This window comes from Streptomyces sp. NPDC008317 (assembly GCF_042955955.1).
In the GTDB taxonomy this organism is placed as follows: Bacteria; Actinomycetota; Actinomycetes; order Streptomycetales; family Streptomycetaceae; genus Actinacidiphila.
In genome coordinates this window covers 1-55,611 of sequence record NZ_JBIBFQ010000008.1, presented here as the reverse complement: position 1 = coordinate 55,611, position 55,611 = coordinate 1, and the positions used below count along the sequence as shown (strand labels likewise).

The 55,611-nt window shown below is 71.4% G+C and carries 51 protein-coding genes; 26 read left to right on the top strand and 25 right to left on the bottom strand.

The features are described from left to right. Positions 1–19 precede the first annotated feature (19 nt). Positions 20–985, top strand: a complete 966-nt coding sequence (locus ACFY9V_RS25055; protein ID WP_391162992.1) for a ScbA/BarX family gamma-butyrolactone biosynthesis protein — start codon at positions 20–22, stop codon at positions 983–985. Between the two features lie 161 nt (positions 986–1,146). Further along, positions 1,147–1,839 carry an HAD family phosphatase gene (locus ACFY9V_RS25050; RefSeq protein ID WP_355342593.1) on the top strand — a complete coding sequence of 231 codons (693 nt, stop codon included), beginning with the start codon at positions 1,147–1,149 and terminating at the stop codon, positions 1,837–1,839. Positions 1,840–1,969: 130 nt separating this feature from the next. On the opposite strand, the gene ACFY9V_RS25045 is transcribed toward ACFY9V_RS25050, so the two are convergent. Next, positions 1,970–2,716: a DAK2 domain-containing protein gene (locus ACFY9V_RS25045; protein ID WP_391162991.1), complete on the bottom strand. Its 747-nt coding sequence runs from the start codon at positions 2,714–2,716 to the stop codon at positions 1,970–1,972. A gap of 35 nt (positions 2,717–2,751) precedes the next feature. Continuing rightward, the gene (locus ACFY9V_RS25040) at positions 2,752–3,765 is read right to left on the bottom strand and encodes a dihydroxyacetone kinase subunit DhaK (RefSeq protein ID WP_391162990.1); all 1,014 of its coding nucleotides are present in this window, start codon (positions 3,763–3,765) and stop codon (positions 2,752–2,754) included. 717 nt (positions 3,766–4,482) lie between these two features. Between ACFY9V_RS25040 and ACFY9V_RS25035 the strand changes: the two genes are divergently transcribed. Next, the gene (locus ACFY9V_RS25035; RefSeq protein WP_355342602.1) at positions 4,483–4,815 is read left to right on the top strand and encodes a MerR family transcriptional regulator; all 333 of its coding nucleotides are present in this window, start codon (positions 4,483–4,485) and stop codon (positions 4,813–4,815) included. A 367-nt stretch (positions 4,816–5,182) separates the two neighbouring features. Further along, positions 5,183–6,427 (top strand): SpoIIE family protein phosphatase, encoded by a 1,245-nt coding sequence (locus tag ACFY9V_RS25030; protein WP_391046133.1) that lies wholly within the window; start codon positions 5,183–5,185, stop codon positions 6,425–6,427. Here the strand turns inward: ACFY9V_RS25030 and ACFY9V_RS25025 are convergent. Together ACFY9V_RS25025 and ACFY9V_RS25020 are read right to left on the bottom strand one after the other, a co-directional pair. Continuing rightward, positions 6,382–6,816: a DUF2267 domain-containing protein gene (locus tag ACFY9V_RS25025; RefSeq protein WP_391162989.1), complete on the bottom strand. Its 435-nt coding sequence runs from the start codon at positions 6,814–6,816 to the stop codon at positions 6,382–6,384. The two genes, ACFY9V_RS25030 and ACFY9V_RS25025, sit on opposite strands and share 46 nt — an antisense overlap. A 151-nt stretch (positions 6,817–6,967) precedes the next feature. Continuing rightward, a complete protein-coding gene (locus tag ACFY9V_RS25020; RefSeq protein WP_391162987.1) occupies positions 6,968–7,399 on the bottom strand; it encodes an Hsp20 family protein in 432 nt (143 codons plus the stop codon). Between the two features lie 141 nt (positions 7,400–7,540). On the opposite strand from ACFY9V_RS25020, the gene ACFY9V_RS25015 reads away from it, so the two are divergent. Next, positions 7,541–8,215 (top strand): HSP18 transcriptional regulator, encoded by a 675-nt coding sequence (locus ACFY9V_RS25015; protein ID WP_391046140.1) that lies wholly within the window; start codon positions 7,541–7,543, stop codon positions 8,213–8,215. A gap of 371 nt (positions 8,216–8,586) precedes the next feature. Next, entirely contained in the window at positions 8,587–10,206 is a 1,620-nt protein-coding gene (tal, locus tag ACFY9V_RS25010; RefSeq protein ID WP_391162986.1) for a transaldolase, read from the top strand. A gap of 124 nt (positions 10,207–10,330) precedes the next feature. Here the strand turns inward: tal and ACFY9V_RS25005 are convergent, their stop codons facing one another. The 5 genes from ACFY9V_RS25005 to ACFY9V_RS24985 all read right to left on the bottom strand — a co-directional run bounded on the left by ACFY9V_RS25005 (position 10,331) and on the right by ACFY9V_RS24985 (position 13,875). Continuing rightward, entirely contained in the window at positions 10,331–10,609 is a 279-nt protein-coding gene (locus ACFY9V_RS25005) for a DUF6479 family protein (RefSeq protein WP_391162984.1), read from the bottom strand. A gap of 44 nt (positions 10,610–10,653) precedes the next feature. After that, on the bottom strand, positions 10,654–11,211 hold the full coding sequence (dps, locus tag ACFY9V_RS25000) for a DNA starvation/stationary phase protection protein Dps (RefSeq protein WP_391162983.1): 558 nt from the start codon (positions 11,209–11,211) through the stop codon (positions 10,654–10,656). Positions 11,212–11,339: 128 nt separating this feature from the next. Further along, the gene (locus ACFY9V_RS24995) at positions 11,340–11,906 is read right to left on the bottom strand and encodes a DJ-1/PfpI/YhbO family deglycase/protease (protein ID WP_391046146.1); all 567 of its coding nucleotides are present in this window, start codon (positions 11,904–11,906) and stop codon (positions 11,340–11,342) included. A gap of 191 nt (positions 11,907–12,097) precedes the next feature. After that, positions 12,098–12,748, bottom strand: a complete 651-nt coding sequence (locus ACFY9V_RS24990) for a response regulator (RefSeq protein ID WP_391162981.1) — start codon at positions 12,746–12,748, stop codon at positions 12,098–12,100. Further along, the gene (locus ACFY9V_RS24985; protein WP_391046149.1) at positions 12,745–13,875 is read right to left on the bottom strand and encodes a histidine kinase; all 1,131 of its coding nucleotides are present in this window, start codon (positions 13,873–13,875) and stop codon (positions 12,745–12,747) included. Before ACFY9V_RS24985 ends, ACFY9V_RS24990 begins: the two co-directional genes overlap by 4 nt. Before the next feature lie 131 nt (positions 13,876–14,006). Between ACFY9V_RS24985 and ACFY9V_RS24980 the strand changes: the two genes are divergently transcribed. Beyond that, entirely contained in the window at positions 14,007–14,747 is a 741-nt protein-coding gene (locus ACFY9V_RS24980) for a methyltransferase domain-containing protein (RefSeq protein ID WP_391162978.1), read from the top strand. 504 nt (positions 14,748–15,251) lie between these two features. Further along, on the top strand, positions 15,252–16,331 hold the full coding sequence (locus ACFY9V_RS24975) for a GH25 family lysozyme (protein WP_391162977.1): 1,080 nt from the start codon (positions 15,252–15,254) through the stop codon (positions 16,329–16,331). A gap of 195 nt (positions 16,332–16,526) precedes the next feature. Here ACFY9V_RS24975 and ACFY9V_RS24970 read toward each other — a convergent pair whose 3' ends face one another. The 5 genes from ACFY9V_RS24970 to ACFY9V_RS24950 all read right to left on the bottom strand — a co-directional run bounded on the left by ACFY9V_RS24970 (position 16,527) and on the right by ACFY9V_RS24950 (position 22,091). Next, positions 16,527–16,898 (bottom strand): hypothetical protein, encoded by a 372-nt coding sequence (locus ACFY9V_RS24970; protein WP_391162976.1) that lies wholly within the window; start codon positions 16,896–16,898, stop codon positions 16,527–16,529. Positions 16,899–17,165: 267 nt separating this feature from the next. Continuing rightward, complete coding sequence (locus ACFY9V_RS24965) at positions 17,166–18,425, bottom strand: dihydroorotase (RefSeq protein WP_391163257.1); 1,260 nt, start codon at positions 18,423–18,425, stop codon at positions 17,166–17,168. Between the two features lie 29 nt (positions 18,426–18,454). After that, a complete protein-coding gene (locus ACFY9V_RS24960) occupies positions 18,455–19,750 on the bottom strand; it encodes a hydantoinase/carbamoylase family amidase (protein WP_391162974.1) in 1,296 nt (431 codons plus the stop codon). After that, entirely contained in the window at positions 19,747–21,129 is a 1,383-nt protein-coding gene (locus ACFY9V_RS24955) for a hypothetical protein (RefSeq protein WP_391162972.1), read from the bottom strand. The genes ACFY9V_RS24960 and ACFY9V_RS24955 overlap by 4 nt, the downstream gene beginning before the upstream one ends. Further along, positions 21,126–22,091 carry an IclR family transcriptional regulator C-terminal domain-containing protein gene (locus ACFY9V_RS24950; RefSeq protein ID WP_391162971.1) on the bottom strand — a complete coding sequence of 322 codons (966 nt, stop codon included), beginning with the start codon at positions 22,089–22,091 and terminating at the stop codon, positions 21,126–21,128. Before ACFY9V_RS24950 ends, ACFY9V_RS24955 begins: the two co-directional genes overlap by 4 nt. A gap of 364 nt (positions 22,092–22,455) precedes the next feature. Between ACFY9V_RS24950 and ACFY9V_RS24945 the strand changes: the two genes are divergently transcribed. Genes ACFY9V_RS24945 through ACFY9V_RS24910 form a run of 8 tightly spaced genes read left to right on the top strand, consistent with a single transcriptional unit; the run spans position 22,456 to position 31,927 of the window. After that, entirely contained in the window at positions 22,456–23,553 is a 1,098-nt protein-coding gene (locus tag ACFY9V_RS24945) for an ABC transporter permease (protein WP_355342656.1), read from the top strand. Next, on the top strand, positions 23,550–24,485 hold the full coding sequence (locus ACFY9V_RS24940; protein WP_391162970.1) for an ABC transporter permease subunit: 936 nt from the start codon (positions 23,550–23,552) through the stop codon (positions 24,483–24,485). The genes ACFY9V_RS24945 and ACFY9V_RS24940 overlap by 4 nt, the downstream gene beginning before the upstream one ends. Beyond that, a complete protein-coding gene (locus ACFY9V_RS24935; RefSeq protein WP_391162969.1) occupies positions 24,482–25,378 on the top strand; it encodes an ATP-binding cassette domain-containing protein in 897 nt (298 codons plus the stop codon). The genes ACFY9V_RS24940 and ACFY9V_RS24935 overlap by 4 nt, the downstream gene beginning before the upstream one ends. Then, a complete protein-coding gene (locus tag ACFY9V_RS24930) occupies positions 25,375–26,547 on the top strand; it encodes an oligopeptide/dipeptide ABC transporter ATP-binding protein (protein WP_391162968.1) in 1,173 nt (390 codons plus the stop codon). Before ACFY9V_RS24935 ends, ACFY9V_RS24930 begins: the two co-directional genes overlap by 4 nt. Further along, positions 26,537–28,189 carry an ABC transporter substrate-binding protein gene (locus ACFY9V_RS24925; protein WP_391162967.1) on the top strand — a complete coding sequence of 551 codons (1,653 nt, stop codon included), beginning with the start codon at positions 26,537–26,539 and terminating at the stop codon, positions 28,187–28,189. Before ACFY9V_RS24930 ends, ACFY9V_RS24925 begins: the two co-directional genes overlap by 11 nt. Next, complete coding sequence (locus tag ACFY9V_RS24920) at positions 28,186–29,625, top strand: amidase family protein (protein WP_391162965.1); 1,440 nt, start codon at positions 28,186–28,188, stop codon at positions 29,623–29,625. The genes ACFY9V_RS24925 and ACFY9V_RS24920 overlap by 4 nt, the downstream gene beginning before the upstream one ends. Further along, entirely contained in the window at positions 29,622–30,866 is a 1,245-nt protein-coding gene (locus tag ACFY9V_RS24915; protein ID WP_391162964.1) for a ring-opening amidohydrolase, read from the top strand. The genes ACFY9V_RS24920 and ACFY9V_RS24915 overlap by 4 nt, the downstream gene beginning before the upstream one ends. Beyond that, complete coding sequence (locus tag ACFY9V_RS24910) at positions 30,863–31,927, top strand: hypothetical protein (protein ID WP_391162963.1); 1,065 nt, start codon at positions 30,863–30,865, stop codon at positions 31,925–31,927. Before ACFY9V_RS24915 ends, ACFY9V_RS24910 begins: the two co-directional genes overlap by 4 nt. Positions 31,928–32,181: 254 nt before the next feature. Here the strand turns inward: ACFY9V_RS24910 and ACFY9V_RS24905 are convergent, their stop codons facing one another. The 6 genes from ACFY9V_RS24905 to ACFY9V_RS24880 all read right to left on the bottom strand — a co-directional run bounded on the left by ACFY9V_RS24905 (position 32,182) and on the right by ACFY9V_RS24880 (position 38,859). Continuing rightward, positions 32,182–34,143, bottom strand: coding sequence for a hypothetical protein (locus ACFY9V_RS24905; protein ID WP_391162962.1), 1,962 nt, complete (start codon positions 34,141–34,143; stop codon positions 32,182–32,184). Positions 34,144–34,468: 325 nt separating this feature from the next. Next, positions 34,469–35,848, bottom strand: a complete 1,380-nt coding sequence (locus tag ACFY9V_RS24900) for a SpoIIE family protein phosphatase (RefSeq protein WP_355342683.1) — start codon at positions 35,846–35,848, stop codon at positions 34,469–34,471. Between the two features lie 8 nt (positions 35,849–35,856). Beyond that, on the bottom strand, positions 35,857–37,197 hold the full coding sequence (locus ACFY9V_RS24895; protein WP_391162961.1) for a SpoIIE family protein phosphatase: 1,341 nt from the start codon (positions 37,195–37,197) through the stop codon (positions 35,857–35,859). Next, positions 37,194–37,607, bottom strand: a complete 414-nt coding sequence (locus ACFY9V_RS24890) for an anti-sigma regulatory factor (RefSeq protein WP_355342689.1) — start codon at positions 37,605–37,607, stop codon at positions 37,194–37,196. Before ACFY9V_RS24890 ends, ACFY9V_RS24895 begins: the two co-directional genes overlap by 4 nt. Next, positions 37,604–38,008, bottom strand: coding sequence for an STAS domain-containing protein (locus tag ACFY9V_RS24885; protein ID WP_355342692.1), 405 nt, complete (start codon positions 38,006–38,008; stop codon positions 37,604–37,606). Before ACFY9V_RS24885 ends, ACFY9V_RS24890 begins: the two co-directional genes overlap by 4 nt. Continuing rightward, the gene (locus ACFY9V_RS24880; protein WP_355342695.1) at positions 38,005–38,859 is read right to left on the bottom strand and encodes an STAS domain-containing protein; all 855 of its coding nucleotides are present in this window, start codon (positions 38,857–38,859) and stop codon (positions 38,005–38,007) included. Before ACFY9V_RS24880 ends, ACFY9V_RS24885 begins: the two co-directional genes overlap by 4 nt. 354 nt (positions 38,860–39,213) lie before the next feature. Here ACFY9V_RS24880 and ACFY9V_RS24875 point away from each other — a divergent pair, with 354 nt between their 5' ends. The 3 genes from ACFY9V_RS24875 to ACFY9V_RS24865 all read left to right on the top strand — a co-directional run bounded on the left by ACFY9V_RS24875 (position 39,214) and on the right by ACFY9V_RS24865 (position 41,779). After that, on the top strand, positions 39,214–39,654 hold the full coding sequence (locus ACFY9V_RS24875; protein WP_391162960.1) for a hypothetical protein: 441 nt from the start codon (positions 39,214–39,216) through the stop codon (positions 39,652–39,654). Positions 39,655–40,298: 644 nt separating this feature from the next. Beyond that, positions 40,299–40,466 carry a hypothetical protein gene (locus ACFY9V_RS24870; RefSeq protein WP_391162959.1) on the top strand — a complete coding sequence of 56 codons (168 nt, stop codon included), beginning with the start codon at positions 40,299–40,301 and terminating at the stop codon, positions 40,464–40,466. Positions 40,467–41,449: 983 nt separating this feature from the next. Continuing rightward, complete coding sequence (locus ACFY9V_RS24865) at positions 41,450–41,779, top strand: hypothetical protein (RefSeq protein WP_391162957.1); 330 nt, start codon at positions 41,450–41,452, stop codon at positions 41,777–41,779. A 286-nt stretch (positions 41,780–42,065) separates the two neighbouring features. Here the strand turns inward: ACFY9V_RS24865 and ACFY9V_RS24860 are convergent, their stop codons facing one another. Then, positions 42,066–42,275 carry a hypothetical protein gene (locus ACFY9V_RS24860; protein ID WP_391162956.1) on the bottom strand — a complete coding sequence of 70 codons (210 nt, stop codon included), beginning with the start codon at positions 42,273–42,275 and terminating at the stop codon, positions 42,066–42,068. A 546-nt stretch (positions 42,276–42,821) separates the two neighbouring features. Next, complete coding sequence (locus ACFY9V_RS24855; protein ID WP_391046185.1) at positions 42,822–44,348, bottom strand: multicopper oxidase domain-containing protein; 1,527 nt, start codon at positions 44,346–44,348, stop codon at positions 42,822–42,824. A 290-nt stretch (positions 44,349–44,638) separates the two neighbouring features. Between ACFY9V_RS24855 and ACFY9V_RS24850 the strand changes: the two genes are divergently transcribed. Continuing rightward, a complete protein-coding gene (locus ACFY9V_RS24850; RefSeq protein ID WP_391162955.1) occupies positions 44,639–45,466 on the top strand; it encodes a methyltransferase domain-containing protein in 828 nt (275 codons plus the stop codon). Between the two features lie 183 nt (positions 45,467–45,649). On the opposite strand, the gene ACFY9V_RS24845 is transcribed toward ACFY9V_RS24850, so the two are convergent. Together ACFY9V_RS24845 and ACFY9V_RS24840 are read right to left on the bottom strand one after the other, a co-directional pair. Then, positions 45,650–46,261, bottom strand: a complete 612-nt coding sequence (locus ACFY9V_RS24845) for a hypothetical protein (RefSeq protein WP_391162954.1) — start codon at positions 46,259–46,261, stop codon at positions 45,650–45,652. Between the two features lie 1,283 nt (positions 46,262–47,544). Beyond that, complete coding sequence (locus ACFY9V_RS24840; RefSeq protein WP_391162953.1) at positions 47,545–47,985, bottom strand: hypothetical protein; 441 nt, start codon at positions 47,983–47,985, stop codon at positions 47,545–47,547. Positions 47,986–48,836: 851 nt separating this feature from the next. On the opposite strand from ACFY9V_RS24840, the gene ACFY9V_RS24835 reads away from it, so the two are divergent. The 5 genes from ACFY9V_RS24835 to ACFY9V_RS24815 all read left to right on the top strand — a co-directional run bounded on the left by ACFY9V_RS24835 (position 48,837) and on the right by ACFY9V_RS24815 (position 52,805). Further along, complete coding sequence (locus ACFY9V_RS24835; protein ID WP_391162952.1) at positions 48,837–49,277, top strand: hypothetical protein; 441 nt, start codon at positions 48,837–48,839, stop codon at positions 49,275–49,277. Positions 49,278–49,659: 382 nt separating this feature from the next. Next, positions 49,660–49,863, top strand: a complete 204-nt coding sequence (locus tag ACFY9V_RS24830) for a cold-shock protein (protein WP_311297653.1) — start codon at positions 49,660–49,662, stop codon at positions 49,861–49,863. Between the two features lie 328 nt (positions 49,864–50,191). Further along, a complete protein-coding gene (locus tag ACFY9V_RS24825) occupies positions 50,192–51,751 on the top strand; it encodes a DEAD/DEAH box helicase (RefSeq protein WP_391162951.1) in 1,560 nt (519 codons plus the stop codon). 71 nt (positions 51,752–51,822) lie between these two features. After that, a complete protein-coding gene (locus tag ACFY9V_RS24820) occupies positions 51,823–52,131 on the top strand; it encodes an SCO5918 family protein (RefSeq protein WP_391162950.1) in 309 nt (102 codons plus the stop codon). Between the two features lie 470 nt (positions 52,132–52,601). After that, a complete protein-coding gene (locus ACFY9V_RS24815; RefSeq protein WP_355342726.1) occupies positions 52,602–52,805 on the top strand; it encodes a cold-shock protein in 204 nt (67 codons plus the stop codon). 577 nt (positions 52,806–53,382) lie between these two features. Here ACFY9V_RS24815 and ACFY9V_RS24810 read toward each other — a convergent pair. Further along, complete coding sequence (locus tag ACFY9V_RS24810; protein WP_391162948.1) at positions 53,383–53,715, bottom strand: MerR family transcriptional regulator; 333 nt, start codon at positions 53,713–53,715, stop codon at positions 53,383–53,385. Positions 53,716–55,216: 1,501 nt separating this feature from the next. Between ACFY9V_RS24810 and ACFY9V_RS24805 the strand changes: the two genes are divergently transcribed. Next, positions 55,217–55,444 (top strand): hypothetical protein, encoded by a 228-nt coding sequence (locus ACFY9V_RS24805; RefSeq protein ID WP_391162947.1) that lies wholly within the window; start codon positions 55,217–55,219, stop codon positions 55,442–55,444. Positions 55,445–55,611: the final 167 nt, after the last annotated feature.

Sequence of the window (55,611 nt, the reverse complement as noted above, 5' to 3'; positions counted from 1 at the left end):
CGTGAGTTCTCCTTATGGTATGAATTCTCCGACAGGGGTCGGCGGTCGTGCCCGTCCGCTGACCTGGTCCCGGACGGTCCCCCGCGAGACAGTGCACCGCGCGTCCGTCGCCGAGGTTCTCCTGACCGACGTACGGCCGACGGCGGACGACGCGTTCGAGGCCGCCGCCGCCTGGCCCCGATCGCATACGACCTTCCCCCTCGACGGGACCGACCGGCACAGCCCGCTGGTCCTGGTGGAGACCCTGCGGCAACTCGGCATCTACATACCCCTGCGCTGGTACGGGGTCCCGCCCACCAGCCACCTGCTCATCACCGACCTGTCGTTCGACCTGCGGCCCGGACGCGCGCCGCGGGCGGGCCACGGCTGCACCGAGGTGACGTGCCGGATCGCGGTCGGCGGTCGCCGCCAGGGGGCGGACGGCGTCACCACCGGCCTGCGGCTCGACGTCACCTACCTCGCCGACGGCCGAGCGTTCGCGCAGGCCAACGGGGGTGCCCGTTTCCTGAGCGCTCACGGATACGCGGCGCTGCGCGCCGAACGCCTCACGGCGCGCCAGCCCCCGCCGACGGCCGACGGGCGCCCCGCGCCCGCCGCGCTGGCCGTCGCCCACCTCAGAGATGTGCTGATCACCCACCGCGGCGGCGCGGTCGAGATCGACCCGGCCGACCCCTGCCACCCGTTCTTCTTCGACCACCCGACCGACCACGTCCCCGGCATGGTGCTCCTGGAGGCGGCGCGGCAGGCAGCCGCCGAGGTCAGCGGCGGCGTACTACTCCATCCGACGTGCGGCCGTCTGGTGGCGGCGCGGTTCGCCGAGTTCACGCCGCGGGCCAGCGTGGAGTGCGTCCCGCACCACCGGACCTGCGTCTTCCGCATCCACAACGGCGCCGAGCGCGCCGCTTTCGGCGTACTCGGATACGGCGACTCGGGTGATTACGCAGAGGACTCACTTGACTACGTTGGGTTGACGTCCATAACGTAACGATCGATATGTTCTTGGCGGTCTCCCAGACGGCCCTTTTACGGGGCCGCGTCCGCCGAGGGCCCGCGCCCGTCTGCTTTCACCGGTATGCCGACCCCGCCGCGAGGAATGCGACGTCGCATCGCCGGCACATTCAGGCATTCCTGAAAAGGAAATCCCCGATGAACTCTCATCCCATTCTTTCGTGGACACCCGCGGCCATCGTCTTCGACTGCGACGGCACACTCATGGACACCGAACGCCATTGGCAGCAGGCCCGCGAACTGGCCATGAACGATGTCGGGGTCGCCCCCGCCGAGGGCTTCGCCGAACGGGCGAAGGGCCTGCACTTCACCGAGTGCGGTCAGCTCATGGCCGACGAAGCAGGCCGCCCCGAGCTCGGCGTCCAGCTCACCTCCGGCCTGCTGCACCACTTCCGCGCGCTGGTGGCCCGCGAACCGCAGACCATGCGCGGCGCGCGGGAGCTGGTGGAGACGGCCGCCAAGTTCGCCCCGCTCGCGGTCGCCAGCAACTGCCCCCTGGACGTCGTGGAGACCTGCCTCGACCACGCCGGGCTCCGGGACCACTTCGACCACATCGTGGTCGCCGACGAGGACAACCGGCCCAAGCCCCACCCGGACGTCTACCTGACCGCGGCCCGGCTCTGCGGCGCCGCGCCGGGCGACACACTGGCGGTCGAGGACTCCGCCTGCGGGGTGGAGGCGGCCGTACGCGGCGGCCTGCGCGTCGTCGGCGTCGGCCCCTGGCCGGGCGAGGACATCGCGGCGCGGGTCGACCTGTGGGTCGCGACGCTCGACGAGCCGGGCATCTTCGAGTGGGCGACGCGCCGGATGGCCCAGCGGCTGCCGGTCTGATCCGACCCGCCGCGGACCGGCGGGTCTCCCGCCCCGTGTCCTCCGGACGGACCGGCCCACTCCCCCGCTGCCCCGTCCGCCCGCGGGTCACCCGCCGGGTCCGCCGGTCGTCCGTCAGCCGCGTGGCCGGTCAGGCACTCTGTTCCTCCGGTACGTCCCCCGCCGCCGCGAGCAGCGGGCCCAGCCGGGAGACGGTTCCGCTCGCGGAGGAGAACAGCAGCGCGATCCCCACCGCGCCCGGGTCCGGCACGCCGGCCGCCCGGTCGCCGAGGTAGCTCGCGCGGCCGCGCCTGGCCGTCAGCCGGGCGGTGTTGCCGACGCCTTCCCACGCGGCCCGCGCCGCGTGGGCCACGGCGGTGGCCGGGTCGGTCCCCGGCGGCTGCGCCGTCAGCGCGTCGGAGGCCGGGGCGAGCGCGTCGACCAGGGTCTTGTCGCCAACGGTCGCCTCTCCGACCCGCTGAATGGCCGCGAGGCCGTTGCCGACTCCGGCGGCCAGCGCTCCGGCGTCGGGTCCCCCCTCACTCACCGCGAGCGCCGCCGCCATCTCATGGAACAGCAGGCCGAACAGGGGCCCGCTGGTGCCGCCGACCTCATCGAGGAAAGCGGCCGCGGCGGCGTCCAGCGGGCCGGCGCAGCTCGCCTCGGGGGGCCTGACCCGCTCCGGTGCGCCGTTCGAGGCGGCCTTCCACGCCTCCGGGCCGATCGGGTCGTCGAGACGTCGCAGCGTCGCCCGGAGGCCCGCGACGAGGTTCGCGCCGAAGTCACCGTCGCCGACCTGCTGGTCCAGCGCGGTCAGTTCGGGCTCGGTGGCCTCCGCGGAGGCGGCGAACCGGCGTATCCAGGCATCGGTGAACGCGGTGCGGGACGGTGCGGCCATGACTGCCTCCGGGGAACTCGTGAGTCGCGGGGTTCCTATACGACCGGTGCGGTCGCGGGCCAGGCGGGGGTGTGGGCGGGCGCGTCGTAGTAGGCGAGGGTGTCCGCGTCGGCCACCAGCAACGTCAGCGAGAAGCCGCGCATGTCCAGGGCCGTGACGAAGTCGCCGACCAGGGTGCGCTCGACGGCCGCGCCGCGCCCGTCGAGCACCTTGGTGACCTCGTGCAGGACGGCGTACAGCTCCATCCTGGTGATGCCGCCGAGGCCGTTGACCAGCACGATCACCGACGTGCCGGAGACCAGGCCCAGGGGGTCGGCCAGCGTGCCGACCATGTCCGCGGCCAGGTCGCGCAACGGGCGTTCGCGCAGCGTGCGACGGGCCCGTTCACCATGGATGCCGACGCCGTACTCGAGACCGCCGGCCGGCAGGTCGAAGGCGGGCAGGCCGGTGGCGGGAGCGGTGTGGGCGGCGGAGGCCACGGCCATGCTGCGGCAGCGGCCCACCACGTCCACGCCCAGGGCGGCCAGGTTCTTCAGGCCCATCCCGGTATCCGCCGCCGCGCCGAGGATCTTCTCGACCAGCACCGTCGCGCCGGTGCCCCGGCGGCCGTTCACGACCTCCGCGGAGTCCGAGGCGGCGTCGTCGTCGATCAGGACCCGCGCGCAGTCGACGCCCTCGCGAGCGAGCCGTTCGGCGGCGATACCGAAGTTGATCTTGTCGCCGGTGTAGTTCTTCACCAGGTGCAGCACACCGTTCTCCCGCGCCACGGCGAGCGAGGCGGCGAAGATCTGGCGGTTGTGCGGCGAGGCGAAGACGCGGCCGGGACAGGCGGCGTCCAGCATGCCCGCGCCCACATAGCCGATGTGCAGCGGCTCGTGCCCCGAGCCGCCACCGGACACCAGGCCCACACGCCGCGTGGGCGACGGGGTCAGCGCCCGTACGAAGCCGTTCGCCTCGTCCCAGGCGACGCTGTCGGCGTGCGCCCGTTCGAAACCGGCCAGGGAGTCCACGACGAGGTCGTCGATCTCGTTCGCGAAGTAAAGGCCCATGGTGCACCAGACCTTTCCGGAGAACGCGGTCGGTCTCCTGCGTAATCATGCTGTTCGGTATCACCCGAAACGGCAACTTTCCGCCCACGTACGAGTGGCTGTCGCAGAAGTACCGGACGTACGAGCGGGCGGTCGGGTATAAGGCGTGCCGCGTGGCCGTCGGAGGTTATCTCCCTCTCGGGACACGCAGAATCTATGTCGGCCGGAGTAGACATTCGGCGGTGACGTGGTTATGGTTTCTCTCGTAGCCGAGATCAGCAAGGCCCGGCAGACACGAACTGCCGGGCAGCAGTACGCGAAGTGCAGGACGCAGGACGGTGCGGTGGTGGAGTTCCAGAGCCGGGGTTGTTGCCAGACGGGCGATGGGACTGACCGCCGGACCGGGTGGCCCGAGGTGATCAGGGGCCGCCACGAGCAGTACCGCAGTGCCAAGAGATGATTCAGAGAGTTGATCCCGAGGGAAGAACGGAGGAGCCGAGCGCCATCAGGATCGCCCGGGCGGATTTTCGGGCCCGGGTACCGCAGGACATCGATAGTGAGGTGGTCTCCGGTCAAGCAACCGCGATCCCCGCATCAGCCGCCAAACCCCTCCCGGTGGCGATGCGGACACAGAGAGCCGGCGCAGTACGTAAGCCGGTAGATGGTGTAGCAGTTCCTTCGGGGCCTTGGTGCCGTTCGGCACCAAGGCCCCTCAAGCGCGTTCCACAGAGAGGCGAGATGACAGCAGACGACTCGTTCGGCCGACTCGACGACGACGACTACCCCGCGTACACCATGGGCCGAGCAGCCGAGATACTCGGTACCACCCAAGGCTTCCTCCGCGCGATCGGCGAAGCCCGCCTGATCACCCCGCTGCGTTCCGCGGGCGGACACCGCCGCTACTCCCGCTACCAACTGCGCATCGCCGCGCGCGCCCGCGAGCTCGTCGACCAGGGCACCCCCGTCGAGGCAGCGTGCCGCATCGTCATCCTCGAGGACCAGCTCGCGGAGGCCCAGCGCATCAACGAGGAGCTGAGTTCCTCCGAGCCCCGCGACCGGGCCACCGGCTGAACGACTCCCGACCTCAGCGACTCCCTACCTGAACGACTCGCTGCCTGAACGACTCCGACGTGCCGTGGCCCGGCATTCCGCGTGCTCCCGGCGGAGGCCCGAGCCGTGTCCTCGCCGCTCCCGGCGAGAGCCGCTTGTTGGGGACGGGCCTGGGTGGGAGGGTTGTGGGGACCGTCGTCCCGGCCGCCGCGGAGTGGCCGGGTGGGGTGGTCGCGCTGGTGTCGTTCCCTCGGGCGTGTGCCCTGTGGTCCCCGGTGGCATGTGCTGGTCGATGTGCGCGACCTCGTGGTCCCGCGCTGTGAGGGGATTGAGTCATGGCGGAAGAGACTGATGCCGGCAGGGTGCGTTCCGGTCCGAAGCGGTGGGCATGACCGCGCACGGTCTGGCGCGCGCACTGGCCGGGTTGCTGGAGGCCAGCCATACGGCGCCGTTCGAGCGGTTGCCGCGTCTGCTGGACACCGCGGCCAAGCAGGCAGGCGCGGGCGGGGCCCGGCTCTTCGTGGCGGATCTCCAGGAGGAGGTACTGCGCGAGGTGACCGGGACCGGCCTGAACGCCGGCGAGGGCGGCGAGGAGCACCGGATCGAGGGCACCTTGCCCGGTCGCGCCTACCAGATCACACAGGTCACCGCCCCGGCGTCCGGCGGGGCGTGCTGGATGCCGGTGCGGGACGGCACGGAACGTCTGGGCGTCCTGCACGTCGAGCCCGGCCCCGACGACACGGGCACGCCCGACGGTGAGGTGGCGCTGGCGCTGGCGTCGATGGCCGGACTGCTGCTGGTCTCCAAGCGGGCCAACAGCGACTCCCACGCCCGGCTGACCCGCACCCGGCCGATGGGCGTGCCCGCCGAACTCCAATGGGCGCTGATGCCGCCACGGACCTTCTCCGACCAGCGGGCCACGGTCAGCGCCTTCATGGAACCGGCCTACGAGGTGGCCGGGGACGCCTTCGAGTACGCGCTGGCGGACGACATCCTGCACCTGGCGATCTTCGACGCCATGGGGCACGACACCTCCGCCGGACTGACCGCCGCTCTGGCGATGTCCACCTGCCGCAGCCACCGCCGCGCCGGCGCCACCATTCCCGACGCCAGCAGAGCCATCGAAGACACGCTGGTCGGGCAGTTCGGACACACCCGGTACGCCACCGGCGTCCTGGCGGACCTGGAACTGGACACCGGCAAGTTCAGCTGGGTCAACCGGGGCCACCTGCTGCCGGTACTGATCCGCGGGGGCCGATGGTCCAGCACCCTGTACTGCCCTCCGGCCGGGCCGATGGGCAGCGGATTCAACCTGCCGGTCGAGCAGCGCACCGAGCAGTTGGAGCCCGGAGACCGGCTGCTGCTGTTCACCGACGGCATCACCGAGGCCCGCGACAGCGACGGCCGGGAATTCGGTGTGGAGCGTTTCACCGACTTCATCACCCGCCACCACGCGGACAACCTTCCCGTCGACGAGACGCTGCGCCGCCTGATGCGCACCGTCATGGAGTACCACCACGGACGCCTCGAGGACGACGCCACCGTCCTGTTCTGCGAATGGCACGGCCCGGACGGCGCGACGGGGGGTCAGGCGGCTCGGGCGAGTTCTGCGCGGCCGAACAGCAGGGCGTAGCCGGCGGGGAGTTCGTTGATGGTGCGGGTGAGCAGGTCGCCGGGCAGGAGGGCGGCGACGGTGCTCAGGACGGCGCCGGTGTCCCAGCGGGCGACGGCGGGGGTGACGCCGGTGCGGGCCGCGATGTCCTGGACGAAGCTCCAGCCGGTGCGGGGCTGCGCGGTGGGCGCCTGGGCGGTGAGGATGTCAGCGGCCTGACGGGGCAGATGGGCGGCGAGTGCCGTGCGCGGGTCGTCGCCGAGCTGGCTTCCCAGGGCCGCGAGCACGGCGTGGACGGCCTGCTCTGCGCGTTCGCGGGTGGGGTAGGCGCCGTCGTAACGGACGGTTTCCAGCATCTGGTCGTAGGTGAGCGCCGACGCGGTCCGGCGCTGTTCGGACTGGGCGGGCATGGCTGCGGCGGTGGCCTTCCGTTTCGGGCGGCGGCCGGGCCCGGTGAGCGGGGCCGGCCGCCGGGTGGGGTGGAGGAGATGTCGGTCGGCGGCGAAGGAGGGTGCCGACGGGTTCGCGTCCTTCGCCGCGCGGTACCGCGGGCGGCGGGGGTCAGCCGACGATCTGCCGGCGGTTGTCGCCCGCGCCGACGGAGATCTTGCGGGGCTTGGCCCGCTCGGCGATCGGGATGCGCAGCGTCAGCACCCCGGCCTCGTAGTCGGCCTGGATCTGCTCGGTGTCCAGGGAGTCGGCCAGCACGATCTGGCGGGAGAAGACCCCCAGCGGCCGCTCGGACAGATCCATCTGCACGCCCTCGTCGTGCGGGGCGGGCCTGCGCTCGGCCTTCACCGTCAGCATGTTGCGCTCGACGTCGATGTCGATCGCGTCCGGCGAGACCCCGGGGATGTCGAAGGACACCACGTACTGCTCGCCGTCGCGGTAGGCGTCCATCGGCATCGCGGCGGGCCTCGACCAGGTGCCGGGGCGCAGGAGCTGCTCGGTGAGTCGGTCCAGTTCACGGAAGGGGTCGGTACGCATCAGCATCGCGGAACACCTCCAGGAAGTCGGGCGCTTGGCGCCGGTGTCGTTCACCTGCCCTCTGTTGTAGCATGTCATCCATCCGATGACAAACATTGATGTCACCCTGAGGGTGACACCCCTGGGTGACAGCCCGGAGGAGGCGCCATGACAGCCGACCAGCCCGCCCCGACACCGTCGCCACCGCCCGCCGCGGCCACCTTCCCCGCCGCCGCGGCGGCACTGGAAACCATCGACGCGGCCGTCCGCGACGCCCGCGGCCCGGCACCCGACCAGCCGTCGGCCGCTGCGGCCGACCCCCGGCACGTACTCGCCTCGCTCCTGCTCCTGCGCGAGATCCGCGAACAACTCGCCGGCTGGGAAACCGGCCTGATCGAGACCGCGCGGGCGGCCGGTGCCAGCTGGGCCGACCTCGCCGCGCCCCTCGGCGTCTCCAGCCGCCAGGCCGCCGAGCGCCGCTACCTGCGCCTGCGCCCCGGCCCGGCCGGCTCCACCGGCGAGGAAAGGGTCAACGCCACCCGCAACCGCCGCGCCGCCGACAGAACCGTCGACGCCTGGGCCCGCACCAACGCCGCCGACCTGCGCAGACTCGCCGGCCAGATCACACAGCTCACCGACCTGCCGACCGCCGCCGACACCGCCCTCGGCCACCTCGACACCGCCCTGGCCGCCGACGACGCCGCCGCACTCATCACCCCGCTCACCGCCACTCACGCCCACCTCCAAGCGGGCCACCCCGACCTCGCCGACCGCGTCCACACCGTCACCGAACACACCCACCAGCTCCGCAACCCCGCGGGGCGACCGCCGCACACCCCGTAGTCACACCTCCGGTCAGGTGGTCTCGCCCGCCGCGTTCCGGCCCGGCCGACCGCCGGACGGGCTCCGACCGGGCAGCGCGCGGACCCGGCGGCGTTCGAGGTTTTGAATTCGCTGGCTGGGCAGCCGCATAACGGGGGCCGGTCTCTTCTGAGGTGCCCAGTCATGCCGTAGGCCGAGGAATCCGTCGGGCTCCAGCCGGCCGTTCCCCGGCACGGCACGCGCTGATCCGCTGGGCGCTCCGTACGCCCGGCGCACGGCGCTCTGCCTGCCCCTCGTACATGTACGAACCCCGCGTCCCCGGGCGTCGGGCCGGTACGCGCACCGCGTACACCGCGCGTCGTTCGGCGCAGCGCCCCTATGGAGGTCCCGCAATGTCTGTTCCCGTCGCATCCGATCCGCTCGCCGAACTCTCCGCGGCCGGAGTCTCGGTCTGGCTGGACGACCTGTCCCGCGAACTGCTCGCCGGTGGTGAGCTGAAGCGGCTGATCGCGGACCGGCACGTGGTGGGGGTCACGACGAACCCCACGATCTTCGCCTCCGCGCTGTCCAAGGGGGACCGCTACAGCGAGCAACTGCGGCGCCTGGGCGCCGAGGGCGCGAGCGTGGACGAGGCCGTCTTCGCCCTGACCACCGATGACGTCCGGACCGGCTGCGACCTCTTCGCCCCGGTGCACGAGCGCACCGGTGGTACCGACGGGCGGGTCTCGATCGAGGTGGACCCCCGGCTGGCGCGGGACACCGACGCCACGATCGAGCAGGCACGCAAGCTGTGGGAGGCCGTGGACCGGCCGAATCTCCTGGTGAAGATCCCGGCCACCCGCGAGGGTCTCGCCGCGATCACCGCCGCCGTCGCCCGGGGCATCAGCGTCAACGTCACGCTGATCTTCTCCCTCGACCGCTACCGCGCGGTGATGGACGCCTACCAGAGCGGCCTCGAACAGGCCCGTGAGGCGGGTCTCGATCTGGCGGCCATCGACTCGGTCGCCTCGTTCTTCGTCTCGCGCGTGGACACCGAGGTGGACGCCCGGCTCGACGCGCTCGGCACCCCCGAGGCGCGCGACCTCAGGGGCGCCGCCGCCGTCGCCAACGCCCGGCTGGCGTACCGGGCCTACGAGGAGATGACCGCCGCGCCGCGCTGGCAGGCGCTCGCCGCCGCCGGAGCCCGCCCGCAGCGCCCCCTGTGGGCGTCCACCGGGGTCAAGAACCCGGACTACCCCGACACGATGTACGTCGGCGAACTCGTCATCGCGGGCACCGTCAACACCATGCCCGGCACGACCCTTGAAGCGTTCGCCGACCACGGCGCCCTTCCGGCCCACCCGCCGACCGGCGAGGAGTACACCGCGGCGACCGCCCACTTCGAGGCGCTGGCGCGGGTCGGCGTCGACTTCGCGGATGTCACCGACACCCTGGAGCGCGAAGGGCTGACCAAGTTCGAGGACAGCTGGACCGAACTGGGCGCCTCCGTGGACAACGAGATGCGCGGCGCCACCGCCGCCGCGTCCGCCTCCGGCGGAGCCGGTCTGCTGGCGATCTATCTCAACGACCACCTGTCCGGCGCGACCGGCGGACTGGAGCTCTTCCGCCGGGCGGCGCAGACCCAGAAGGACCGCGACGGCGGCCCGGAACTGGCGGAGCTGGCCCGCCAGATCGAACAGGACCGTGACTCGCTGATCCAGATCATGACCGATCTGGACGTGTCCCCCGACCGCTCGAAGGTCGCCATCGGATGGGTGGCGGAGAAGGTCGGCCGCCTCAAGCCCAACGGACACCTCTTCACGCGATCCCCGCTCAGCGACCTGCTGGAGCTGGAATCCATGTGCCTGGGTGTTGCGGGCAAGGCGGCCTGCTGGCGCACCCTGCGCACTCTGGCCGAGACCGAGCCCCGGCTGTACCCCGAGCACCTTGACACCTTGCTGGAGCGCGCCGAGCACCAGAGCGCCGTACTCGAGGAGTTGCGTCTGGCCGCGGCCGCCCGCGCCCTCCCGTAGCCCCCGGCCGTCATCGCCGACAACGCCGAACCCCGCACCTGCCGTGAGGCGGATGCGGGGTTCGGCGTTCTACGTCCCGACGTCCGCGACGGCGGGCGCGGGTACGGGCCGGGAAGGCCGCCCGTCACCGCGTCTGACGGTGAGGGGCGCCTTGCTCGGGGTCGTCATCGATGGTCTGCCACGTCCGGCCGCGCTGGGCGTCGGCCGAGGCGGCGGGATCCGGCTGCCCGTTCGGCGCGGCGGGATCGGGACGTACGGCCGGGGCGGCGGTCCGGTGGGAGCGCATACGGCGGCTGCCGTACCAGAAGCCGCCCAGGAGGACCGCGGCCACCACGATCGCGGCCAGGAGGATGAGCAGGCTGCCGGAAACCCCGGAGCTTGCCAGGAAGTGGGTGGATGTCATGAGGGTTGTCTCCTGCTCTGGGGCTGTCCGGCGGTGACGAGCGGTCAGCCCTTGGCCTTGCCGGCCGCGCCCTTCTCGGTGGCGGCGCCGTCGGTGACGAGGGTGCCGCCGGTGGTCTCCAGGTGCGCCCGGACGAACCACTGGAACTGCTCCAGGTCGCGGAGCTGTCCGATCAGCAGGTCCTCGGTGGCCGGGTCGATCTCGCCGGCCACCTCGATCGCCTTGCGGACGTCCTCGACGACACCGTTGTAGACCAGGTTGAGGGCGCCGAGGTGGGCGATGGCGTCCTGGCGGCCGATGCTGTAGTCGTTCCAGGTCCGCTCACTGACCAGGGCGCCCGGGGTGCCCAGGGCGACACCACCGAGCGCGGCGATGCGCTCGGCGACGTCATCGGCCATCGCGCGGACCTGCTCCACCTGCGGGTCGAGCATCTCGTGGACGGCGATGAAGTGCGGCCCGACGACGTTCCAGTGCACGTGCTTCAGCGTCAGATGGAGGTCGTTGAGGGCGTGCAGCCGCATCTGGAGAATCCCGATGAGCTCGCCGCCCTGCTTGTTGGTCAGGCCGGGGACGGTGTACTTCGGAAGCTTGCGCGTGGGCATGGCTGTCTCGCTTTCGTCGGTCGAGAAGGTCGTGAATTTCGGCTCGGGCACGTGTCAGGCACGAGCCGGGCTTGGTGAGTGGTCCCCGCGCGGTCGGCGGGGGCGGGTCGCCCCAGGGCTTGACGGGCTCAGGGCGCCGGGACGAGGGCTGCGTCGACCTCGCGGAGGAAGTCGTCCAAGTCGTCGGGCGTGCGTGAGGTGATCAGCGTCCAGCCGTCGGCGGTGTCGCTCACCACGGGCTTGTCCACCCACGCGCCGCCGGCGTTGCGGATGTCGGTGCGCAGGGACGCGTAGGAGGTGAGCGTCTTTCCGCGGACGAGATCGGCCTCGACCGCGAGCCACGGGCCGTGGCAGATCGCCGCGACGGGGCGCTTGGCCGACGCGAAGGCCCGTACGGCCCGCACGGCCGTTTCGTCCTGCCGGAGGCTGTCGGCGTTCAGCGTGCCGCCGGGTACGAGCAGCAGGTCGTACGCCGTGACGTCCGCCTTTTCCAGGGTCAGCGTCGGCTGCACGGTTTTGCCGGGGTCCTTGTCGCCGACGAGCGTCCGGATCGGCTCGTCGGACACGGCCGCCACGTCGACTCTTGCGCCCGCCGCCCGCAGGTGTTCCACGGGGACGACGAGTTCGTCCTGCTCGACGCCGTAGTTCGTCACGATCGCCAGAACGCTCCGGTCCTTCAGATTGCTGACCGCCATGGCGGTTCCTTCCTTACGCGCTTCTTGTGCTGGTGGCCCCCCGGGCTCGATGTGCGGCTACCCCTTCACCAGCTTTAATGCCTCGAAATGCTCACCGATTTGCCCGAATGGCGCGATATTGCGGCGATCCGGGTGGTCGGACGTCCTCCGGGACTCCCCTCGCGGGCACGCGGCCGAGGGCCGAGGGAGGCTCACGGCGCGAGGCCGGCGTCGCGGGCCAGGAGTGCGGCCTGCACCCGGTTGGTCACGCGCAAGGTGGTCAGGATGCGGCTGACGTGGGACTTGACGGTGCTCTCCCGCATGCCGAGCGCGTTCGCGATGTCGGCGTTGGTGTCCCCCTCGGCGAGCAGGGCCAGCACGTCCTTCTCCCGCGGGGTCAGAGGGTCGATCCGCGTCCGGGCCTGGGCGGCCCGAGGGCGGTTGGTGCGGTGGTAGCAGTCGATGAGACGGCGGGCGGCGGCGGGATGGAGCAAGGCGGAGCCAGCGGCGACGAGGTGGACGGCGCGCAGGATCTCGGCGGGGTCGGTGTCCTTGAGCAGGAAGCCGTCGGCACCCGCGGCCAGCGCGTTGTAGACGTACTCGTCGAGGTCGAAGGTGGTCAGCGAGATGACCTTGGGCGGGTGGGGCAAGGCGCGCAACCGCTTGGTGGCGATGATGCCGTCCATGCGGGGCATCCGGATGTCGACCAGGGCGATGTCGATGCGGTGGGCGGTGGCCTGCTCGATGGCGTGGAGCCCGTCAGCGGCCTGGGCGACGACCTCGATGGCCTCGTCGCCGTCGAGGAGGTCGGTCAGTCCGAGGCGGACGAGTGCGTCGTCGTCGACGACCATGACGCGGATCATGCGCGGGGACCGTTCGGCGCGGCGGCGCGGTGCGGTATCCGGGCGGCCAGCCGCCAGGACCCGCTGCCGCCGGGCCCGGCATTCAGGTGTCCGCCGAGTGCTTCGACCCTCTCGCGCAGCCCGACAAGGCCGAACCCCGAGGGCGCCGTCGCCTCGCCGCGCCCGCCGGGAGTGTTGGTGACCTCGACGACGGTGGCGGGCGGCCCGTAGTCGATACGGACGCGGACGGGGGCGTCGGCAGCGTGTTTGCGGGCGTTGGTCAGGGCTTCCTGGACCAGGCGGAAGACCGCCAGCCTGTGGGCCGACGGGGCCTGTTCCGGCCTGCCCTCGATGACGGTGTCGATGTGCTGCCCGGCCGTCCGCGCCTGCCCGATCATCTCCTCGACATCACGCAGGACCGGCGCCGGCCGTTCGGCACCGTGGGGGACGTCGGTGGTGCGCAAGGCGCCCAGCACGTCACGCAGGTCGGTCAGGGCATGGGTGGAGGCGGTGCGCAACAGGGTGAGGCGGTGGACGAGTGCGGCGGGCAGGACGTCCTTCCTGGCAGCGAGCACGCCGGTGTGCAGGGCGATCAGGCTGAGCTGGTGGGCGAGTACGTCGTGCATCTCGGCGGCGATGGCGGACCGCTCGGCCATGCGTACGGCCTGCTCGCGCAGTTCCCGCTCGGTCCGCAGATGCTCCACCTGTGTGTTCAGCGCCTTCACCAGGCGTCGCCGACTGCCCATCCACAGCCCTCCCACCACCGCCAGCACCGTGGAGCCGTACTGCTGCGGGCGCCACAGGGAGACCGCCGGGTGGAGCACGGCGCTCACCGAGAGCGCCACAGCCGAACAGGTCACAGCCGCCACGACGTGCCGGTGCGCGGCGAGGTCGAACAGGGCGAGCAGGAGCAGCGGCAGCAGCGGCCATCCCCACACCCCCGCCGCCGCCGTGGTCACCACCGGGGCGAGCCACCAGGGCGCCCGGCGCAGCAGCGCCAGCCCGCACACCACGGCCGCCGCACCGCCGGCAGGCGCGTACCGGCCTTCAGCGCTCAACGCCTCGTTCCGGAAAGCCGCCAGAGCCAGCAACGCCACCAAGCCGTAGCGGCCGTAGACCGCCCATCCCTGCCCCTGTTCCCCGTTCACCCGCAGAGCGTGGCACGCGCCCGGATGCCTGTCGTCCGACGTTCGGCTACGCCGACCTCCACCTTTGGTAGGGGAGGACGGCCGCACAAGGGAGGATATGCGCGGCTGAAGGCGTCTCTAGCGTCTCGGACATGGACGACTGGACCACCTCACACCATCGTGCCCCCGCGCAGCGCAAAGCGGAGAGCTGGATGTTCCTGCTCGAAGCGGCCCGCGATCTGCGCACCACCGGCGCCATCGCTCCCAGCAGCAAGGCTCTGGCCCGTCTGCTCACTGATCCCGCGGGCGAATACGGAGCGCGGCCCCTGAACGTCCTGGAGGCGGGCGCGGGCACCGGCTCCGTCACCCGCACGCTCCTCCCCCGCCTCTCCCCGGGCAGCAGCCTGGACATCGTCGAGGCCAACTCCCGCTTCGCCTCCCAACTGCGACGCCTCGTCAGCTCCCATCCGCTTCCGGCGGACGGGAGCGAACGGATTCGCGTCCATCACGCCTTCGTCGAACAGCTCGACACCGACCGGCGCTACGACGTGATCGTCTCAGGGCTGCCGTTCACCAACTTCACCCCGGCGCACGTCACGACGATCATGGACCGGTACATCGAACTGCTCCGGCCCGGCGGCACGCTCACGTACTTCGCCTACCGCGGCACCCGCTACGCCCGCGCCCTGACCGCCACCCGCCGCGAAGCCCGCCGCCACCGCGCCGTCGAAGAGGTCCTGGCGGGATACCAGGACCAGTACGCCACCGGCTGCCGGACCGTGTGGGGCAACCTGCCCCCGGCGAGGGTGTGGCGGCTGCGCCGACCGGCCGACGTGTCCGCCCCGGCGGCGGCATCGCCCGTCGCCGCCGTGACGTCTCGGCCAACTCCCTGACCGGAGAGCCCAGTTGGCGCGTCGCCGGATCGTCGCGTCATACCCCGCGACCGCCAACGCCCGTTCTGCCCGCGGAAGCGACCGGAGCCAGCCCCGCAAAGGGCCCTCGAACGTACAGGGGTCGCCCGCCGGTTGATCGAGGCGCCCGAGGATGAGCGCGAGGCCCGCCTCGTACGCCTCCTCGTGAGTGACGACGGGGACAACGTCCGGCGCCCCGCGTCCGCCTGCTCCCCCAGCACGACCCGCCGACCGCGCTGGCGAACTACGACCGCGTCCTGCGGCCCTTCGTGGACCCGAGGGCTCCACGGCCCGCTCCGCCCGCGCCCCCGCCCTCCACCGTGACCGTAGGAATCGCCAACTCGCCCCGCTCCCGCGCTAGTTCGGAAATCCAGAACTCTGCCCGAGCCCCGTCTTCGCAGAGGCGCGAGGAACTGCGCGGACCCAACCGTGGGTAGGGAACGAAGGTTCGACAGCCCCTCTCGTCCCCACCGTCACGGAGGAAACATGCGCAGGAGAACGCTGATACGCGCCCTCGCCGTAGGCACGCTCGCCCCGGCAGGTCTGGGTCTGGGCGCACGAAGCGCGTCCGCCGCGGCCGATTCGTACGGAATCGACGTCGCGACCACCCAAGGCGGCATCGACCTCGCGCTCGCCCGCAACCAGGGCCAACAGTTCGCCATCGCCAAGACCGGCGGCAGCCAGCTCAGCGAGGGACCGTACGTCAGCCCGTACTACACGGCCCAAGTGGACAGCGCGCGAGCGGCCGGACTGCGGGTCGGCCACTACTGGCTGTCCGGCGACTTCCAGGCGCCGACGGACGCGGCGAACTACTTCGTCGACCACCTGCACGACTACCGGCAGGGCGACGTACTGGCCCTGGACGACGAAGTGCTGGACGACTCCACCGGGTTGTGGAACGACGGCCAGGTCGCCGCCTGGTTCCGGCAGGTACAGGCCAGGGTCGGTACGTGCGTGCCCTGGTTCTACATCGGCGCCGCGAATCTGCGCGGCGGCAGTTGGGGCCAGACGATCGCCACCGGGGCCAAGCTGTGGGTGGCCGCGTACGGCTCCAACAACGGTACGCGGCAAGGCGAACCGGAGCTGGGCGGCGCGTACCCGGACTGGGCGGTCCACCAGTACACCTCCGTGGGCTCCATCGGCGGCATCCGGAACGTGGACCACAATCTCGCTCGCGGCTCGGCGTTCGATCTGGTCGCTCCGGGCAGCGGGGGCGGAGGAGGGGGCGGCGGAGGCGGAGGTCTGCCGAAGACCACGACGGAGCAGGACGGCATCCCGGGACCGGTGTTCTGGAGCCGCGCGCAGAAGTGGCTGTCCCTCACCTCGGGTTACACCGGTCCGGTCGACGGCGTGCCCGGCGTCAACACCTACGCGGCCCTCCAGCGGTACCTGAAGGCGCACTTCGGCTACGCCGGTCCCGTCGACGGCGTGCCCGGCGTCAACACGTACGCCGCCTGGCAGCGGCTCGCCGCGCAGTGGGGCTACACCGGCCCGATCGACGGCGTGATGGGCCCCAACTCCTGGCGCGGCGTCGCCCGTTTCCTCAACCAGAACGCCTGGGACTGACCCCTCGCGCGGGAGCTCCCCCGGGACCCCTCAAAACCGACGTACCGGCCAGCGCCACTGGGGCGGCCGGTACGTCAGCCGGGGAACGGTGATGTCCGACCGCGCGTCAGCGAAGAACGCCAGAGCCGGTCGTGGACCCCGCCCTCCGAGTCCCGCCCGTGCACGGTCTGCGCATGACCCGGATCGGGTGACGCATCAGGCGGGGACGAAGAGAGTCTCGTGGGCCCCGTCGAGGATGAACCCGTTGTCGAAGCGGACCCGCACGCTCACGCGAGGCGGCTGTTCCTGGAAGGCGGTCCACGCGGGTTCCAGAGAGCCGACCTTCTCTTCGAGCTGCCTCCTGCTCTCCGTGGGCATCTCGCCTCCGAAGGCGTCGAGCAGCGACTTGAGCCGCTCGTACTCGCGCACCTCGTCGCTCTCGTCCCGGTGGGCGACCACCTGCTCGACGGCCCCGCCTGTGCCCGCGGCCAAAGACAGGAACCCGATCACGACCCCCGACACCTCCGCCGAATCGGTCAGTCTGGTGTCCGCTGCCAGCACCACCCGCTGGCCCGCCTTCAGAGTCATCCGCTCCCCATCTCCGCTACGCCGGCTACGTCGCTTCCATCCGCCCGCCGCAAGAACGTCTCACCGCGGCGATCGCTCACGACACGGGCCCCTTCGTGGAACCTACGGGCACCGTAATACGGCATCCGCACAACGCCGTCCCCGGCGAGGCAACGCCGCTGCCAGTGGGCCGAGTCCTCCAGGCGCTGATGTCGCTGGAGTGGCGAAATCCGGCTCACCGCGGAGACGAAGGAGGCTCCGCGAGCGGGCTGCTGCGTCGCGGCGGGCTCATGGGCGTGGGGGGTCGGAGGTGAGGCGGCCGTGGGTGGGGCGGCCTTCCAGGACGGTCAGGGTGACTTTGTGTGCGAAGTCCCGGCCGTGGAAAGGGGAGTTGGCCGACCGGCTCAGCCAGGTGGCGGGCTCGGCCCGCCATGCCTGCGGCCGGACGACACAGAAGGTCGCCGGTTCGCCGACCGCGACCGGGCGGCCTGCGAGGTCGGCGATCCGGCCGATCGCGGCCGGGGCCGTGGACATCACACGCGCCACCGCGGTCCAGTCCACCGCCCCGGTGGCCGGGTCCGCGAACACCTCGGCCACCACCGGCAGCGCCGTCTCCAACGAGGTCAGGCCGAAGGCGGCGCTCAGCCAGGAACAGGTCTTCGTTCGAGCCGGGTGCGGAGCGTGGTCGGTGGCGACGACGTCGATCGTGCCGTCGCGCAGCGCCGCGCGCACCGCGGCCACGTCGGTGGCCGACCGCAGCGGCGGGTTGACCTTCAACGCCGGTCCCCGCTCGGCGGCTTGGGTGTCGGTGAGCATCAGGTGATGGGGCGTCACCTCGGCGGTCACGGACAGGCCCTCGCGTTTGGCGGCCCGTACCAGCGCGACGGAACCCGCCGTGGAGACATGACAGATGTGCAGCCGTCCACCGGTGGCGGCGGCGAGCGCCAGGTCCCGGCCGATCACCGCCTCCTCCCCCGCGCCCGGCCAGCCGGGCACGCCGAGACCGGCGGCGACCGGCGCGTTGACGACTCCGTCGCGGACGATGGCGGCGCTCTGCGCGTGCTGGGCGAACGCGGTGCCGTACCGGGCCATCGCCGTCAGCAGTTCCAGGACCAGATTGTCGTCGTTCACGCACTTGCCGTCGTCGGAGAAGACCGTCACCCCGGCCGCCGCCAACGCCGCCACGTCCACGATCGCCTCTCCGGCCAGACCGGCCGTCGCCGCCGCCACCGGGTGGACGCGTACGCCGAGCCCCCGGGCCCGCCGCCGTACCTCCCGTACTCGCGCGACGGTGTCCGTGACCGGTGAGGTGTTCGCCATCGCGAAGACGTCGGTGAACCCTCCGGCCGCCGCCGCGGCGGCCCCGGACGCCAGCGTCTCCGCCTCCTCTCCGCCCGGCTCCCGCAGATGCGTGTGCAGATCGACCAGCCCGGGCAGCACCGTCCCGCCTGTCGGCTCCCCGGCCACCGCGTCCACGGACCGGATCACCCCGTCCTCGACAGTGAGGTCGAAGACCCCCGTCCGCCCGGCGACGCCGACCCGCTCCACCCGCCATGTCCCGTGCCCCGGCGTCGTGTTCACGAGGTGCCGTCGAGCCGGTGGAGGGCGGCGAGGAGGGTACGGACGCCCGAGGCGATCTGGGACGTAGGGGTGAACTCGGCGGGGACGTGGCTGAGTCCGTCGTCGCTGGGGACGAAGAGCAGGCCGGTCGGGATGACATGGGCGATCTGCTGCGCGTCGTGGCTGGCGCCGCTGGGCAGGACGCGGTACGGGAGGCCCAGGGAGGCGCAGGCATGGCGGATGTGGTCGGCGACCCAGCCCGGCAGGATGACCGGTGAGGTATCGGCGATGACCTCCGTGGTGAGCGCGACCCCGTGGTCTCGGGCCAGCGCGGCGAACTCGGCGGCCAGGGTACGGGCGGTGTCGCGCTGGCGGACGGAGTCCACGTCGCGTACGTCGACGAAGAACTCGACCGACCCCGGGACCGTGGTGATCGAGCCGGGCTCGACGCGGAGCCGGCCGACGGTGACCCGTACGCCGTGGTGCCGGGGGTCGCGGGCGAGCCGGTCGCCCAGCACCACGCACTCGGCGGCGGCCACCAGGGCGTCGCGCCGCAGGTGCATGGGGGTGCCGCCGGAGTGGGTGGCGCGGCCCTCGGCCCGCACCCGCAGCCGGGTGCTGCCGGAGATCACGTCGACCACGCCGAGGTCGACCCCCTGCGACCGCAGCACCTCGCCCTGCTCGATGTGGAGTTCGACGAAGGCGAACCACTCCTCGGGCCGCCAGCGCGACGCGTCCACCAGGTCCGGCCGCAGCCCGACGGCGGCCATCGCGTCGGCCATCGTCACGCCGTCGCGGTCGGTGAGCCCCGCGAGATCCGCCGCGCCGGTCAGCCCGGCCGCCATCCGGCTGCCGTTGCACGCCTGCCCGAACCGCGCGCCCTCCTCGGCCGCGAACGCCACGAACCGCCACGGTCGACGGTGCGCGGCCTCCTGCCGGACCACGATCTCGGCGACCTCCATGGCCGCGACGACGCCCACGATGCCGTCGAAGCCGCCGCCCTGCGGCACGGTGTCCAGATGCGAGCCGGTGCCCAGCGCGCGTGCGTCGCCGGAGCCCGTGTTCGGCCCGGTGGGCGGCAGTTCCGCCACGGTGTTGCCCGCGTGGTCGGTGGTGACCGTCAGCCCGAGGGCCGTCATGTGGGCGGCGAACACCGCGTGCGCCTGGCGTTCCAGCGGGCTGTACGCCAGGCGCGTGCAGCCGGGCCCCGGTTCGGTGAGCGCGGCGAAGTCCGCCAGATGAGCGTCGATCCGCCCGAGGTCGACCCCGTCGAGCAGGTCGGCGGTCGCCGGCTGGGCCGTCCCGGTGCTCACGCTTCGTCCCTGTCGTGGCCGGTGCGGCCGTTGTCACGGTCGGCTCCGCCGTTCCCGGGGCTGACCACGTCCACGCCGTCGGGGGCCGCCCCGAGGAGCGGGGCGAGCGAGCAGACGGCGACGACCCGGCCGCCGTGACCGGTCACCGCCCTTACCAGCGGCGCGAGTTCGGCTCCGGGGCCGCCGCTGTCGACGCCGCCCCGGGCGACCACGACCGTGCGTTCGCCGGGCAGCACGTCCTCCACGATCAGCCGTCCGAGGTCCTCGACCACGACCCGGCGCGGCAGCCCGAGGGTGTGGGCGACCACATGGGCGAGCAGTACGTCGGCGGTCGCGTTCCAGCTCACGACGGCCTCGGGGCGGTAGCGGGCGGCCAGTTCGGCCAGCGCCGCGCCCGCCCGTTCCACGGTGGCGGGGTCGTCGGCGAGCAGAGCGGCACCGGCGCCCGTCGTCGAATCCGCGGGCTCCGCGGGGGACTTGGCGGCCGGGGCCGGCGGGGCGGGGGGATGCGGAAGGGGGCTGGTGGGCATGGCGCTCTCCTGTCGGGTCGTACGGTTCTCCTGCCGGGCGGTGGGTTTCGGTGCGGGGCCGGCGGGTCCGGCGGGTCCGGCGAGGGCTGCGGGGCCTGCGGGGTCCGCGGGGGTGACCCCTTCGAGCGGGCCGAGAGGCCCGACGGGTGCGTAACCGGTCGCCGTCCGCCGTACGAGGGCGGTGTGGAGGCCGAGGCCGGCGGGCGGTTCCCCGGACGGCGCGACCACCACGGCCGCGCTGTGCGGCAGGGCCCCGGCCTCGCGCAGCAGCGGCAGCGCTCCGGCGGCCGAGGCGGCGTCGACGGCGATCACGACGACCGTCTCGCCCGGGTGGATCACGCCGAACGGCGGGGCGCCCGCGACGAGGGCCGCGAACGGCAGTCCCGTCTCCAGCGACACTGCCGCGCCCAGAGCCTGGGCGCCGGGCCCCGCCGCCACCAACCGGTCGGCGGTGGCGGGGACTTCGGCGGCCAGGGCGGCGGCGAGCCGGCGCAGCAGCGCGGGCCGGTCCAGCCAGCCCGAGCCACTCCCCCGGTCGCCGACAGTGTCACCGGCGGCGGCGTCACCTGCGGCGTACCCGGCCGCGGCCAGATCCCCGGCCAGCTCGTCCGCCAGCACTCCCGGCGCCCGGTCGAGACCGGGAAGCACCCGGGCGCCGACCCGCGACCGGCTTTCCGCCACGCCGCGCGATGCGACCGCCTCCGCCCCGGCCGCCGCGACCGCCATCGCCATGGAGACTTTTCCGGCCGCCGCGACCGCCGTCGCCGTGGAGACTTCCCCGGCCGCCGCGACCACCGGCGCCGTGGAGACCGCCCCGACCCCCGCCCCGGCTCCCGCTTCCGCCGTCATGGCCGGTCCCCTCCCGCGAAGGAGGGCCGCGGGACGAAGACGTCCGGCGACGTGCTGTCGGCCTGCATCAGTGCGACGAGCTGCTCCTGGGTCGGGTCCGGCGCGAAGGGCCGCTCGTACCCCTGCTCGCGCGACAACGCCTGCGCCGCGTCCAGCACGATCCGTGCCTTGACCGCACGGTCGGCCGGATCGGCGACCCGCGACCAGGCCGCGCAGACGGTGACTGCCGAGCTGACCCGTCCGGACGGACCGCTGCGGACCGGCGCGGAGACCGCCCAGACGCCCTCGTCGAGTTCGTTGTCGCACACGTCGAAGCCCCGCTGGCGGACCACGGCGAGGTGGTCGATGAGCCGGTTGATCTCCCGGACGGTGCCGGAGGTGAAGGACGCGCGGGGGTAGGACGACAGCAGCGTCTCGACGAAGGCCGGGTCCTGGTAGGCGAGGATCGCGCGGGCCGAGGCGGCGGCGTGCAGCGGCACCTCCTGGCCGAGCCTGACGAACAGCCGCAGCGGGCGCTTGGTGCCCGCGATGGACACCGCGACCACCCGGCCGTCGATCAACTGGGTGAGCACCACGCTCTCCCCGCACCGCCGTTCGGCCTCCACCAGCGCCGAGGGCGGCTGGATCACGAACGGCTCGTAGTCCTCGACATGGCCGAGTTCGAGCGCGTTGGGGCCGAGCACGTACCGCTTGGTGGTGGGCGACCGGCTGACGAAGCCGGTGTGCTCCAGGGTGCTCATCACCCGGTGCATGCTGCCGACGGGGATCTCCAGTTGCTGGTGGAGCTGCTGGAGGGTGAGGCCCTGGCGGTACGCGGACAGGTGGGTGAGCACCGACAGGGCCCGCACCACCACGTGCATCGGCTTGTCTGCGCCCGACCGCTCCGGACCCGGCTTGTCCGAACCCGCCGTCTCCGCACCGGACTTGTCAGACCGTGGTCGCTGGGCGCCGGTCTTCTTCATGAGGTGTCCCCATCCCGTTGATCCCGTTGATCCCGCAGATCGCCTGGATCGCATCGTCGCGCAGGTCGCGTCCGTCCCGCTGGTCGCCGCTGGATCCCTTGGATTTCCCCGCCGTTACCGCTGAGGTGTCGGCGAGAGTCATTCCGTAACACGGAATCAACATATCGGCTCCGCACCACTGGAGTATCGGAGCCTCACCGGCCCCCTGTCAATGACACTTCCTCAGACTGCGCAGCGGGAATGCCGATTCGCAAGGTCATCGGGCACGAAACCCTTGACAGCCGGACCGGGGCCTTCCAATACTGTCGAATCCGCAGTGCGGAATATTCGTTTCCGTCTCACGGAAATAAGGGAAGGGGGGTTGATGACCGTCTCCGACATCGAGGTGGCCGTACCTCCGGCCGCCGCCAGGCCGCCGAACCGGTCCCCGTCCCGTGGCCTGCTGCCACGAGGCGCCCTGCTGCTGGTCGCCCGCAAACTGGGCGGCGCGGTGCTGGTCGTCTGGGGCGTGGTCACCTTCACGTTCGTCGTGGCCCGCGTCGTGGCGCCGGACCCGACGGGCCTGCTGGTACCGCCCGGGGCGAGCGAGGAGGTCCGGGCCCAGGTGCGGTCCTCCCTCGGCCTGGACCACAGCATCCCTCGCCAGTACCTCATCTACCTGCGCGATCTGCTGCACGGCGACCTCGGTACGTCCTTCGGCACCGGCCGCGCCGTCAGCGCCGACCTGACCAGCAGGCTCCCCGCCACGCTGGAGTTGGCCGTACCCGCCCTGATCATCGGCGTCCTGCTCGGCACCGCGCTCGGCGTGATCAGCGCGGTCCGCCGGGGCAAGGCCGCCGACCACGCGATCCGGGTGGTCACCGTGGCGGCGCTCGCCATGCCGCAGTTCTGGCTCGGCCTGGTGCTGTTGTCGCTGTTCTTCGTCCGGTTCGGCATCCTGCCGGGACCCATCGGCCGACTGCCCGCGGGCCTGGCGCCGCCGCCCGGCGTCACCGGCAGCTACGTCATCGACGGGCTGCTGGCAGGGCAGTGGGACACCGTCCGGCAGGCCCTGCTCCAACTGGTGCTGCCCTGCGTCGTCCTGGTCTGCGGCATCTTCGCCCCCATCACCAGGGTGGCCAGGTCCGGCATGGTCGAGGCGCTGCGCAGCGAGTACGTCAGGACCGCGCACGCCTACGGTTTCAGCCGGTCCCGTATCTACCGCAGCTACGCGCTCCGCAACGCGCTGCTCCCGGTGATCACCATGATCGCCGGCGGCGTCGCCTTCGCCTTCACCGGCGCGGTGCTGGTCGAGGGGGTCTTCGGCTGGCCGGGCATCGGCCAGTACGCGCTGACCGCCGTCCAGCAGTCCGACTTCCCCGCGCTCCAGGGCTTCGTGCTCTACGCGGCCGTCGTATACGTCGCCCTGTACGCACTGGTCGATCTCGCCTACTCGCTGGCCGACCCGAGGATCCGCTCATGACCGCCCCGGCCCCCGTGCCCTCCGCCGACCTGACCGCCGCCCCCTCAGCGGGCCCGCCCGCGGGGCCCGGCGGCCCGGTCCAGGACCGGCGCCCGTCCGGCCGTCGGCTGACCCGCCTGCTGCCCGGCGCCGGCGGCGCCGACTCGCTGACCGTACGCCTGGGCCTCGGCCTGATGGCCGTGCTGCTGGTGGCCGCCGCGGTCGGCCGGATCTGGACGCCGTACGACCCCGAGCAGCCCGGCGTGGGGCTGCCGTACCAGTCCCCGGGCGGGAAGCACTGGTTCGGCACCGACCAGGCGGGTTCCGATGTCTTCTCCAAGACGCTCGCCGCCACCTGGACCGACCTGTGGCTGACCCTGGTGGCGGTCGCCATCGCCTTCGTGATCGGCAGCCTGCTCGGCGCGGTCGCCGGGTACTGGGGCGGCTGGGCGGACGCGGTGATCATGCGGGTCACCGAGATCCTCCAGTCCTTCCCCGCGCTGCTGCTGGCGTTGCTGCTGGTCACCACGCTCGGCTCGGGCCTGGCCAATGTGATCGTCGTGGTCGCCTTCGTCGGACTGCCCGGCTATCTGCGGCTGTTGCGCGCGGAGGTCAAGGGCCGCAAGTCGTGGGAGTTCGCCGAGGCCGCCGTACTGGCGGGCAACAGCGGACGGCGTGTCCTGGCCCGGCACCTGGTGCCCAACGGCCTGACCCCGCTGGTGTCCTACGCGGCGGTCAACGCCGCCTGGGTGGCGATCGTGGTCTCCAGTCTCGGCTTCGTCGGCGTCGGGATCGAACCCGGCAGCCCGGAGTGGGGCTCGATGATCGCGGGCGGCAAGGACTCCCCGGACGCGTACTGGATCTCGCTGTTCCCCGGCGTCTGCATTCTGCTGCTCGCCGCCGCCTTCTACCTGCTCGGCGACGGCCTGCTGGAACGGGAGGACGACCGATGAGCGCCACCTCCGGCGCGGCCGTACAGCCGCCCGCGCCCCTGGCCGACGGAGCCGGGAACGCGTCCGGCGCCGACCCCGGCGTCCCGCTGCTCACCGTGGCCGGCCTGTCCGGCGCCTTCCGCTCCGGGCACGGCGACCGGGCGCGCGCCGTCCAGGTGCTGCGCGATGTGAGCTTCGAGCTGCCGCGCGGGCAGATCACCGCGATCGTCGGCGAGACCGGCAGCGGGAAGTCGCTGACCGCGCTCACCGTGATGGGACTGTGCCCGCCCCGGCTGGCCGTCGAGGGCTCCATCCGCTTCGACGGGAAGGAACTGCTGGGCCTGGACGAGGCCGGTTACCGCGAACTGCGCGGCGGCCAGATCGCGATGGTCTTCCAGGACGCCCGCTCCTCGCTCAACCCGGTGCTCACCGTCGGCCGCCAGCTCACCGACGTGGCCCGGCTCCACCACGGCCTCGGCAAACGCGCGGGCCGCGCACTGGTGGCCGAGACGCTGGCACGCGTCCGGATCCCCGATCCCGTGCGGCGGATGGCGCAGTACCCGCACCAGTTCTCCGGCGGCATGGCGCAGCGGGCGATGATCGCGATGGCACTGCTGTGCCGCCCCCGGATGATGCTGCTGGACGAGCCGACCACCGGGCTGGACGTCACCACCCAGGCCGATGTGATGGAACTTGTCGTGGAGCTGGCCCGGCAGGACGGGCTCACCGTGTGCCTGGTCACCCACGACCTGGGCGTCGTCGGCGAGACCTGCGACCGGGTGGTGGTGATGCGGGGCGGCACGGTGATCGAACAGGCCGCCGCCGAGGACTTCTTCCGGGCTCCGCAGGCCGACTACTCCCAACTCCTGCTGGCCGCCAACCGCGTTGACGACGACTCCGGGAGGCCGTCATGACCTCGTCCGCCGTACCCGCTTCTTCCGCCTCCGCCAATGCCGCCGCCCATGCCTCGGGCAGCGCCTCGGGCAATGACACCGCCAGCGCCTCAGCCACCGCCTCAGTCAAAGCCTCCGCCGCCGACTCGGCCGCCGTCGGCGCGTCCGCCCCGGCCGGGTCCGAACCGGTCCTCCAAGTGGACGGCCTCCGGACGGAGTTCACCGTCCGCAGCCGGGGCCTGCGGCACACCCTGCGCGCCGTGGACGGCGTGGACCTGGTGCTGCGGCCGGGCGAGACGCTGGCCGTCGTCGGGGAGAGCGGCTCGGGCAAGTCCACGCTGGCCCGGTCGATCCTGCGGTTGGTCGAACCGGCCGCGGGCCGGGTGACCGTCGCCGGGCGCCCGCTGTCGTCCTTCCGCGACCGGCGCGAGGTGTACCGGGACGTGCAGATGGTCTTCCAGGACCCCCGCTCCTCCCTCGACCCCCGGCAGAAGATCCGCTCGATCCTGGACGAGCCGCTGCGGCTGCACCTGCGGATGCCCGCGCCGCGGCGCGAGGCCCGAATCCGTGAGCTGCTGGCCTCAGTTGAGCTGTCCGAGGACCTCCTGGACCGGCTACCGGCCGCGCTCTCCGGCGGTCAGCGGCAGCGGATCGGCATCGCCCGCGCGCTGGCCGTCCAGCCCAGGGCCGTCATCCTCGACGAGCCCACCGCCTCGCTCGACGCCTCCACCCGGGGCGTCGTGCTGGACCTGCTGGCCCGCCTCCAGCGCGAGACCGGCATCGCCTACCTGCTGATCTCGCACGACCTCCAGGCCGTACGCCGGATCGCGCACCGCGTGCAGGTGATGTACGTGGGCCGGGTCGTGGAGTCCGGCACCACCGAGGAGGTGCTGCGCCGTCCCGCTCACCCCTACACCCGCGCGCTGCTGGACGCCGCCCCGGTCGCCGCGTACGGCGGCCACACCCGCGCCATCCGGCTCAGCGGCGAGAACCCCGGCCCCTTCGACCTGTCCGCCGGCTGCGCGCTGGCCCCCCGCTGCCCGCTGGCGGAGGAGTCCTGCACGGCCGGTAGGCCCCCGCAACTGTCCTTCGGCGGCACGCACGACGCCGCCTGCCCCATCACCCACCGACAGGTCAGCGCCGACCTCTCGGCCGCGCGAAGAGAGAGGCAAGACTCAGATGACCAGTAGATCTCCGCAGCGCGCCCGGCTGTTGGCCGGTACGGCCGCGGTCGCGGTCGCCGCCGTCCTGACGGCCTGTTCGTCCTCGGCAGGCACCACCGGACAGAGCGCCGCCAAACCGCCCGCGGCGCTGGTCGCCGCCTGGCCGAGCGACATTTCCACCATGGACCCGGGCAACGTCAACACCGACCAGGACAAAGAGCTGGCGATGAACGTCTACCAGAACCTGGTGGGCTACAAGACCACGGCTCAGGGCGGCCACTCCGCCTCCAGCGGCCTCGCCGCCGCACCCGCCCTCGCCTCCTCCTGGACCATCGCCGGGGACACCGTCACCTTCACTCTCCGCGACGGCCTGAAGTTCTACCCCAGCGGCAACCCGGTCACCGCCAAGGACGCCGTCTGGTCGCTCCAGCGGGCGCTGAAGCTCAACGGCGCCGTCGAGTTGAACAACAGCGGTGTCTTCGACGCCGCGCAGATCACCGCCCCCGACGCCACCCACGTCGCCATTCGCTACCAGGACAGCGCGGGCAAACCGATCAAGGCCAGCGAGGTCAACATCGCCACGCTGCGCACCTGTTGGTACGGCGTCATCGACTCCGCCGCCGCCCTCAAGAACGCCGGCCCGTCCGACCCGATCGCCGCCGAGTGGCTGAAGAGCCACGTGGCGGGCAGCGGCCCGTACTACGTCAAGAGCCGGCAGACCGGCCAGTCGCTGAACCTCGCGGCGGTGCCCGGCGCGGCCCTGAACGCGCCGAAGTTCTCCGCCGTGACACTGCGCGTCGTCAACGACGGCAATGTGGCGGGCCTGTTGCGCGGCGGCAGCGTCAACATCGCCCAGTACGGCCTGAGCCCCCGGGACGCGACCTCGCTGAAGTCGGCCGGCTTCAACGTCCAGCACGCCAACACCTCCAGCTACCTCTACCTCCAACTCGCCTCCGACGCGGGCCCGTTCAAGGACCCGCTGGTGCGGCGCGCCGTCGCCGAGGCACTCCCGTACGACGCGCTGGTGAAGAATGTCTACTACGGCCAGGCCGAGCGTGCCGACTCCTACGTCTCCGCCGGCGCCCCCGGCTACAGCGCCGCGTGGAAGGACTACGGCGACGCCGCGAAGGCCAAGAGCCTGATGGCGCAGGCCGGGAACCCGTCGGTCTCCACCAAGCTCCGCTACCCCAGCGAGAACACCGACTTCGCGACCGCCGCCCAGCTCATCAAGAGCGCGCTCAAGCCGATCGGCGTCGACGTCACCCTGCAGCCGCAGACCTCGGCCGCGCTGATCACCTCGATCATCGGCCGCGCCACCGCCAAGACCGGCGGCAGCGCCGACGACGGCATGGTGCTCACCACGCTGTCGACGTACGTGGAGGACGCCAAGACCCCGGTGAAGCTGTGGACCGTGACCGGCGGGGTCGTGAACTTCTCCCGCACCAGCATCCCGGAGATCGACCGGCTCCAGGGCGAGTTCGCCATGGCGGCGCCGAGCCCTGCGCGTGACCAGGCGTACGAGAAGATCCAGCAACTCGCCGCGCAGGACGCCGCGTTCCTGCCGCTGGTGGTCACCGGCCGCACCCTGGTCAGCGCCTCAGGGGTGTCCGGCCTGACCTTCACCCCGGAGCCCGTCACCCTCTACTGGACGCTGGAGCCCAAGAAGTGACGGCCGGGCAGGCCGGGCCGTCGACCGGGGAGTCCGGCTCCGAGCCGTTGTGGCGCCGCTCGGCGCGGCAACTCGCCGCCTCCTACGCCGAAGGCTCGGCCACGCCCGCCGAAGTGCTGGAAGCGGTGGTCGAGCACGCCGAGCAGGTCGACCGGCGTCTGAACGTCTTCGCCCACCGCGCCTTCGACGCCGCCCGGCGGTCCGCCGCCGCCAGCGGTGAACGGTGGCGCGCGGGAACCCCGTTGAGCGCGTACGACGGCGTGCCGCTCACGGTCAAGGACAACATCCCGGTGGCCGCGATGCCCTGCGGCTGGGGCAGCCGGCTCTACGCCGACCGCACGCCGGAGCGCGACGAACTGTGCGTCGGACGGCTGCGGGCCGGCGGCTGGGTGATCCTTGGCAAGAGCAATGTCTCGGAGTTCACCCTCGGTCTCGGCAATGTCAGCACCCTGCTGCACGGCACCACCCGCAACCCGTGGAATCCCGCGCTCACCACCGGCGCGTCCACCGGCGGCGGCGCGGCGGCGGTGGCCGCGGGCGTCGGGCCGGTGGCGCTGGGCACCGACGGCGGCGGCTCGATCCGCTGGCCGGCCGGGTACTGCGGGCTGGTCGCGCTCAAGCCGACGCTGGGCCGGGTCGCCCGGCTCGACGGCCTGCCGACCGTGCTGCACGACCTGGAGGTGATCGCACCTGCCGCCCGTACGGTGGCGGACCTGACCGCGCTGCTCGGGGCGGTGGCCGGGCCCGACGCGCGGGACCGCCGTTCGCTCGGTGTGCCGGACGGCCCCGCCTTCGGCGGCCGGTCGCTGCGGATCAGGATGGTGGGGCGGTTCGGCGACTATCCGGTCGAACCGGAGATCACCGCGTCGCTGACGGCCGCGGCCGACCGGCTCAGCGCGCTCGGCCACCGGGTGGAGACCGGCGAAGTGCCCTTCGACTTCGGCCGGTTCGACACCCACTGGCGGACCATCGGCACCACCGGTCTGGCCTGGCTGATGCGCCGTCACCCGGACTGGCGCGCGGCGGTCGGCGACATCTACCCGCCGATGGTCGAGCACGGCCGCTCGTTGAGCGCCGCGGACTACGTGGACGCGCTCGACGCCTTCCGTGACCTGTTCGCGCAGCTCGCCGACTTCTTCACCGGCACCGACCTGCTGCTCACCCCGGTCGCCGGGGCGATGCCCTGGGCCGCCGACCAGCTCGCCCCGCCCTACCAGCGGGTGTTCACCGGCATCGCCAACGCCACCGGTGTGCCCGCTCTCAGCCTGCCGGGACCGCCGTCCCCGGCCGGCCTGCCGATCGGTTTCCAGCTCGTCGGCCCGTACGGCGCGGACCGGGCGCTGCTGGACCTCGCATCCGACTACGAGGCCGCGTACGGCTGGGCCGACCGCTGGCCGGCTGTCGCCGCCCCCCTTCCGAAAGGCGCCCGAGCATGACAGTCAGGATCGACTCCTTCGACACCGCGGGGCCCGGTGACACCGACGGGCTGGTGGCTGTGCTCAGCGCCCACGACCCGGCACGGATACGGCGGCTCGCTCTGCTGGTGAAGACCGAGGGCAGCGCCGAGACCAACGACTTCTCACGCGAACTCGCGTCCTGGCGGGCCCGGGAGGCCGTGCTCGCGCACGGCGGCGGGGACCTGCTGGAACGCTCGGTGTTCCTGCACTCCACGGGCTCCGAGGGGGCGATGACGCCGTTCGGCTATCTCGTCGTCGAGCTGGACGACGCGGACGGCGCGGACGGCTCGGACGGCTCGGACGGCTCGGACGGCTCGGGTGCCGCAGAGGCCGTTGCCGTGACGGACGACGCGGAGTCCACCGGCGGGGAGGCGGCCCCGGCTCCTCGCGGGGCGCCCGGCGCAGCGGGCACGCTCTGCGTGGGCATAGGGCGCAGCCGCCGGATCCGCGGTTCCGAGATCGGCTCGGCCGAACACGTCGCGCTGGCCGAGCAGGCCGTCGCGGAGGCCGTCGCGGACGCGGGTCTCGACCCCGCCGACGTCGCGCTGGCCGTTGTCAAGACGCCGCTGACCGCACACGACGAGCCCATGCGGGTCACCTCCGCCGAGGCCAAGGCGGTCGGCGCGCTCGGCGCGGCGCTCGCGCTCGGCGAGGTGGAGCGGGCCGACGTCGTCCCGGCCGCCTTCGGCCGTGACCTGACCCTGCACTCGCGCCGCACCATGGTCTTCTCCAGCTCGGAGGCCGCGTGTGTCGAGGTCCTGGTGTTCGGCAACCGCCCCGGCGCGGGCGGCGACCTCCGGATCGTCTCCGGCCTGCTCGCCGACGTCCTGGACGCGCCCGGCATCCGCCGCGTCCTGGCCGCGGCGGGCGCGGAGTTGACCGCCGACGGGACGGTACGGGAGCCGGGACAGGTCGCGGCCCTGCTGATCAAGGCGGGCAACCGGCGGGACGGCACTCTGCGTGGCGCCCGGACCACCGTGCTGACCAGCCAGTTGGACCCGGACAAGCACGTCCGGGCGATCATGAGCGGGGTGGCGGGAGCGGTGCTCGGCACCGGGCGGATGTTCATCTCCGCCAACTCCGTCCACCAGGCACCGGACGGGGGCGGCCTGTGCGTCGCGATCGTCGGGCCGCCCGTCTCCGGCGCGCCGGCCACCGACGTGCCGCCGCGCGGCGTACCGGCTTCCGTCGCGGCCTCCCCGGCGGGTGGCGCCGTATGAGCCTGCCGACCCTGCCCATGGTCGGTGACGCCGACGTACGGTCGGTGATCACCGTCGCCGACGCGCTGGAGGTGGTCGAGGCCACCTACGCCGACTTCGGCGCCGACCGGCTCTCCCTGTCCGCCCCCACCATCACCCGGCTCGGCGTGAGCGGCGGCACGCGGGGCTTCGGCCTCAAGGGCGCGCTGCTCGACCGGTACGGGGTCGCCGGGGTACGGGTCACCCCGACCCACACCGCCGGGCGCAACAGTTGGTGCCTGGTGCTGGAGACCGAGTCCGGCCGCCCGTTGGTCGCCGTCGAGGAGACCTGGCTGCACCGGCTGCGGACGGCGGCCTCCGCCGCCGTCGCGGCGCGGCTGCTGGCCCGGCCCGACAGCAAGGTGCTGACGCTGGTCGGTGCCGGACAGATCGCCGCCTTCGTCCCGGCCGCGTTCGCCGAGGCGTTCGCGCTGGAGGAGATCCGGGTGGTGGCGCGCACGGCCGGCTCCGCCGCCGACTTCGTCGCCCGGCAGCCCGTCGCACCGGGCGCCACCCTCACCCCGTACGACGGCCTGGACGCCGCCGCACCGGGCTCGGACATCGTCGTCGCCCTCACCTCGGCCCGCCAACCCGTCGTCCACCCGCGGCACTTCGGGCCCGGCGTCACGCTGCTCGGCCTCGGCGGCGGCGCGGAGATCGCGGCCGAGATCGTGACAGGGCCGACGCCGTACGGCACCCGGACCCCCGCCCCCGATGCCGCCGAGGCAGCCGGGTGCGGAGGCGTCGCGGGAGCCGTGCTCGCACCGGAGGCCACCGGGCACGGGACCGGGACGGCCGACCGCTTCTTCGTCGACGATCTCGGCTACGCCCGGGAGATCGGCTCGATCGCCTCCTGGCTCGCGGCGGGCCTGCCCCCGCGGACCCTTGACGCCCGGCTCACCGGCTCCCTCCCCGCCGTCGCCGCCGGCTCCCTCCCCGGCCGCACGCACCCCGACGAGCGGGTCCTCGGCATCGTCCAGGGCGTCGCCGCCTGCGACGTGGCCCTGGCCTGCCTGACAATGCGCCGCCTCGGCATCGGCTGAACCGCCCCCGCCGATCCCGTCAGCGGGCGGTGCACCTCAAGGAACACCGTCCCCGCGGGTCAGCGAGGCAGGCGACCGGGCGCGGAGACCGACCCTTCGGCCCCGGTCGCCGCCGTGGCGTCGCCCGGCCTCCGGCGCTGACGCGCGCGGCGTTCGCCCACCTGAACATGCCGACTCGGGGTTGGCCCACCGCCTCTGAGTCGACCGGGCTCCGGACCGGCGGACGCGGGCCGGTGGTACCGGCCCGCGTCGGGTCAGCGCACGGTGACGGGCTTTGTGGTGGCCGCGCCGTTGGTCCAGCCGTTGCGGTGGGCCGTGATCGTGACCGTGATCTTCCGGCCGCGGTCGGCCTTCACCGGGGCGTAGGCGGACTTGGTCGCACCCTTGATGGTCTTGCCGTTGCGCTTCCACTGGTACGTGTAGGAAGTGGCGGACGGCGACCAGGTGCCGCGGGCAGCCGTCAGCTTGTGACCGACCTTGACGGAGCCGGAGATCGACGGCGCGGTGGTGGTCTTCAGCGCGGGGCCGACCTCGACCTTCCGCGCGGGCGAGGTGGAAGCGACGGAGCCCGCGCCGTTGCTGACCGTGACCCGGCAGGACACCTTGTGGGCGTAGTCGGCAGAGGTGAGGACGCGGGTCTTGGCGGTGGCACCGGAGATGACCGCGCCGTCGCGCAGCCAGGCCAAGGCGGCCTTGGCGTTGGTGCCGTTCCAGGCGGCGGAGCAGGTGAGGGTGGAGCCGGTTCGGGCCGTTCCGCTCACCGCGGCGTTGGTGGTGATCTGTGGCTTGACCATCAACAGGGTCTGCGCCTCGGACCACACCTGGGAGGTGTAGCCGCCGCTGCCGACGTACTCGGCCTTGCGCCACAGCACCGTGGCCCGGCCGTCCGGTCCGGCAGCCACCTCGCCTGCGAGGGCGTCGGTGTTGGGGACGTCGACGACAGGTGTGCTGTTCAAAGCGGTGGCCTGGCTCCAGGTGCCGTCGGCGCGCACCGCCCACTCGAGGTAGTGGTCGTTGCCGTTGTCGATGCTCGGCACCTGCGGCCACACGACCTGCACGGTTCCGTCAGCGCCGATGGAGGCGTCCACCCGCCAGTTCACGTAGCCGGTGGACAGCGTCTTCGGCGCCGACCAGGTCCCGGTGCTCGCGGTACGGGTCACGGTCTGCACAATGGGGACACCGGCGGTGGGGCTCCAGCCCGTCCACACGTAGGTGACGTCACCGTTGGGCGCGGCCAACGGTTCGCTTCCGTCGCTGTAGTTGATGGCGGAAACGGCGGTCTGAGCTGCGCTCCAACTACCCGAAGGAGCGGTGCGGGTGGCGGATTTGAGGTCGTTGGCGCCGTTGCGCCACAGCACGGTGGAGGCGTTCTTGGCGTCCATCGCCACCTGTACGTCGCTTGACGTGGCGTCGGTGCCGGGCAGCACGGAGGCACCGCTCCAACTGGACCGGGCCGAGGTGCGGGTGGCGGTGGAGACCGTGTGCTCGCCGGTGAAACGGTTGAGTTCATCCCAGACCGCGGTGGCGGCGCCGCCGGGGGCCACCGCGAGGTCGATGCTCCAGAGGGATCCGGTCGTGGTGGAAGCCAGCGTCCGGGGTGCGGACCACGCCTGGTCGCCGGGGGCGAGGGCGGCGGTTCTCACATCGTAGTTACGGTACCCGTCGCCCTGGTCCCATACGGCGGTGAAGGTGCCGTCGGCCGCCGCGGCCAGGCGGGGCGTGGACATGTCCAGGCCGTCCCAGGCGGCGAGGGTGGCCGGGGCGGACCAGGCCGCCGTGGCCGGGTTCCAGCCCGCGGCCAGGGCGACCAGCGAACCGTCCGCGCCACTGCCGTCCAGCCAGGACACCACGGCCCGTCCGTCGGCGCTCACGGCAAGGACGGCCGCGGAATTCTCGGCACGCCCGGTCGCCAGGGTGTGCGGCGCACTCCATGTCGTGGTTCCGGCAGGCCGTACGGCGGTCCGGAAGTCCCAACCGGTGGCCCCGGCGGCCTTGTCCCGCCACAGCGCGAACGCGGCGCCGTCACCGGCCACCTGGACATCGATGAGAGACTGCTGGCCGTCCGCTCCGGTCAGGGCGACGGCCGCGCTCCACGGTCCCGCCGACGCGGTGTACCCGGCGGCGGCCGAGGGAAGGGCGGTGCCCAACGAGACCGCGGCCACGGTGACGGCGAGCGCCACGGCGGCAGTCTTCGGTGTGCGTATCTTCAGTGCCATTACGGCTCCTGTCTCAGGCGAGCGCTCTTGCGCCCGGCATGCTCGCGCACATCGGAGCGAGGCGGCACAGCACCGGTGGAAGGCACATGGCGCGGATGCCCTCATGCGGACCACGACGCCGCCGCTCCCGCGCCGTGGTCATGATGACAGGACGGAGCAACGGACCACGATGCCGGGTGCTGGCAACCCTGTACGGCCCCCCCACGTCATCGCCGAAGTCGGCGGCAGGGGCCGTCGACACCGTCGATCGCCGGAGGTTCGGCGGGTCTCACCCGGCGGCACGGCCCGGCCCGGCCCCGGGCAGGACCACGGCCGACGGCGACACTCACCCCTCCGCTGGGGGCGGGGTGAGGCGGGTGGTGAAGACGATGATGTCGTCGTCGGGCTCGGCGCCGAAGGTGTCGAGGAGCTCCGAGCACAGGGCGTCGGGTTCTTGGGGGCCGGCCGCGGCGGTGGCGGCGAGGAGTTCGAGGCGTTTGTCCAGGATGCTGTCGCGGGTCTCGATGAGCCCGTCGGTGATCATGAGGAGTCGGCTGCCGGGTTCGACGGGGTGCGCGGTGGCGGGGGGATGGGGCAGGCCCAGGCCCAGCAGCGGGCCGTGTTCGGTCAGGTAGCGATAGGTGCCGTCGGGGTGGAGGAGCAGCGGCGGGAGATGGCCCGCGTTGGCGATACGCAGGCAGGCGTTGCCGGGCTCGACCAGCGCGATGCAGACGGTGGCGGTCCATCCGGGCCGATGAAGACCCAGGAGCCGATCGAGCTGCTCCAGCAGTACGTGCGGGGGGTGGTCCTGGGCGGCGTAGGCGCGCAGTGCGTGGCGGAGTTCGCCCATGACCATGGCGGCTTGCAGGGAATGGCCGACCACGTCACCGACTGCCAGGAGGAGCCCTCGGGAGGTGTCGACGGCTTCGTAGAAGTCACCGCCGATCTCGGCCGTGGTGGCGGAGGGCAGGTAGCGCACGGCGAGTTCGGCGCCGGGGACCTGTGGGAGGGTGGCGGGCAGGAACGTACTCTGCAGAGCCAGGGCGAGCTCGTGTTCCTGGCTGTAGCGCTCGACGACGTCTTTGTGCTCGACGGAGAGTTCCGCGTACATGGCCATGACGCCGGCGTTGGTCTCGGTCAGTTCGTCGTTGAGCCGTTCGAGTTCGTCGCGCTGGGCGTGCGCTTCCTGGAGTGAGGCGATCAGGTCGCGGGTCTGGGCCTGGAGGTCGTCGATCGCGCTGGCCGGGCTCGCGGACGCGAGGAGCGAGCGGACCTGCTCAATCCGCAGGTCGCGGGCGGCGAGTTCGGGGATCGGGCAGGCGATCTCGACGCGGCCGGGGCCCGACGGGGGCCGCGCGGGAGCGGCGGGGGCGGTCTCGTAACGCGTCTGGGGCAGCAGCCGGGTGACGGCCGTCAGCGACTCGCGGCTGGGGGCGCGGTCGTCGCCCCACTGCAACACGGTGAGGAGAACGGGCGGTTCCTGCCGCATGCTGAAGACCGCGGTCATCGGCGCCGGGCGGAGCAGGTCCCGGCCCGGTTCGCTCACCGCGGGGCGGAGCAGGTCCCGGCCCAGTTCGCTCACCGCGGTGGCCAGACGTACCTGGTCGCGGCTGTCCAGGCCGACCGCCTCGGTGATGGTCTTGGCGTGGCGGCGCAGCGCGAACACGTCCCGCTCGGTCCTGATGGGGGTGACCAGCAGCGGGGTCGGGCTGAGGCGGTCGGACACGGGCGGGCTCACTGGGCCGCTTTGGCGATCACTGCGCTGGCGTCGTCACGGCGGGTCGCGGCCAGGCGCAGCAGCCCCGTGGCGATCACCGCGGGCGGATGGTGCAGCATCCCGGCCAGATCGGCGCCTTTCCAGCGTTCGCTGAGCCCGTCGGAGTGCATCACCAGCGCCCCCTGTGCGGGCATCCGGTATTCATGGGTGCGCAGTTGGTGCGTCTGGTGGCCGACGATGCCGGGGTGGGACAGCAACGTGGTGCGGGTGGTCCGGGTGAGCAGGACCGCGGTGATGTTTCCGACGCCGCAGAACAGCACCCGCCCGTCGGGCTCGAGACGGGCGACGGCCACGGCGGCGCCGCGGGTGCCGCGTAGCGCGCGGTGCACTTCTTCCATCACCTGCTCGGGCGTATGACCGGATCCGGTGCGGAACGCCTGGACGGCCGCCTGTGCGGCCAGTGCGGCCAGCGGGCCGTGGCCCAGTCCGTCGCAGGACATGACGAGCAGGCCCTCGCCGGGCCCTGGCACGGCGCCCCGCACGGGCGCAGGACGTCCGCCCCCGTGTGCCGACGCGGGACGGCCGCCCCCGTGCAGGGGCGCAGGACGGCCGCCTCCGTGTGCCGACGCCGGACGGCCGCTTCGGTGTGCCGACGCCGGACGGCCGCCCGAACTCGGCCACGGACCGGCCCGGAGGCCGGCGTCCGCGGCGCTGACCGCGGTGGGACGGGGGCTGGTCAGGTCCGACCAACTGGGCGGTGCGCCGGCGGCCTGGTCAGGGGCTGTCGGCGCTTGGCCGCGCGGCGCCGTTGTCCGCGCGTCCATACGCGCGGCCCACGCGTCGCCGCAGGACTGTTCGCCGCTGATCGGGCGGGTGATGCCTCCGACGGCGGGTTCCCCGGCCGTGGCGGGCGCCGCGGAGCGCGGCCAGAAGCGGGCCAACTGGACAGTGCCGACGCCCGGTTGGGAGTGGATGTCGAAGGTGTCGGCGAGACGCTGTACGGCGCCCAGGCCGATGCCCAGCGTGCCCGCGGTCGACATCCCGTCCCGCAGGGCGGCGGAGACGTCGGCCATGCCGGGACCGCTGTCGACAGCGATCACCTCCACACCTGCCACCACGTTCCCCGCGGACTCGGCGTGGCTGCGCAGCACCCGCAGCAGCAGGGAGCCGTCGACGGCGTGCTTGGTGATGTTGGCCGCCAGTTCCGAGACGGCCAGGACCAACTCGGCGGTGCGCTGATCGCCCAGGCCGATCCGGCGGCCGAGCGCCGCCGCCGCGCCACGGGCGGCGTCGAGCCGGTCGCGGAACCAGGCCACGTCCTCGCAGTCGGCCAGCCCGGGGGAACCGGGGGTCGTCATCGGACCCACTTGGTGATGGTGACGGTGGTGCCTTCGCCGGGTGTCGTCTCCAGTACGAAGTCGTCGACCAGCCGCTTGGAACCGGGCAGTCCCAGGCCCATTCCGCTGTCCGAGGTCCAGCCGTCGGTCATCGCCAGGTCGATGTCGGCGATGCCCGGTCCGTCGTCGGTGAAGACGAGCCGCACGCCGCGCCGTCCGTGCTGCTCCACCAGCAGTGCGGTCATGGTGCCCCCGCCGCCGTGGATGAGGGTGTTGCGGGCCAGTTCACTGGCCGCGGTGATCAGCTTGGTCTGCTCCACCAGGGAGAACCGGCATTCCTGTGCCAGCGCGCGCACCAACTGGCGGGCCTGTACGACCTGGGTGGTGGCGGTGATCTCCAGTACCTCCGGGGTACGGGAGGCGCCGTTCATGCGTCAGCCGCGGCGTCCGGCACGGTGCTTTCGAAGCCGTGCCCGACGCGGTCGTGTTCGAGCATGCGCAGGCCCTTGTCCAAGGTGAGCGCGGTCCGTACGTTGCCGAGCGAGAGGCCGAGTTCGACCAGGGTGATCGCGACGGCGGGGCGCATGCCCACCACGACGGTCTGGGCGTCCAGCAGCCGGGCGAGGTTGGCGATGGTGGCCAGCATGCGGCCGACGAACGAGTCGACGATCTCCACGGCGGTGATGTCGATGATCGCCCCGTGCGCGCCGGTGTCCACCACCGCGGCGGCGAGGTCGTCCTGGAGTCGCATCACGGCCTGGTCGTCGAGGTCGGTCTGGATCGAGACCAGAAGTACCTGCCCGATCCGCAGGACGGGTACCTGCTCGCTCATCGGCCACCGGCCTGCGGCGCCGTACGGGAGACCGTGACTCCGGAACGGCGCAGCGCGTGCCGCAGGGCGTCAGCCAGCGTGGCCTTGGTGACGATGTCACCGAAGTCGATGCCCAGCGCCACGATGGTCTGGGCGATCTGCGGGCGGATGCCGGAGATCGTGCACTCGGCGCCCATGAGCCGGGCCGCCACGACGGTCTTCAGCAGATGCTGGGCGACCTCGGTGTCCACGGCGGGCACACCGGTGATGTCGATGATCGCCTGCTCCGACCCGGTGTCGATCAGTGCCTGGAGCATCTTCTCCATGACCACCATGGTGCGCGCCGAGTCCAGGGTTCCGACCAGGGGGACGCCGACCACGCCGTCCCACAGCTTCACGACCGGGGTGGACAGCTCCAGCAACTGCTCCGCCTGCGCCGCGATCAGCCCTTCGCGGGTACGGGTGTAGACCTCGATGGTGAACAGCCCGAGCGTGTCCAGCAGCGCGGCGAACTGCAGGTACGCCTGCGGGTCGCTGTCCTCGCCCTCCAGCGCCGGCGCCAGGACCTCCCTGAGCGCGAACACGCTCACGGCGGTCTCGGTGGGAGCGAAGCCCTGCATGGCCCGGTTCCGCGACAGTTCGGTCAGCAGCGCACGTACCTCGCCGAACGCCTCGTCGTGCCCGTCCACGCTCCCGCTGCCGAGCGCGGCCAGCAGCGCGGCGTAGATCTCCCGGAGCTCCCGCTCGACCTCGGAACGGCTCACTCGTCCGCCGAGCGAACCGGTCACCTTGTCGGCCCACTCGGCGGCCAGATCCTCACCCCGGACGGACAGCAGACCGATCAAGCGCTTAGCGATGTCTTTGCCAGCCACAGGGAATCCTCTCTCAACGGGATCAAGCGATCCTCGCGGAACTCTAAGCCATACGGGTGAGAGGCAGCCGGGTGATCCCCCGAGGCGCCGCCGCTCCGCTCCCCCACGAAGCGACGCCCCTTCCGCCCCCCGTACCACCGACGATCACGAGAGACGCCAAGCCCACCAACCGGGTCAAACCATTCTGGTCGACGGCGCCGAAGTCGAAACGCCCCGCCCCCCGAGCACGAGGCGGCGTCGCCGCCCCCCTTCGCCCGGCTCCGACGGACCGGACACCACCGCCGTACGCGCCTGGGCCAAATCCACCCCAGCCCGCACACCACCTACGACCTGACCACCGACGACACAGCACACGTGCTGAAGGCGACCGACGCGGGCAGCAACGTCCGGTCCATGACGAACGAGTTCATCGCCAACAACAGCGAGTCGCTGACGAAGACGACCTCGCCGACCGGCGCCGCGCAGTCCACGCTCTACGGCAACACCGCCCCCGCCAGCAAGTACCTGCTCCAGTGGTCTAAGGACGACCTCTCGGGGAAAACGACGACCTACGCATACGACCCGGGCAACCGGCTGACGTCAGTGGCGACTTCGGGGGGGTGGGACCACGTACAGCTACGGCTACGACATACGCGGCAACCGCACCACCGCCACCGGGACAACGGCCGCCCCAACGGCAACGGCCAGCCCGTCATCGAACAGGTCAACTCCACGCCTGCACCGCCTACATCGACCACGACCCCACCACCGTCCTGGCCGGTTCGGTCACTGCTGGCCCGTGGACAGGAGCTGTAGTGGAGGAACAGCCGCTTCCCTCGGACTCAATCCCGAGGGCTACCTTGAGGCCGGCGTCGCCGCGGCCTACTCGCTCCGTTCCTGCCCACTTTCTAAGGCATCACCTGCTCGGTGCTTCCTGTCGGCAGGAAGCACCGAGCAGCACCGAGCAGCACCGAGCAGCACCGAGCAGCACCGAGAGGAGAGTCCCGATCAGCAGGAACCGTGTCGTCGGATTCGCTATCTGGTTTGTGCTTGCGCTAGTGATCACCATGGCCATGATTCTCATTTGGACGACGTCCTGGGCGCGTTGGGAGCAGCTCCTTTGCACGCTCGGTGTCATGGTCGTGGTCATCGGAATGTCTTCGGCGACCTCTGCCAAGAAACGTGAACACTAGCGTGCTCCGTGCTCGTACGCGGCCGCCCCCCGTCCTGAAGTCGGTACCAGAAACTGGAATGGGAACGATACGACCACAACTACCAGATGGGCCGCCGCCCAGAACCCCCCATCGTTTCGTCGGCGGTAACTGCACCCTGCGAGCTAACCGCGACACTCGAACTCGGTTCACCTGATGCCGTCAGATTAATCCATGGTAGACCGTTCGATATACACCGCACAGGAGAGGTTTGGAATGGGTGAATCAGGTCCGAATATGGCGCGGAGAATGGTGATCTTCATCATCATCACGTTCATCGCCGCCGCATTTCTTATCATCCAGGGGAGTAACGAGAAGGGCGCAGGCGGAGCGGCATTCATCTGCATGGGAATCGTTACGCTCGCTGCCGCCGGAACGCTGGCCTATCTCATCCTACGCGGCCTGCGGCGTGAATGAATCTGCTGGGCTGGCAGCGCGAGACAGGACGTATTCGGCGGTGAGAGGTGCGATCTCACTAGGGAGAATCTCGTCAAGCCGCCGCCATGGCGCACTGGGCATCCGTAAGGAGCAGAAAGGTGCCGACTGGCAAGGCGGTCAGTGCGGGGCGGGATCTGCCGTTCCTGCTGGCGCTCGGCGCCGAGGCCGCAGACGCCCGGCCGCACCGGCCAGCGGATCGGTTCTGCAGGTCGGCCGTGGGCGGACGGCCCACCCCTGCGTGCTGAGTGGTGGCTGCGTGGCCAGCACGGCGCGGCGCCCGTCGCAGCCAGGGCCCGAGACAGCCGCGGGCGGGCCGCGCACGACCGGGTGAAGAATACTGGCGGATCTAACGTGTTCCAGCGCCCATTATTCGCGGTAGCCAGCGATCAGGTGTACGTCTATCCGGGCAGGGGCTGCGGAACGATCGGTGCCCCGGGTCACCCCGAAGCATCTGCTGGCCGTCCCCGACCCCGCCCTGCCGTACCGCCCCCTCGTCAGCGTCGGCGACCTCACGAACAAGGGCCACACCGCAGGCGCGATCGGGACCCGAACCGTCTACGGCGGCGGTGGATGGACGGCCTCGGACCGGCCGCTGATCCCTCGACGGCCAGCCCCTCTTCTCCCCCGGCGGATACGATGCCTCTGGCCATCGCGTTGACGGGCCGTCAACCGTCATGGGGACGGCGGCTCGAACGCAATGGCCTCGATGAGCTGACCGTCCACGACCACACCGAAGGCGCAGGGGCCCGGCGCCGGCCCGGCCGCCCGCGCATACGCCGGAACACCGCCGAGGACAACCGCCACTCATGACGAACACACCCCGAGCCAGCGTCGACACACGGCCTCTCGTCCAGTACCGGTCAGTCGTCGTATCGGACGCGGAGTGCCCGCAACCGGGCAGCGACGCACCCTCCGCGAACGGGACTGACCGGGCCCAGGCCGGACGCCACGGCATCATCCTCATGTCCGACGGAAACGACTTCTACCCCCTCGTCCGGCTCCGCCACTGGGACTCTCCGCCACAGCCGCCGGAAGGCACCTGGGACGAATCCCCCACCTTCACCGTCCAATTCCCGACCGGAACCATCTCCGTCAGGCACCTCCTCGGAGGGAGCACCGGTGACAGCATCCCGGTACCCACCGGACCGTACGAGATCAAGGCATACCGACGCGGAAACCCCAGCAAGTCCCACACCGGCGACATGCCCACCCGTCCACCCGCCGACGTCACCGAGGAATGGACCGTCGACTTCTGGCCCGCTCCTGAACAGGCGGGCGCACCCTCATCGTGAGCCGCCGCGATCGCCGTTGGTCTCTCGGCGCAAGGAGAGGGGAACGCTGCCTTCATGCGGGATGTCGAGGCTGCGGAAGGTCCAAGCGGTGTCTGCGGGATAGGGCTGATGTGCCGTGGTCCGGAAGTCCTCACAACGTCGGTGCATAGCCGGGCAGAGGTTGACGCCGTCAGTTGAGGAAGGCGCCGCCCGGCAGAAACACGGGGCCGGACACGGGGGTCCGGCCCCGGAGGCGCACGTTCGGGCGGGCGGCATTATCTCCCTGCGGGGCTGGCGTTGGCGTAGTTCACGCCGCCGCCAACGTCGGGGTTGTAGCCGGTGCCCGACGAACCGTCGACTGCCTGCCGGGCAGGCAGTCGCGGATCCTGGTCGGGCACTGGGGGGCGAGCGCCTGCCGGTGGGCTGCCTGGAGGCACCCGGCCAGGGCCGACAGGATGCCCTGGACAGCCTGGTCGGTCAGGGCGGCTGCGGTGTCGTCGTCCTCAGCGCCGGTCATCGCCTCGGTCAGGGCGCGCAGTTGGTCACTAAATCGGTACCCGCCGCCGCGCCCTCGCCCCCTCACCCGCATACGCGCCCGACGCCGTGCACCACCAACCACTGCGACTCCGCCGGTCGTCGCCGCCCATGACAACGGCACCGTCACCGGACACCCCGCCGCCCTGGCCCTGGCTCCAGGCCGACAACCAGATCACCGGACGCCAACCCGGTAGCGGCTCCCATCAGATGACTGACGCGGGCAGGCAGGCGTACGAACAGTGGAAGAGCGAGCACCGCCCGCCCGTGGAGGATCCCGCGTCCCGGGGGTCTGCCCCAGCTCCCTGGACGGCAGCACGACGCGGTCCTCGCCGCTGCCCGCTGCCCCGACCACCTGGTGGCGGGCACCGACGGGCGGCGTAGCCGGCGTCCAGCACGGTCAGGGCCTCCGGATCGCCCTCGGTCCGCTGGCCTGCGGTGAAGAGCGGCTCGACGGTCGGTCTCCGGGGCAGGGACGACCGAGGAGGGCCGGCCGGGCGTCGAGCGACAGACTTGGTCCCCGCCCTGGTCAGGAGACGTATTCGATGAGTTGCATCATGCCGCGGTCTTCGTGCTGGAGGTGATGGCAGTGCACCAGGGCCCGCCCGGGAAAGTCCTTGAAGCGGACGCGGAGGGTCACCGAGCCGGACTTGTTGATGGCGACGGTGTCCTGCCAGACGGGTGTGTCGAGTGCGCGGCCGTCGACGGCGGTGACCAGGAAGTGGTTGGTGTGCAGGTGGAAGGGGTGATTGGCGTGGCTGGCGGAGTCGTTGGTGAGCGTCCATTCCTCGGTGTCGCCGAGCCGCAGCGTGTGGTTGACGTAGGAGGGGTCGAATCGCCCGTAGGTCGGATCCGACGGGTCAGCCGCGTCGCGGGTGGCGGGGGTCGCGCCGTCACCGGTGATGCGGAAGGCGTGGGTGAACGCCTGCCCGGGGAAGGCGTCCATGTCGCTGTGGAAGGTCAGGGCCCGGCGCCGGGTCACCTCGGCCGGGTCGATGAACGGCGCGGGGCCGGGCAGCTCGGTGGGCAGGTCCATCCGTACGCCGGGTCCCGACTGCACGGTCATGGTGGCCAGCAGGGTGTCCCCGGCCATGATCCGGTAGTTGCCCGGGCGCTGTGCGCGGATCATGACGTCCGCGCGGTTGCCCATGGCCAGGGTGACGCGCTCGCGCTCCACGGGCCGGGTGAAGGCGATGCCGTCCATGGCGATCTGGTGCAGGGTGTGCCCCTCCACCTCGATCGGCAGGACGGTGAACGCGGAGGCGTTGACCAGGCGCCAGCGCTGTACCTCGCCCACGCGCAGTCGCACCTGCGGCCGGTAGTTCCCGTTCACCACGAAGGTCGAGGGAACCGAGCTGAGATCGTCCTCGGCGTGCAGGTCGGGTACCTGGCCCCGGGCGAGCTTCAGTTCGCCGACGCACATCACCAGGTCGCTCGCGGCGGCCACCTGCGGGACCTGGTCGATGGCCCCCTCGACGATCAGGGCGCCCATCAGCCCGCTGGACAACTGGACGGCGGCTGCTCCGTGTACGTGGGGGTGGTACCAGAACGTGCCGCCCTCGTGGTCCGCGGGAATCTCGATCCGGCTGCGGTAGCTGCGCGTGTTCAGGCCGTTGCGCGGGTCGTAGGGGGTGAACTCGCGGAAGACGTTGTCCGCGTTCCCCGTCGGCGAGACGTGCAGGCCATGAGTGTGAACATTGATCGAGTTGAACTTGTGCGGGACGTTGTGGTCGGCGTGGGAGGTCTGGTCGGGGTTGGGCGGCAGGTCGTTGACGTGCTCCAGGTCGAGCACGTCGCCCGGGCGCAGCCGAAGTGTCGGCCCGTTCACATGCCCGTTGTAGAGCCGGAGGTTGACGTTGCCGACGCCGGGCAGCACGCCGCGGGTGAACGCGACCCGCAGAGAGGTCGACAGGACGCCGCCCTTGGAGCGGATGACCGGCGGCTGCGGGAACGGCGCGGGCGCGGCTGCGGCCCGGGGCGCGAGCAGCGCCCCCGTCGCCAGCGCCGGGGCCGACGCCAGCAGCGCACGCCGGCTGACACCACGTGATGAACCCATGAAACGCCTCCACACGATGCCGACCAATGTCGCGTCAAGCATCGCGAAATGCGCAAATGCCTACAAGCACGACACGCCTGACCCTTGATGCGCCGCGTCACTCCGGGAAGCTCTGGCCGTCGGCGCCGACCCGCCGCACCTCGCCCCGGCCTTCCACCTGTCCCCCACCGCCGCGACCCGCTGCGGGGTCGTCGCGCAGGGCAGACAGAGAGGACCGACACGGCTGCTGTCGAGGAGCCGCCGTTAAACCAGTGGCGTCCCCGTGGACGAACCTCATAGCTTGTACGCCCATGACCGATACTCCGGAGATGCGCCCGAATCCGCGCGACCTCGGCCGGGTGTTCAACGACGTGCCGGAGCTCTACGACCGGGTCCGGCCGGGCTACCCCGACGAACTGTTCGCGGACCTTGTCGCCGTCACCGGCACGGACGACAGGTCGTCGGTGCTGGAAGTGGGCTGCGGCACCGGTCAGGCGACGCGCTCGCTGGCAGCACTCGGCTGCTCAGTGACCGCCGTCGAGCCGGGCGCGGAGATGGCCGCGCTCGCTCGCCAACGGATCGCGTCCTTCGGCAACGTCGACGTCGAGACGTCGACGTTCGAGGAGTGGGACGATCGCGGCCGACGCTTCGACGCTCTCGTGGCCGCGTCGTCGTGGCACTGGGTCGACCCGTCGATCGGCTGGCAACGGGCGCACGACGTGCTCCGTCCCGGAGGCTGGATGGCGGTGCTCGGCCACGTCGTTGTCCGCCGGCCGGGAGAGCAGGAGCTCTACGCCGAGACCGCCGATCTCCACGAGCAGCTCTGCCCCGGGAACCCCGACTGGCGTCGTCCTCCCCTGGAGGACGAGGTGCGCGCCACCGACCAGGGCTGGGGCCTGGTCGACGATCCCGGAGGACTGTTCGGCCCCCCGATCGTGCGCTGGTACCCGACCGTGCAATGGTTCGACGGAGACGGCTTTGCCGATCACCTCCGCTCGTTGTCGCTGTACCGGAGGCTCGACCGCGACATCCGTGAGCCCCTGCTCGACGCGGTAGCCGAGCGCGTCCGCACGCGGATGGGCGACCGAGCAGCACGCCGCTATCTGAGCGTCCTCCGGGTCGGACAACGCGCCGAGTGAGCCACCCGCGCCGTGCGCGCGGATCGGCCGTGGACTCGACCGTGGGCGTGGAGATTCCGCATCGCGACGACTGGGCGCGCTCCACCGAATGGCGGCGGGCCCAGGCATTTCCCGCGAACAGCGGCTCGACAGCGCCCCGCCGCGCCTCCCCTCGCGCGGCAGGGCATGTGGCACCCGTTAGCGCTACTTGTCGAGGTAGTCCCGGGCTGCATCCAGCGTCCCGGCGACGTAACCGCCGACCGGCAGGTTCAGCCCCTCGTACTGGCCCTCCTCGTCCAGGCTGCCGTCCGGCTGGTAGAGGCGCACGATCGGCGTGGGAAGCTCATTGGGATCCAGCGGCGGATCCCACCCGACGACCCGGCCGAGGTAGGACCGGTCGTCGTCACGGGCCGCGTAGTACAGCAGGTAGTGCGCCGGATCGACGTAGAAGGGTGCCGCGGGGTGCTGTCCCGGCCCGCCGGTCTGCGGCTGCGGCCACTCCCCGGTCGTGGATGCCGCCCGCCACGCCTGTTCGACGTCCTCGGCGGTCCGGCCGATCCACCAGCGCTCGGTCACCTCACCCAGTGAGACGTACTCGGGCTCGCCCTCCACCCCGCCGGTGCCGACGAAGCGCACGACCGGCTCTACGGCAGAGGTGTTGATGGGATGCAGGTACCGGTAGAAGGCCACGACGCGCCCCACCCGCAGGTGGCCGTCCCGGTCCTCGCCGTAGAAGAAGCGGCCGTGCCGGTAGTAGGTGTCGGTGATGTCCTCGTAGACCGGCCAGTGCTCGAAACGGGGATTCCGGTAGTGCATCGTGATCTCCCTGTGGTCGCCGCAAAGCACCACAGGGTACTGCCCGGAGGCTCAACTCACCTTATTGCGCTGGTAGTTCACCGGCAGCCCCGGGCCGCGCGGGCTCACCGCCGGTTGAGACGATCTTGGTCCCGGGTGAAGTTGCGCTGACCTGGTCGGCGGGCCCTTCGTGCACCGTCGGGACGACAGGATGTGAACCTGCGACTCCTTGATCACCAAATCGCGAAGTCCTCCATCGCTCACTACCGCGCACCGCCTGTGGACCCCGCTTGCTCCCTGGCAACCTGGGCCCGCACCTCACAAGACGTCCCTTCTCCGGTCTGCCTCACCTGGCGGCATCTGACAGTCGAACATCGCCGCCGTGTTCCAACGCCCCGCACGCAATGCGTTGTTCAGGGCGGTCGCGAGACTCGGTCCAGCGCCAAGGGGCTGGACGTAGTGGGCACTGTCCGTGCCCGCCGTGCCCGCGTGGAACTCCATGCAGCGGCGGGCTGTACTCGGTTGGAGTAGGCGATGCCGATGTGGGGGCGCAGCGTCGGGGTGGGGTGTAGGCCGGACAGCCCCGCGGCGCGAGTCGCTGTGTCGAGGTGGGAGTGGAGCCGACGGACGGGGGTCCAAGGTGCGAGGCTGTATCGGACGGCGCCGCGGGAGCCTGTCATGGGGATGGCGTGCACGGTAGCCGCCGACGGCAGGTGGTGTCCGGCCAGGTCAACGAGACGGGCGAGTTGGCGTTCGGTGACGTCGTGGGCCAGTCCGATGCGGCCGAGAGCCGGTGCGGTCGATGGCGTCGAAGCCCCAGACCGGTGAGGACGGTCCGGCAGCGCTCTGCCTGGTCTGCTAGGTCCGGGTCATCGGTGAAGGGCACGAGCCAGTAGTAGGCGCGTATCGCTTCGGTCCAGCCCGGCCGGTCCCGGTGGTTGGTCGGAACCGGATCTTGACCGCCCGACCCTCGTCCTCGCCGCCCAGGAGATAACAGTCCCAGGGGCCCGGCTGCGCCTCACCGGCCTGCAGTCGCTGGCCGCTCCGCCCACACCGCGCGGCCGGCCCTTCTCCCGCAGCCTCAGGAAATCCGCCCCCAGGGCTGCGCGCCGCCACGGCCGAAGGCCGCGAGACGCCGGAGCGGGCGCCGCCCGAAGACCCCAGCATCGCTGACGTGGACGAACCGGCCGTCGACTGCCGACAGCTAGAGTCAGGCACCGCGCCGACCAGCCCTGCCCGCCCGACTGGCGCCGGGCCGCGGACTACCAGAGGGAGTTCCCGCCCGACTGGCGCCGGGCAGCGGGCTACCAGAGGGAGTTTCTGACCTGCCCGTCGTGCAGGGTCACCACCTGCGTGCCCGGAGTGTGCATCCAGTCGAGGACAGCCTGGAACTCGGGCCACCGCGTGGAGGTGATCTTCCAGTGCCTGCTGATGTCGGCGCTGGTCCGGTAGCACTCGTTGAGGACGTACACCGTCCGACCCGTCAGCGCCGAGGCCGGGTCCAGCGGGTCGGCCCGCTCCGGACCCTTCGCGAGGCCGTAGGCGACCAGGAAGGACTGATGAGTGCTCCTGACGAAGCGGGCATGACTGTCCCACAGGCGGTCGCCGACAGCGACGTTCTTGGCATCCGTGGTAACGGCGATGGTGAGCAGATGGTCCTGGGCTGTGCAGGGGTTCAGCGATGCGGTGTGCCGCGCCGCTGCCTGCGGAACCGCTGCGGCCGTACCGTAGCCCAGAGCAGCCACACCCCCCGCCGCCACAACCGCTCCTACGGCAGCGCACAGTGCAAGCCGCTTGCCACGCGTGAGTTGACTTGGCACAGGAACATCCCTTCGTGCGAACAGATCTCCGCGGGTCCCGGAAGCCGACTCGTAAAGCGGGCCCGGCACCACGCACCCATCCCCAGTAGGCGGCTCCCCGCGTGCCCACGCCTGCCGGACCGGTCAAACAGGTGACTACGAATCCAGCCCCCGCCACAGAACTCGCGGACTTAAGGCGGCTGGGAAAGCTTCCAGTTCCCGACGGATGGCCTCTTCGTCGCGCAGAGCGAGCGTGACCGGAAGATCAGCAACGGAAGATCCCACGCCCCGGATGCCGCAAGGTGGTACCGGCTCGGATGTGGTAATGGGTCGAGCGCCCGAACCTGCGGCGAGTCAGGCGATGCACCTGCCCTGTCCCCCAGCGGAGCAGGGGGACAGGGTGTGGCCTGCGGATGGTCCGGCTGACGGGTGGTCGGGGGCGGTCTCGGGATGGCGGCTCGGGGACGTGGTGGAGGAGGGATGGCAGGCGGAGGAAACGGAGGGTGCGCGCCGACCGTCATGACGCCTCCGGCAGCGCCCGGGAATTCCAGACCGACCGGGATGCACTAGCGATACGCGCGTACGGCTCAATGCCTGTTGCGTTCACATTCTCCGTGTGACCGGCTATGAACGCGGTCGTTTATTGGCAGCCTGACATCGCGGCTGATGCGAGATTACAGGTGGGTTTTCGTCGGTCTCCTGGCTACGGAGAGTCGCCTTGCCCGACTGACGGCTGGATCCTCGCCCGCCGCGGCCCAGGTGCGCGGGGTACCGGCAGGGCGCGGTAGCTTACCCGGGTGAGCCTCCTTGATGATGTGGCCGAGCGCGACGGCTGGCGGTGCTGGGTGTGCGACGAACCGGTCGACCCCAAGATGTCGGTGAACGACCCGCGGGGGCCCAGTGTGGACAGCCGGACCGCCGACCGGAAGGCCAAGGTCGCCGAGCGACTGGCGCACCGCGGCTGCAACACCCGCAAGGGCGCGGTCGAGGTGGTCATCGCTTGGCCGGACCGCCTGTACGTGGTCGAACCCGCGCCGCTGATTACCGTTGCCGGAAGACTGGAGCGCAAGGGGGGCCGCGAGATGGTGGGCCGTTGTCCGACCCGGCGGGACGCCCAGGAGGCCGCGGATTGGCTGGTGGACCGGTTCTCCCGACTGGTTCCCGGGCTGCCGGTGACCGCCGAAATCGAGCCGGGCGGCGGCCAGTTCCTCGTCATCCTGGCCACCGGCCGCCGCTGACCGGGCAGTTCGCCAGCCCCCGCACGCGTCGCCCGCCTGCGCGCGAGGGGCCGGTCGGTGACCGCCTCCCCCGGCATCCTGTCCGCCGACCCTGTCAAAGCCCAGGTGGAATATCTGACACCGCCGGCACAGAAATACCAGCAGACCGACCGCAGCATTTCGTGCCTTTAGCGGCCAGTAATCGGAGATCCAGCATTACCGCTGGCGGCATGCTATGGTTTCCCCAGTTGCAGTTGTGGTTCCCAAAGACTTCAAGTGCCTTCACTGCTGTAAGCGGTGGAAGCACTTTTGTATTTCCGGTGCATTCCGGATGGGGCAACCTCGCGGCGACGCGGAGGCCGCACAGTGCGGGCTCCGGGCACTGCCCCGAAGGAGATATGACATGGCTACTGGCACCGTGAAGTGGTTCAACGCGGAAAAGGGTTTCGGCTTCATCGAGCAGGACGGTGGCGGCGCTGACGTGTTCGCCCACTACTCGAACATCTCCGCTTCCGGCTTCCGCGAGCTGCAGGAGGGCCAGAAGGTTTCGTTCGACGTCACGCAGGGCCAGAAGGGCCCGCAGGCCGAGAACATCGTTCCCGCCTGACGCTCACGCGTAGCAGTAGGCCGGGGCCCGCACCTTGGGGTGCGGGCCCCGGCCTACTTGGTTTTCCCCCCGCCCCCGGCCGCCATGGCAGCCCGCGCGCCTTCCCGGCCGCCCGGAGGAGCACCTCTGCCGCAGCGCGGAAGTCCAGCCTCGGTCCGCCATCAACGTGTGAGTACCGCTGGTGCCCGCGGGAACGACCGGACAGCTCGTCGAGAGCTCCAGATGGCCCGCTTCGTACATTCACTTTCATCGGTTCGTTCCTGTGCTCCCTGTGCGGCTCGTCTGCCGCCGGGGATCCCTCGACGCACCGCATCGAGGAAGGTTCTCCGTGAACCGCACTGTTCGCTCCACCGACCGCTACTCCCGCACCCGCTCCCCGGGTTCCGGCTCCGGCTCCGGCTCCGGCTCCGGCTCCGGCCGTGGTGGATACCGCGGCGGCCAGGCCCCGAGCCGTTCCGGCGGCCCTTCCCGCTCCGGCGGCTACGGCGGCCGGCGGCCCTCGGCCCCGCTGGGCGAGTTCGCCCTGCCGGTCTCCGTCACTCCGGCCCTGCCGCCGGTGGAAACCTTCGCCGAGCTCGACCTGCCCGCCACTCTGCTGACGTCGCTGGCCACGCAGGGAATGGCCGTGCCTTTCCCGATCCAGGCCGCGACACTGCCCAACTCCCTCGCGGGACGTGACGTGTTGGGCCGCGGGCGCACCGGCTCCGGCAAGACCCTCGCCTTCGGCCTGGCCCTGCTGGCCCGTATCGCTGGTCAGCGCGCCGAGTCCCGGCAACCGCTGGCCCTGGTGCTGGTTCCGACCCGCGAACTGGCCCAGCAGGTCACGGACGCCCTCACCCCGTACGCCCGCGCCCTGCGGCTGCGGATGACCACGGTCGTCGGCGGCATGTCCATCGGCCGGCAGATCAGCGCGCTGCGCGGCGGAGCGGAAGTCGTCGTGGCGACGCCCGGACGGCTCAAGGACCTCATCGACCGCGGCGCGTGCCAACTGGGCCAGGTCGGCGTCACCGTCCTGGACGAAGCGGACCAGATGGCCGACATGGGCTTCATGCCGCAGGTCACCGCGCTGCTCGACCAAGTGCGCCCCGACGGCCAGCGGATGCTGTTCTCCGCCACCCTGGACCGCAACATCGACCTGCTGGTGCGCCGCTACCTCAACGACCCGGTGGTCCACTCCGTCGACCCGTCCGCCGGCGCGGTCACCACCATGGAGCATCACGTTCTGCACGTGCAGAACACGGACAAGCACGCCACGACGACCGAGATCGCCGCGCGTGACGGCCGGGTGCTGATGTTCCTCGACACCAAGCACGCCGTCGACAAGCTCACCGAGCACCTGCTCAAGAGCGGTGTACGGGCGGCGGCGCTGCACGGCGGCAAGTCGCAGCCGCAGCGCACCCGTACCCTCGCGCAGTTCAAGACCGGGCACGTCACGGTGCTGGTGGCCACCAACGTGGCCGCCCGCGGCATCCATGTCGACGACCTCGACCTGGTGGTCAACGTCGACCCGCCCGCCGACCACAAGGACTACCTGCACCGCGGTGGACGCACCGCCCGCGCCGGTGAGTCCGGTCGCGTCGTCACCCTGGTCCTGCCTCACCAGCGCCGCGAGATGACCCGTCTGATGACCACCGCAGGCATCACCCCGCAGACCACCCAGATCCGGTCCGGGGAAGCCGAGTTGAACCGCATCACCGGAGCCCGCACGCCTTCCGGTGTGCCCGTCACCATCACCGAGCCAGTCGCCGACCGCACCAGGCGCAGCACGTCCGCCGCCTCCGCGCGCGGCCGGCGCAGCCGCCCCGCCGCGGCCCGGCGCTCCGCCCGTCCGACCACGGCCTCGACGGAGACCCAGGGCCGCCGTACCGCACTCAGCCCGGCGGCCTGAACGCCGCCGGACCGCACTCACCAGGGCGAACCGGCTCCTGTCCCCATCCCCCCTCATCTCCGCGAGGTCCCATGCGCTGCATCATCGCCCACTTCCCCTTCGACCTCACCAAGAGCGGCGTGCAAGCGTCCATGAAGGGCATCAAACCCGAGGTCGTCACGGGCGAGTACGTGATCATCGGCCGACGCCACTACCCCGTGAAGCAAGTGGGAGAGGTGATCACCCGCCAGGACCGCCGCGACTTCAGCGCCGCCGAGATGACCCGCGCCCTCCTCAGCCTCGGCTACACCTGCCGCAACATCGCCCCCCACGTCCCCGCCACCGCCTCCAGTTCACTCCGGACAGCCCAGTCACTGCTCGGCATCCCCGTGACAGCCTGACCCACGGGGAGAACCCGCACTCGCGGCACACCGGCGGGCGGGCTCCTGGCTCCGAGCAGCAGGCGCCCGATTCCGCCTCGTCCCAAGCGCGGAGGTCACTCCTCGGCCCGCGCCAACCCGGCCAACGGCCGTGCCAGGCTTCCGATTCGAGCGGTCGCCGACCCTTGCATGTCGCGGGCGGACTCTCAGCCCGCGGTCGCCGACCCTCGCATGTCGCGGGCGGACGCTCAGCCCTCTGCCCCACCAGCCGTCGGCGGGGCAGATACCAGGGGCCTCTCGGGCGACGCCCGAGGAAGAGGGCTGCGGGCGGCCTCGCCGCAGATGCCCGCGTCCACCAGCCCGTGGGGCCGCGCCAGCCGCGTGATTGACGACTGGTTCTTCCTTTTCACCGGTGCACGGACAAGAAAATTCCACAAAGATGCGGAGTTCGCGAATCTGTTGCCGCACGCCGAGCGAGCAGGAGTTACAGAATGGCCACAGGTACTGTGAAATGGTTCAATTCAGCTAAAGGATACGGATTCATCGAGCAGTCGGGCGACGGTGAAGACGTCTTCGCGCACTACTCCAATCTCGTCAACGACGCTCTTCCTGGGCTGACCGAGGGCCAGAGGGTCCACTTCGACATCGGGCAGAACCCAAGGGGTCTGTACGCGGAGAACATCACCTGCGACTGACGCCGGGCCACTCCCGGCCCGTCCCAGTCGGCTCGCTGTCCGGTGGCTCCGTAGCGTGGACACGGCGGTCTTCCCGGTCCGGACCCCTCCGCGATCCGAGGGTCGCGGCCCGCCCCGACACACGGCTCGTTGAGCCGGACACCCGTACCGGAAAAGACCTGCGGCTCTCGTGAGTAGTGCCGATCTTTCTCCGTACGCTTGGTCAAGCACCCGAGCACAGCGGGCCCCCCGTGGTCGATCACCATCTCTCCTGGCAGGCCCAAGGATTGGCCATCGCCGGGACACCACAAAATCGGATTCGACCACCCGCGTGCAGCGAGCCACGCGTCCCCGGCTTCGGCCCGGCGACCACCCGCTCCACCACGACGCCCACCACGCCATCCGCGGCAGAGGACCGGTGGCCGGGCCCGCCGGCGGAAGGTGCACCAGCGGTGTCCGGGACGACGTCGGGTGGCGTGTCGGCGCCAGGCCGGGGATCACGCTCAGGAGCCGGCGGCTGAACGTCTTCGGCGATCATGTACACATGTGAGGAGCACCTCCGCGACCCGCAGAAGCTCCCTCGCGTCAGGGACACCGGTCAGACGTCGGCCCGGTCGCCGGGTTGGGACCGGCGTAGTTGTTCGTTGATGCGCTGCGCTTCCTCGAGCTGGTCTTCGAGGATCACGATGCGGCAGGCCGCCTCCACCGGGGTGCCCTGGTCGACGAGCTCGCGGGCGCGTGCCGCGATGCGCAGTTGGTAGCGGGAGTAGCGCCGGTGGCCGCCCGCGGAGCGCAGCGGAGTGATCAGGCGGGCTTCGCCGATCGCGCGGAGGAAGCCCTGGGTGGTGCCGAGTAGCTCGGCGGCCCGGCCCATGGTGTACGCGGGGTAGTCGTCGTCATCGAGACGCCCGTTCGTGTCGCCTGCTGTCATCGCACCTCTCTGCGGAACGCGTGGAGGGGCCCCGGTGCCATACCGGCACCGGGGCCCCGAAGGAACTGCTACACCATCTGCCGACCTGCTATTGCGTCGGCCTACTGTGTCCGCACCGCCACCAAAGGGTGAGCGGCAGGTGCGGGGATCGCGGTTGCTTGACCGGAGACCACCTCACTATCGATGTCCTGCGGTACCCGGACTCAACACTCCGCCCGGGCGATCCCGATGGCGCTCAACTCCTCCGTTCTTCCCTCTGGATCAACTGCTTGCCAAACGTGAACTGCACACTTCTCGTACTGCTAATGGCCTCTACCAGCACCACTCTTCGACAGCCAGCCCCGTCGCCCGTCCTGCGTCTTCTCTGGCTTGGAACCCCACTGCCGAACCTCCCGGTGCGCGCGCCCGCAGCCGACGCCTTCACCGAGGTACTGCTCACTGACTTCGCTGCTGGTTACCGCACACTGCACTTACCGCTACTACCGCTGCGGTCCTTCTCACGGCGGCCCCTGATCACTGCGGGCCACCCGGTCCGGTCGTCAGTCCCATCGCCCGTCTGGCAACATCCCTGGCTTTGGAACTCCACCACCGTACCGACCTGCGTCATGTGCGTACTGCCTCCCGGCAGTTCGTCTCTGCCGGGCCCTCTGTCTCTCTGGGTACAAGAGAAACCGTACCCACGCCACCACCAAATGTCTACTCCGGCCATCACAGATTTTCAGTCACCGGGGGCCGAGGTAACCTGCCACCAACTCCGACGCCGGCGTCTTCGTCGGCCCCCACGGGGGACGGATCACCACCGCCGTCCTGCGCGACGCCACCCACCGGGACGACGTCGTCCAGACCCTCGGCTACGAACACCTGCACCGACACGACCTGAGACACACCGGCCCGACCTGGACGGCGGACACCGGAGTCCCCCTGCACGTCCTGCGGTTGATCGCCGTCCACGGCTCCCCGCAGACCACCCAGCGCCGCCTCCAACGCCTCATCACACGGAAACCTCTGCCGACAAGCCGAAGGGCCCGCTGGCCTGGCTAAATGCCAGTCCAGCGGGCCCTTCGTGCACCGTCGGGACGACAGGATTTGAACCTGCGACCCCCTGACCCCCAGTCGCGAAGGCCAAGGGAATTTCCCCGCCATTCGGGACCAATCCCCCGCGCATTACGCCTAGTTATGCGTCCATCGCTCACTACCGCGCACCGCGTGTGGTCCCCGCTTGGTCCCCTGCCGTAACGGACGAGACGGTCGCCCGAGCCCGCGCTGCGGCCGAGCGCCTGATCGAAGCCGGTGATCAGGCTCAGGGTCTGACGGCACTTGCGGGCAACCGCAAAAAGGTCCTGGGCGCGTACGGATGGTGGCGCCACGACTGGTCGGGCTGCTGCAGCAGCTGGCCGACGAACCATGGTCCGTCCCCCGACCCCTGTTCGCTCAGACCACTCCAGGTCCACCACTGCTGTTCGCGGGTCTGGTCCCGCGGAAGCCGATTTCGACGCACTCCATGACACAGAAGCTGAACCGGCACAGAATCTCGTGCCGCGCGGCCCCCAACTCTGCCCTCGCCACCAATCTCCCCAGCCCCCTCCTCGCCGACCTGACCGGCATGCAACGCCACACCGCGATCCGCTGGGTCGCCTACATCAGATGCGACTGGACCGAGTACGTGGCGGCACGAGCCGAGGACGAGGGCCACAAGCGGGAGAAGAAGCCATCCACCAATTGCAGGTAACCCATATCGTCGTGTCATGAGCGAGGCGATCCGGGCACACGGCCTCTACTACCCCTTCTTCCGGATACGTGATTGTCGCGCGTCAGACTTTGTGGCAGAGCCTGTTTCTTGCGGGCTCTGTCGTGTGAAGGAGTCTGATCGATCATGGTGAGACCGCCGGCGCTTCC

What these genes read in the sequence shown, in the direction of transcription:
- ACFY9V_RS24975 (WP_391162977.1), top strand. Translation starts at nt 15,252, where the DNA reads ATGCGCAGGAGAACGCTGATACGCGCCCTCGCCGTAGGCACGCTCGCC.
- ACFY9V_RS24925 (WP_391162967.1), top strand. Translation starts at nt 26,537, where the DNA reads ATGACCAGTAGATCTCCGCAGCGCGCCCGGCTGTTGGCCGGTACGGCC.
- dps (WP_391162983.1), bottom strand. Translation starts at nt 11,211, where the DNA reads ATGCCCACGCGCAAGCTTCCGAAGTACACCGTCCCCGGCCTGACCAAC.
- ACFY9V_RS24890 (WP_355342689.1), bottom strand. Translation starts at nt 37,607, where the DNA reads ATGAACGGCGCCTCCCGTACCCCGGAGGTACTGGAGATCACCGCCACC.
- ACFY9V_RS24885 (WP_355342692.1), bottom strand. Translation starts at nt 38,008, where the DNA reads ATGAGCGAGCAGGTACCCGTCCTGCGGATCGGGCAGGTACTTCTGGTC.
- ACFY9V_RS24915 (WP_391162964.1), top strand. Translation starts at nt 29,622, where the DNA reads ATGACAGTCAGGATCGACTCCTTCGACACCGCGGGGCCCGGTGACACC.
- ACFY9V_RS24870 (WP_391162959.1), top strand. Translation starts at nt 40,299, where the DNA reads ATGGTGATCTTCATCATCATCACGTTCATCGCCGCCGCATTTCTTATC.
- ACFY9V_RS25035 (WP_355342602.1), top strand. Translation starts at nt 4,483, where the DNA reads ATGACAGCAGACGACTCGTTCGGCCGACTCGACGACGACGACTACCCC.
- tal (WP_391162986.1), top strand. Translation starts at nt 8,587, where the DNA reads ATGTCTGTTCCCGTCGCATCCGATCCGCTCGCCGAACTCTCCGCGGCC.
- ACFY9V_RS24930 (WP_391162968.1), top strand. Translation starts at nt 25,375, where the DNA reads ATGACCTCGTCCGCCGTACCCGCTTCTTCCGCCTCCGCCAATGCCGCC.
- ACFY9V_RS25030 (WP_391046133.1), top strand. Translation starts at nt 5,183, where the DNA reads ATGACCGCGCACGGTCTGGCGCGCGCACTGGCCGGGTTGCTGGAGGCC.
- ACFY9V_RS24815 (WP_355342726.1), top strand. Translation starts at nt 52,602, where the DNA reads ATGGCCACAGGTACTGTGAAATGGTTCAATTCAGCTAAAGGATACGGA.
- ACFY9V_RS25055 (WP_391162992.1), top strand. Translation starts at nt 20, where the DNA reads ATGAATTCTCCGACAGGGGTCGGCGGTCGTGCCCGTCCGCTGACCTGG.
- ACFY9V_RS24895 (WP_391162961.1), bottom strand. Translation starts at nt 37,197, where the DNA reads ATGACGACCCCCGGTTCCCCCGGGCTGGCCGACTGCGAGGACGTGGCC.
- ACFY9V_RS24940 (WP_391162970.1), top strand. Translation starts at nt 23,550, where the DNA reads ATGACCGCCCCGGCCCCCGTGCCCTCCGCCGACCTGACCGCCGCCCCC.
- ACFY9V_RS24950 (WP_391162971.1), bottom strand. Translation starts at nt 22,091, where the DNA reads ATGAAGAAGACCGGCGCCCAGCGACCACGGTCTGACAAGTCCGGTGCG.
- ACFY9V_RS24990 (WP_391162981.1), bottom strand. Translation starts at nt 12,748, where the DNA reads ATGATCCGCGTCATGGTCGTCGACGACGACGCACTCGTCCGCCTCGGA.
- ACFY9V_RS24830 (WP_311297653.1), top strand. Translation starts at nt 49,660, where the DNA reads ATGGCTACTGGCACCGTGAAGTGGTTCAACGCGGAAAAGGGTTTCGGC.
- ACFY9V_RS25040 (WP_391162990.1), bottom strand. Translation starts at nt 3,765, where the DNA reads ATGGGCCTTTACTTCGCGAACGAGATCGACGACCTCGTCGTGGACTCC.
- ACFY9V_RS24845 (WP_391162954.1), bottom strand. Translation starts at nt 46,261, where the DNA reads ATGCACTACCGGAATCCCCGTTTCGAGCACTGGCCGGTCTACGAGGAC.
- ACFY9V_RS25045 (WP_391162991.1), bottom strand. Translation starts at nt 2,716, where the DNA reads ATGGCCGCACCGTCCCGCACCGCGTTCACCGATGCCTGGATACGCCGG.
- ACFY9V_RS24945 (WP_355342656.1), top strand. Translation starts at nt 22,456, where the DNA reads ATGACCGTCTCCGACATCGAGGTGGCCGTACCTCCGGCCGCCGCCAGG.
- ACFY9V_RS24935 (WP_391162969.1), top strand. Translation starts at nt 24,482, where the DNA reads ATGAGCGCCACCTCCGGCGCGGCCGTACAGCCGCCCGCGCCCCTGGCC.
- ACFY9V_RS24980 (WP_391162978.1), top strand. Translation starts at nt 14,007, where the DNA reads ATGGACGACTGGACCACCTCACACCATCGTGCCCCCGCGCAGCGCAAA.
- ACFY9V_RS24995 (WP_391046146.1), bottom strand. Translation starts at nt 11,906, where the DNA reads ATGGCGGTCAGCAATCTGAAGGACCGGAGCGTTCTGGCGATCGTGACG.
- ACFY9V_RS25025 (WP_391162989.1), bottom strand. Translation starts at nt 6,816, where the DNA reads ATGCCCGCCCAGTCCGAACAGCGCCGGACCGCGTCGGCGCTCACCTAC.
- ACFY9V_RS25005 (WP_391162984.1), bottom strand. Translation starts at nt 10,609, where the DNA reads ATGACATCCACCCACTTCCTGGCAAGCTCCGGGGTTTCCGGCAGCCTG.
- ACFY9V_RS24955 (WP_391162972.1), bottom strand. Translation starts at nt 21,129, where the DNA reads ATGACGGCGGAAGCGGGAGCCGGGGCGGGGGTCGGGGCGGTCTCCACG.
- ACFY9V_RS24805 (WP_391162947.1), top strand. Translation starts at nt 55,217, where the DNA reads ATGACACAGAAGCTGAACCGGCACAGAATCTCGTGCCGCGCGGCCCCC.
- ACFY9V_RS25020 (WP_391162987.1), bottom strand. Translation starts at nt 7,399, where the DNA reads ATGCTGATGCGTACCGACCCCTTCCGTGAACTGGACCGACTCACCGAG.
- ACFY9V_RS25050 (WP_355342593.1), top strand. Translation starts at nt 1,147, where the DNA reads ATGAACTCTCATCCCATTCTTTCGTGGACACCCGCGGCCATCGTCTTC.
- ACFY9V_RS24810 (WP_391162948.1), bottom strand. Translation starts at nt 53,715, where the DNA reads ATGACAGCAGGCGACACGAACGGGCGTCTCGATGACGACGACTACCCC.
- ACFY9V_RS24855 (WP_391046185.1), bottom strand. Translation starts at nt 44,348, where the DNA reads ATGGGTTCATCACGTGGTGTCAGCCGGCGTGCGCTGCTGGCGTCGGCC.
- ACFY9V_RS24970 (WP_391162976.1), bottom strand. Translation starts at nt 16,898, where the DNA reads ATGACTCTGAAGGCGGGCCAGCGGGTGGTGCTGGCAGCGGACACCAGA.
- ACFY9V_RS24910 (WP_391162963.1), top strand. Translation starts at nt 30,863, where the DNA reads ATGAGCCTGCCGACCCTGCCCATGGTCGGTGACGCCGACGTACGGTCG.
- ACFY9V_RS24865 (WP_391162957.1), top strand. Translation starts at nt 41,450, where the DNA reads ATGTCCGACGGAAACGACTTCTACCCCCTCGTCCGGCTCCGCCACTGG.
- ACFY9V_RS24850 (WP_391162955.1), top strand. Translation starts at nt 44,639, where the DNA reads ATGACCGATACTCCGGAGATGCGCCCGAATCCGCGCGACCTCGGCCGG.
- ACFY9V_RS24905 (WP_391162962.1), bottom strand. Translation starts at nt 34,143, where the DNA reads ATGGCACTGAAGATACGCACACCGAAGACTGCCGCCGTGGCGCTCGCC.
- ACFY9V_RS24860 (WP_391162956.1), bottom strand. Translation starts at nt 42,275, where the DNA reads ATGACCGGCGCTGAGGACGACGACACCGCAGCCGCCCTGACCGACCAG.
- ACFY9V_RS25015 (WP_391046140.1), top strand. Translation starts at nt 7,541, where the DNA reads ATGACAGCCGACCAGCCCGCCCCGACACCGTCGCCACCGCCCGCCGCG.
- ACFY9V_RS24820 (WP_391162950.1), top strand. Translation starts at nt 51,823, where the DNA reads ATGCGCTGCATCATCGCCCACTTCCCCTTCGACCTCACCAAGAGCGGC.